The sequence below is a fragment of the Rhodococcus sp. JVH1 genome, assembly GCF_000280725.2.
Taxonomy (GTDB): Bacteria; Actinomycetota; Actinomycetes; order Mycobacteriales; family Mycobacteriaceae; genus Rhodococcus_F; species Rhodococcus_F jostii_A.
In genome coordinates this window covers 6,238,590-6,295,606 of the sequence record NZ_CP166289.1, presented here as the reverse complement: position 1 = coordinate 6,295,606, position 57,017 = coordinate 6,238,590, and the positions used below count along the sequence as shown (strand labels likewise).

General features: G+C 67.0%; 50 protein-coding genes and 2 pseudogenes (2 of these 52 cut by a window edge). 29 read left to right on the top strand and 23 right to left on the bottom strand.

The window, feature by feature from the left end; all coding sequences use genetic code 11:
• The 3 genes from JVH1_RS29210 to JVH1_RS29200 form a co-directional block, all read left to right on the top strand.
• A protein-coding gene (locus JVH1_RS29210; RefSeq protein ID WP_009474309.1) for a TetR/AcrR family transcriptional regulator crosses the window boundary here: on the top strand, nucleotides 1–285 show its 3' end. The gene continues 291 nt to the left of window position 1, outside the view; 285 of the gene's 576 nt are visible here — the last part of the coding sequence; the start codon falls outside the window, past its left edge; the stop codon is at nucleotides 283–285.
• A gap of 110 nt (nucleotides 286–395) precedes the next feature.
• Entirely contained in the window at nucleotides 396–869 is a 474-nt protein-coding gene (locus tag JVH1_RS29205; RefSeq protein ID WP_009474310.1) for a helix-turn-helix domain-containing protein, read from the top strand.
• Between the two features lie 84 nt (nucleotides 870–953).
• Nucleotides 954–1,367 carry an ester cyclase gene (locus JVH1_RS29200; protein ID WP_009474311.1) on the top strand — a complete coding sequence of 138 codons (414 nt, stop codon included), beginning with the start codon at nucleotides 954–956 and terminating at the stop codon, nucleotides 1,365–1,367.
• A 68-nt stretch (nucleotides 1,368–1,435) separates the two neighbouring features.
• Here the strand turns inward: JVH1_RS29200 and JVH1_RS29195 are convergent, their stop codons facing one another.
• Nucleotides 1,436–2,530, bottom strand: a complete 1,095-nt coding sequence (locus JVH1_RS29195) for a Glu/Leu/Phe/Val dehydrogenase (RefSeq protein WP_009474312.1) — start codon at nucleotides 2,528–2,530, stop codon at nucleotides 1,436–1,438.
• 6 nt (nucleotides 2,531–2,536) lie between these two features.
• A complete protein-coding gene (locus JVH1_RS29190; RefSeq protein WP_337460300.1) occupies nucleotides 2,537–6,049 on the bottom strand; it encodes an indolepyruvate ferredoxin oxidoreductase family protein in 3,513 nt (1,170 codons plus the stop codon).
• Nucleotides 6,050–6,186: 137 nt separating this feature from the next.
• On the opposite strand from JVH1_RS29190, the gene JVH1_RS29185 reads away from it, so the two are divergent.
• Both JVH1_RS29185 and JVH1_RS29180 read left to right on the top strand, forming a co-directional pair.
• The gene (locus JVH1_RS29185) at nucleotides 6,187–6,699 is read left to right on the top strand and encodes an Lrp/AsnC family transcriptional regulator (protein ID WP_009474314.1); all 513 of its coding nucleotides are present in this window, start codon (nucleotides 6,187–6,189) and stop codon (nucleotides 6,697–6,699) included.
• Between the two features lie 23 nt (nucleotides 6,700–6,722).
• Nucleotides 6,723–7,184, top strand: coding sequence for a 6,7-dimethyl-8-ribityllumazine synthase (locus tag JVH1_RS29180; RefSeq protein ID WP_009474315.1), 462 nt, complete (start codon nucleotides 6,723–6,725; stop codon nucleotides 7,182–7,184).
• A gap of 66 nt (nucleotides 7,185–7,250) precedes the next feature.
• On the opposite strand, the gene JVH1_RS29175 is transcribed toward JVH1_RS29180, so the two are convergent.
• The gene (locus JVH1_RS29175; RefSeq protein WP_009474316.1) at nucleotides 7,251–7,892 is read right to left on the bottom strand and encodes a restriction endonuclease; all 642 of its coding nucleotides are present in this window, start codon (nucleotides 7,890–7,892) and stop codon (nucleotides 7,251–7,253) included.
• Between the two features lie 190 nt (nucleotides 7,893–8,082).
• On the opposite strand from JVH1_RS29175, the gene JVH1_RS29170 reads away from it, so the two are divergent.
• Entirely contained in the window at nucleotides 8,083–9,138 is a 1,056-nt protein-coding gene (locus tag JVH1_RS29170; RefSeq protein ID WP_009474317.1) for a 2,3-butanediol dehydrogenase, read from the top strand.
• 3 nt (nucleotides 9,139–9,141) lie between these two features.
• Here the strand turns inward: JVH1_RS29170 and JVH1_RS29165 are convergent, their stop codons facing one another.
• The gene (locus JVH1_RS29165; RefSeq protein ID WP_009474318.1) at nucleotides 9,142–10,653 is read right to left on the bottom strand and encodes a PucR family transcriptional regulator; all 1,512 of its coding nucleotides are present in this window, start codon (nucleotides 10,651–10,653) and stop codon (nucleotides 9,142–9,144) included.
• Between the two features lie 121 nt (nucleotides 10,654–10,774).
• Here JVH1_RS29165 and JVH1_RS29160 point away from each other — a divergent pair, with 121 nt between their 5' ends.
• The 3 genes from JVH1_RS29160 to JVH1_RS29150 all read left to right on the top strand — a co-directional run bounded on the left by JVH1_RS29160 (nucleotide 10,775) and on the right by JVH1_RS29150 (nucleotide 12,904).
• Nucleotides 10,775–12,226, top strand: a complete 1,452-nt coding sequence (locus tag JVH1_RS29160) for a cytosine permease (RefSeq protein ID WP_009474319.1) — start codon at nucleotides 10,775–10,777, stop codon at nucleotides 12,224–12,226.
• On the top strand, nucleotides 12,219–12,623 hold the full coding sequence (locus JVH1_RS29155; protein WP_009474320.1) for a nuclear transport factor 2 family protein: 405 nt from the start codon (nucleotides 12,219–12,221) through the stop codon (nucleotides 12,621–12,623). Before JVH1_RS29160 ends, JVH1_RS29155 begins: the two co-directional genes overlap by 8 nt.
• 128 nt (nucleotides 12,624–12,751) lie before the next feature.
• A complete protein-coding gene (locus JVH1_RS29150) occupies nucleotides 12,752–12,904 on the top strand; it encodes a hypothetical protein (protein ID WP_009474321.1) in 153 nt (50 codons plus the stop codon).
• A gap of 9 nt (nucleotides 12,905–12,913) precedes the next feature.
• Here JVH1_RS29150 and JVH1_RS29145 read toward each other — a convergent pair whose 3' ends face one another.
• From JVH1_RS29145 to JVH1_RS29125, 5 genes are all read right to left on the bottom strand, one after another.
• Entirely contained in the window at nucleotides 12,914–14,275 is a 1,362-nt protein-coding gene (locus JVH1_RS29145; protein ID WP_009474322.1) for a bifunctional lysylphosphatidylglycerol flippase/synthetase MprF, read from the bottom strand.
• A 97-nt stretch (nucleotides 14,276–14,372) separates the two neighbouring features.
• Nucleotides 14,373–14,711, bottom strand: coding sequence for a ferredoxin family protein (locus JVH1_RS29140; protein ID WP_009474323.1), 339 nt, complete (start codon nucleotides 14,709–14,711; stop codon nucleotides 14,373–14,375).
• Nucleotides 14,708–16,303, bottom strand: coding sequence for an FAD-dependent oxidoreductase (locus JVH1_RS29135; RefSeq protein WP_009474324.1), 1,596 nt, complete (start codon nucleotides 16,301–16,303; stop codon nucleotides 14,708–14,710). The genes JVH1_RS29140 and JVH1_RS29135 overlap by 4 nt, the downstream gene beginning before the upstream one ends.
• A gap of 142 nt (nucleotides 16,304–16,445) precedes the next feature.
• Complete coding sequence (locus JVH1_RS29130; protein WP_009474325.1) at nucleotides 16,446–16,874, bottom strand: pyridoxamine 5'-phosphate oxidase family protein; 429 nt, start codon at nucleotides 16,872–16,874, stop codon at nucleotides 16,446–16,448.
• Nucleotide 16,875: 1 nt separating this feature from the next.
• Entirely contained in the window at nucleotides 16,876–19,785 is a 2,910-nt protein-coding gene (locus JVH1_RS29125; protein WP_009474326.1) for an FAD-binding and (Fe-S)-binding domain-containing protein, read from the bottom strand.
• Between the two features lie 57 nt (nucleotides 19,786–19,842).
• Here JVH1_RS29125 and JVH1_RS29120 point away from each other — a divergent pair, with 57 nt between their 5' ends.
• Both JVH1_RS29120 and JVH1_RS29115 read left to right on the top strand, forming a co-directional pair.
• Complete coding sequence (locus JVH1_RS29120) at nucleotides 19,843–20,592, top strand: DUF998 domain-containing protein (RefSeq protein ID WP_043778569.1); 750 nt, start codon at nucleotides 19,843–19,845, stop codon at nucleotides 20,590–20,592.
• Between the two features lie 35 nt (nucleotides 20,593–20,627).
• Complete coding sequence (locus JVH1_RS29115) at nucleotides 20,628–21,410, top strand: DUF427 domain-containing protein (protein WP_009474328.1); 783 nt, start codon at nucleotides 20,628–20,630, stop codon at nucleotides 21,408–21,410.
• A gap of 2 nt (nucleotides 21,411–21,412) precedes the next feature.
• On the opposite strand, the gene JVH1_RS29110 is transcribed toward JVH1_RS29115, so the two are convergent.
• The gene (locus tag JVH1_RS29110; RefSeq protein WP_009474329.1) at nucleotides 21,413–22,711 is read right to left on the bottom strand and encodes an NtaA/DmoA family FMN-dependent monooxygenase; all 1,299 of its coding nucleotides are present in this window, start codon (nucleotides 22,709–22,711) and stop codon (nucleotides 21,413–21,415) included.
• A 92-nt stretch (nucleotides 22,712–22,803) separates the two neighbouring features.
• Between JVH1_RS29110 and JVH1_RS29105 the strand changes: the two genes are divergently transcribed.
• Nucleotides 22,804–24,315 carry an ATP-dependent DNA ligase gene (locus JVH1_RS29105; protein ID WP_009474330.1) on the top strand — a complete coding sequence of 504 codons (1,512 nt, stop codon included), beginning with the start codon at nucleotides 22,804–22,806 and terminating at the stop codon, nucleotides 24,313–24,315.
• A gap of 86 nt (nucleotides 24,316–24,401) precedes the next feature.
• Complete coding sequence (locus JVH1_RS29100) at nucleotides 24,402–24,878, top strand: hypothetical protein (RefSeq protein WP_009474331.1); 477 nt, start codon at nucleotides 24,402–24,404, stop codon at nucleotides 24,876–24,878.
• 6 nt (nucleotides 24,879–24,884) lie between these two features.
• On the opposite strand, the gene JVH1_RS29095 is transcribed toward JVH1_RS29100, so the two are convergent.
• Nucleotides 24,885–25,367, bottom strand: coding sequence for a VOC family protein (locus JVH1_RS29095; RefSeq protein ID WP_009474332.1), 483 nt, complete (start codon nucleotides 25,365–25,367; stop codon nucleotides 24,885–24,887).
• A gap of 95 nt (nucleotides 25,368–25,462) precedes the next feature.
• Here JVH1_RS29095 and JVH1_RS29090 point away from each other — a divergent pair, with 95 nt between their 5' ends.
• Nucleotides 25,463–26,191 carry an SDR family oxidoreductase gene (locus JVH1_RS29090; protein ID WP_009474333.1) on the top strand — a complete coding sequence of 243 codons (729 nt, stop codon included), beginning with the start codon at nucleotides 25,463–25,465 and terminating at the stop codon, nucleotides 26,189–26,191.
• Between the two features lie 2 nt (nucleotides 26,192–26,193).
• Here the strand turns inward: JVH1_RS29090 and mddA are convergent, their stop codons facing one another.
• The gene (mddA, locus tag JVH1_RS29085; protein ID WP_009474334.1) at nucleotides 26,194–26,976 is read right to left on the bottom strand and encodes a methanethiol S-methyltransferase; all 783 of its coding nucleotides are present in this window, start codon (nucleotides 26,974–26,976) and stop codon (nucleotides 26,194–26,196) included.
• A 134-nt stretch (nucleotides 26,977–27,110) separates the two neighbouring features.
• Between mddA and JVH1_RS29080 the strand changes: the two genes are divergently transcribed.
• Genes JVH1_RS29080 through JVH1_RS29070 form a run of 3 tightly spaced genes read left to right on the top strand, consistent with a single transcriptional unit; the run spans nucleotide 27,111 to nucleotide 31,262 of the window.
• Nucleotides 27,111–30,323 carry a DEAD/DEAH box helicase gene (locus JVH1_RS29080; RefSeq protein ID WP_009474335.1) on the top strand — a complete coding sequence of 1,071 codons (3,213 nt, stop codon included), beginning with the start codon at nucleotides 27,111–27,113 and terminating at the stop codon, nucleotides 30,321–30,323.
• 46 nt (nucleotides 30,324–30,369) lie between these two features.
• Entirely contained in the window at nucleotides 30,370–30,786 is a 417-nt protein-coding gene (locus JVH1_RS29075; protein WP_009474336.1) for a thioesterase family protein, read from the top strand.
• Between the two features lie 44 nt (nucleotides 30,787–30,830).
• On the top strand, nucleotides 30,831–31,262 hold the full coding sequence (locus JVH1_RS29070) for a hypothetical protein (protein WP_009474337.1): 432 nt from the start codon (nucleotides 30,831–30,833) through the stop codon (nucleotides 31,260–31,262).
• Between the two features lie 8 nt (nucleotides 31,263–31,270).
• Here JVH1_RS29070 and JVH1_RS29065 read toward each other — a convergent pair whose 3' ends face one another.
• Together JVH1_RS29065 and JVH1_RS29060 are read right to left on the bottom strand one after the other, a co-directional pair.
• Complete coding sequence (locus JVH1_RS29065) at nucleotides 31,271–31,999, bottom strand: pyrimidine reductase family protein (RefSeq protein ID WP_043778664.1); 729 nt, start codon at nucleotides 31,997–31,999, stop codon at nucleotides 31,271–31,273.
• 8 nt (nucleotides 32,000–32,007) lie between these two features.
• Nucleotides 32,008–32,535, bottom strand: coding sequence for a flavin reductase family protein (locus JVH1_RS29060; protein WP_009474339.1), 528 nt, complete (start codon nucleotides 32,533–32,535; stop codon nucleotides 32,008–32,010).
• A 39-nt stretch (nucleotides 32,536–32,574) separates the two neighbouring features.
• Here JVH1_RS29060 and JVH1_RS29055 point away from each other — a divergent pair, with 39 nt between their 5' ends.
• Entirely contained in the window at nucleotides 32,575–34,269 is a 1,695-nt protein-coding gene (locus JVH1_RS29055) for a stealth family protein (protein ID WP_237735115.1), read from the top strand.
• Here the strand turns inward: JVH1_RS29055 and ppk2 are convergent, their stop codons facing one another.
• A complete protein-coding gene (gene ppk2 / locus JVH1_RS29050; RefSeq protein WP_009474342.1) occupies nucleotides 34,270–35,214 on the bottom strand; it encodes a polyphosphate kinase 2 in 945 nt (314 codons plus the stop codon).
• A 56-nt stretch (nucleotides 35,215–35,270) separates the two neighbouring features.
• Here ppk2 and JVH1_RS29045 point away from each other — a divergent pair, with 56 nt between their 5' ends.
• On the top strand, nucleotides 35,271–35,624 hold the full coding sequence (locus tag JVH1_RS29045; protein ID WP_009474343.1) for a helix-turn-helix domain-containing protein: 354 nt from the start codon (nucleotides 35,271–35,273) through the stop codon (nucleotides 35,622–35,624).
• Here JVH1_RS29045 and JVH1_RS29040 read toward each other — a convergent pair whose 3' ends face one another.
• The 4 genes from JVH1_RS29040 to JVH1_RS29025 all read right to left on the bottom strand — a co-directional run bounded on the left by JVH1_RS29040 (nucleotide 35,625) and on the right by JVH1_RS29025 (nucleotide 39,408).
• The gene (locus tag JVH1_RS29040; protein ID WP_009474344.1) at nucleotides 35,625–36,554 is read right to left on the bottom strand and encodes a phosphodiesterase; all 930 of its coding nucleotides are present in this window, start codon (nucleotides 36,552–36,554) and stop codon (nucleotides 35,625–35,627) included.
• 137 nt (nucleotides 36,555–36,691) lie between these two features.
• Nucleotides 36,692–37,564 (bottom strand): slipin family protein, encoded by an 873-nt coding sequence (locus JVH1_RS29035; RefSeq protein ID WP_009474345.1) that lies wholly within the window; start codon nucleotides 37,562–37,564, stop codon nucleotides 36,692–36,694.
• Nucleotides 37,561–38,028, bottom strand: coding sequence for an NfeD family protein (locus JVH1_RS29030; RefSeq protein WP_009474346.1), 468 nt, complete (start codon nucleotides 38,026–38,028; stop codon nucleotides 37,561–37,563). The genes JVH1_RS29035 and JVH1_RS29030 overlap by 4 nt, the downstream gene beginning before the upstream one ends.
• Nucleotides 38,029–38,265: 237 nt before the next feature.
• Entirely contained in the window at nucleotides 38,266–39,408 is a 1,143-nt protein-coding gene (locus tag JVH1_RS29025; protein ID WP_192817823.1) for an RNA-guided endonuclease TnpB family protein, read from the bottom strand.
• 52 nt (nucleotides 39,409–39,460) lie between these two features.
• On the opposite strand from JVH1_RS29025, the pseudogene JVH1_RS29020 reads away from it, so the two are divergent.
• Both JVH1_RS29020 and JVH1_RS29015 read left to right on the top strand, forming a co-directional pair.
• Nucleotides 39,461–40,042: pseudogene (locus JVH1_RS29020) on the top strand (HugZ family protein); the annotation flags it as partial.
• A 63-nt stretch (nucleotides 40,043–40,105) separates the two neighbouring features.
• Nucleotides 40,106–40,915, top strand: coding sequence for a HugZ family protein (locus JVH1_RS29015; RefSeq protein ID WP_009474349.1), 810 nt, complete (start codon nucleotides 40,106–40,108; stop codon nucleotides 40,913–40,915).
• A 106-nt stretch (nucleotides 40,916–41,021) separates the two neighbouring features.
• Here JVH1_RS29015 and JVH1_RS29010 read toward each other — a convergent pair whose 3' ends face one another.
• The 3 genes from JVH1_RS29010 to JVH1_RS29000 all read right to left on the bottom strand — a co-directional run bounded on the left by JVH1_RS29010 (nucleotide 41,022) and on the right by JVH1_RS29000 (nucleotide 43,861).
• Nucleotides 41,022–41,477: a hypothetical protein gene (locus JVH1_RS29010; protein WP_009474350.1), complete on the bottom strand. Its 456-nt coding sequence runs from the start codon at nucleotides 41,475–41,477 to the stop codon at nucleotides 41,022–41,024.
• Nucleotides 41,478–41,590: 113 nt separating this feature from the next.
• Entirely contained in the window at nucleotides 41,591–41,992 is a 402-nt protein-coding gene (locus JVH1_RS29005) for a TM2 domain-containing protein (protein ID WP_043778578.1), read from the bottom strand.
• Nucleotides 41,993–42,652: 660 nt separating this feature from the next.
• A complete protein-coding gene (locus JVH1_RS29000; RefSeq protein WP_237735116.1) occupies nucleotides 42,653–43,861 on the bottom strand; it encodes a GreA/GreB family elongation factor in 1,209 nt (402 codons plus the stop codon).
• Between the two features lie 1,048 nt (nucleotides 43,862–44,909).
• Between JVH1_RS29000 and JVH1_RS28995 the strand changes: the two genes are divergently transcribed.
• Nucleotides 44,910–46,106 carry an acyl-CoA dehydrogenase family protein gene (locus JVH1_RS28995; RefSeq protein WP_009474355.1) on the top strand — a complete coding sequence of 399 codons (1,197 nt, stop codon included), beginning with the start codon at nucleotides 44,910–44,912 and terminating at the stop codon, nucleotides 46,104–46,106.
• A 34-nt stretch (nucleotides 46,107–46,140) separates the two neighbouring features.
• The gene (locus tag JVH1_RS28990) at nucleotides 46,141–46,977 is read left to right on the top strand and encodes a mycofactocin-coupled SDR family oxidoreductase (protein ID WP_009474356.1); all 837 of its coding nucleotides are present in this window, start codon (nucleotides 46,141–46,143) and stop codon (nucleotides 46,975–46,977) included.
• A gap of 34 nt (nucleotides 46,978–47,011) precedes the next feature.
• Here JVH1_RS28990 and JVH1_RS28985 read toward each other — a convergent pair whose 3' ends face one another.
• The gene (locus JVH1_RS28985) at nucleotides 47,012–49,681 is read right to left on the bottom strand and encodes a LuxR C-terminal-related transcriptional regulator (RefSeq protein ID WP_009474357.1); all 2,670 of its coding nucleotides are present in this window, start codon (nucleotides 49,679–49,681) and stop codon (nucleotides 47,012–47,014) included.
• A gap of 325 nt (nucleotides 49,682–50,006) precedes the next feature.
• Between JVH1_RS28985 and JVH1_RS28980 the strand changes: the two genes are divergently transcribed.
• From JVH1_RS28980 to JVH1_RS28955, 6 genes and pseudogenes are all read left to right on the top strand, one after another.
• Nucleotides 50,007–50,396 carry a hypothetical protein gene (locus JVH1_RS28980; protein WP_009474358.1) on the top strand — a complete coding sequence of 130 codons (390 nt, stop codon included), beginning with the start codon at nucleotides 50,007–50,009 and terminating at the stop codon, nucleotides 50,394–50,396.
• Between the two features lie 78 nt (nucleotides 50,397–50,474).
• Nucleotides 50,475–51,005: a flavin reductase family protein gene (locus JVH1_RS28975; protein WP_009474359.1), complete on the top strand. Its 531-nt coding sequence runs from the start codon at nucleotides 50,475–50,477 to the stop codon at nucleotides 51,003–51,005.
• Nucleotides 51,002–52,212 (top strand): annotated as a pseudogene (ribB, locus tag JVH1_RS28970) (3,4-dihydroxy-2-butanone-4-phosphate synthase). Before JVH1_RS28975 ends, ribB begins: the two are co-directional and overlap by 4 nt.
• A 644-nt stretch (nucleotides 52,213–52,856) precedes the next feature.
• Nucleotides 52,857–54,371 (top strand): ATP-binding protein, encoded by a 1,515-nt coding sequence (locus JVH1_RS28965; protein ID WP_009474362.1) that lies wholly within the window; start codon nucleotides 52,857–52,859, stop codon nucleotides 54,369–54,371.
• Nucleotides 54,372–54,376: 5 nt separating this feature from the next.
• Nucleotides 54,377–55,357, top strand: coding sequence for a PD-(D/E)XK motif protein (locus JVH1_RS28960; RefSeq protein WP_157173957.1), 981 nt, complete (start codon nucleotides 54,377–54,379; stop codon nucleotides 55,355–55,357).
• On the top strand, nucleotides 55,354–57,017 hold the 5' portion of the coding sequence (locus JVH1_RS28955; RefSeq protein ID WP_009474364.1) for a Z1 domain-containing protein. Its footprint extends 1,369 nt past the window's final position; 1,664 of the gene's 3,033 nt are visible here — the first part of the coding sequence; the start codon lies at nucleotides 55,354–55,356; its stop codon lies off the right edge, out of view. The genes JVH1_RS28960 and JVH1_RS28955 overlap by 4 nt, the downstream gene beginning before the upstream one ends.

Here is a 57,017-nt window from a genome sequence, read left to right as displayed (position 1 = left end):
CACCGTGCCGAGTGGACGGTGTTCTTCCGCGAGTACCACGCCCTGACGGACGAGCGTCGCGATCGCATCATCGCCGAACGTGAACGCTACGAATCCCATTGGCGGAACGCGCTGGAGCAGGGCATCCGCGACGGACAGTTCCGTGCCCTTCCGCGGCTGATGGTCAAGGGCCTGCTGGGCATGTTCAACTACAGCTACCTCTGGATCACCCCCGCGGGCGCCGAGACACCCGAGGAGATCGCGGACGAGTTCCTCGACGCCGTTGTCACGGGGATCCGGGCGTGAGGCGCTCCGCGCCCGTGCGCGGTTAGCGAGTCTCTGCACTCGTTCGCCGCGCACGGGCGGCGTAGCCGCTGGCTTGGACGCACCAAGCCAGTAGGGACTATCCTCGTCGCATGAGTCCGTTATCGGCCACCCCTGCCCGTTGCTCGATCGCGCGCACCCTCGAACTCCTGGGCGACAAATGGACGCTGCTCATCGTCCGCGACGCCTTCTGGGGCCACAGCCGATTCTCGGAGTTCACCCGCAGCCTCGGCGTGGCGTCCGACGTCCTCACCGCACGGTTGGCGATGCTCGTCGACGAAGGAATCCTCGAACGCCGCGCCTATCGCCAGGAAGGGTCGCGGGAACGTCTGGAGTACGTGCTGACCGAAAAGGGCAAGCAGTTGCATGTCGTGATCGGCGCTCTGGGCCAGTTCGGTCGCGACCATCTGCCGCGTCCGGGTAGCACCTCCCCCGAGTACTCCGACGAGACCACCGGCGAGGCCGTGTCCCTCGCGTTCGTCACCGACGACGGTCGACGCGTCTCGGCATCGACTCTGCATGTACAGCAGGGCACTCCGGCCCCGGCGGCCGATCCCCAGGGTTAACCGGAACTCGTGAAGAACGGGAGCGCGACCTCGCCGTATCCATGCTAACTTGGAAATTCCAAGTTAGCGAGAGGCAAGGAAGCCATGTCTGCACAACACGGAGTTCACGCAGTCGAGAATTTCTGGGCCCGGGTGTGGCAGTCACCCCAGGACCCCCATGCGATCGACGAGCTCGTCGTCGACGACTTCGTCATCGTCACCGGTGGAGAGGCGATCCGCGGCCGGGACGCCTTCAAGGAATGGGTGCTGAAGTTTCAGTCGACCGTCGAGGACCTGGAGTTCATCCCCGTCGAAACGTTCCAGAACGAGGACGGTTCCCGCGTCGCGTCACTGTGGGAAATGACCGGCCGCAATCGCGGATTCATGGGCACCGAGCCCGACGGGCAACCCATTCACCTGACGGGCACCGCGGTGTGGAACGTCCGCGCCGACGGGATGCTCGAATCCAACCGCGTCGAGCGCAATGCCTGGGAGCTGCACCGGCGGCTGACGGCCTAGGCGCTTCGCGCCCGTGCGTGGTTAACGAGTGCAGAGACTCGTTAACCACGCACGGGCGGCGGAGCCGCCTACCTGGCTGCAGCGATGCGGGCCTCGGCGACGGCGTCGGCTGCGGCGCCGGCGAGGATGCCGTCACGCTTCGCGACGTCGAGGATCTGTACGACGGTGGCGAAGATCTTCTCGACCTGCGCGCGGACGTCGTCGGCGGACGTGCCGAGCCGCTCACCGGCGACCTGGATGAGTCCGCCGCCGTTGGCGACGTAGTCGGGAACCCAGGTGATGCCGCGTTCGCCGAGGTCGTGCTCGACCGCGGGGTGGGCGAGCTGGTTGTTCGCGGCCCCGCAGATCACCTGGGCGGTGATCGCGGCGACGGACTCGTCGGTGAGCGTGGCGCCCATCGCGCAGGGTGCGTAGACGTCGAGTTCCTGGCCGATGACGCTGGACGCGATCTTGACCTCGGGGAAGTCGCGGGCCACCCTGTCGAGTGCGGCGGCGTTGACGTCGGTGGCGACCACCGACGCGCCGTCGGCGAGCAGCAGCTTGATCAGCTGGTAGCCGACCTTGCCGGTGCCCTCGACGCCGACGGTACGGCCGGCGAGGCTCGCGGTGCCCCACTTGGCCTGGGCGGCGGCGCGCATGCCCTGGAACACGCCGAGGGCGGTCATCGGGGCGCTGTCGCCGGACCCGCCGGCGGACGTGTTGCGTCCTACGACGTAGTCGGTGGCGCGCCCCATCACGTCGAGGTCGTCGGAGTCGGTGCCCACGTCGCCGGCGGTGATGTACCGGCCGCCGAGTGTCTGAACGAACCGGGCGTACGCCTCGAGCAGCGCCTCCGACTTTCCGGTGGCCGGGTCGCCGATGATGACGGCCTTACCGCCGCCGAGGTCGACTCCGGCGATCGCCGACTTGTAGGTCATGCCCCGCGACAGGCGCAGGACGTCCTTGAGGGCGGCGGCCTCGTCGGCGTACGGGTAGAAGCGGGTTCCGCCGAGCGCCGGTCCGAGGGTGGTGTCGTGGATCGCGACGATCGCCTTGAGTCCGGTGGCGGGGTCCTGGAAGAACGTCACCTGCTCGTGGGCGGTGTCGGTGGGGAAATCGGTGCGCTCGAACACTCCAGCGTTTTCGGGCAGTGCGGTGTCGTGACGTTCCGCGGTGAGAGTCATGTCTTCTCAGGACCTTTCCGGAGTGGTGGCAATCGTGATGGTGGAGGTGTCGACGCCGAGTTCGGCGAGACGCTGGAGGTAGACGGTGACGTTGCGCAGTTTCACGTCCTCGTAGCCCCGGACGAGGTCGGGGGTCGCGGCGATCAGCGTTGCGGTGTCGTAGGTGTCGGCGGAGAGGTCGGCGACGAGGCGGGCCACCGTGGTCTCGTAGTGCGCGAGCAGCTGACGCTCGAGGCGACGGACCTTGGCGTAGCCGAACGGGTCGAACGCGGTGCCGCGCAGGAACTTCGCCTTGGCGAGCGTCTTGAGCGCGACGTGCGAGCGGGGGCCGAATCCGATCTTGGTCTTGCGGCCCATGGCCTTGAGGACGGGCGGGTGCAGCTTGTAGGTGAGCTTGCCCGCGCCGGGGACCTCGCCGGCGGCGGCGTCGAGGAACGCCTGGTCGGTGAGCATCCGGGCCACTTCGTATTCGTCCTTGTAGGCGGTGAGCTTGTGCAGGCCGGCGGCGACGGCCTCGCTGAACTCGGTCCGGCTGCCCAGCTCGCGTTCGGCGTCCCATGCCTGCTGCACCAGGGCGATGTAGCGGGCGGCGACGCGGTCGCCCTGGAAGGCAACGAGGTTCGCGGCGCGGCGTTCGGTGAGCTCGAGCGTCGTGCCGTCCAGGGTGGATCCGGCGAGCAGGTGCGTCGGGACGACGGTGTCGCTGCGCTGCGGCACGGCGGCCGAGCTGGTGGCGGCGAGGAAGGCTTCCCGGTCGGCGACGGCGACGCGTCCCCAGTGGAATGCGGCCTTGTTGGACTCGACGGCCACGCCGTTGATCTCGAGGGCCTCCTCGATGAACCGGGCGGGGATGGGCAGTCCGCCGGCCTGGTAGGCCGCGCCGACCAGCAGGAAGTTGGCGGCGGCCGTGCTGCCGAACAGTGCGGTGGCGGCAGCGAGCCCGTCGATCGCGGTCAGTTCGCGGGCCGAGACGTCGAGACGCTCTAGCAGCTTGTCCTCGTCCGGGTAGCGGACGGCGGGGTCGTAGACCATGTCGCCGGTCGGGGTCTGGCTGGTCGACGCGACGGTGATGGTGCGCTCGGAGCTGCCGAAGCCGGCGTACTTGGCGTCGGCCGCCGTCAGCAGGTCGAATGCGAGGACGCAGTCGGCGGTCGCGGGGCTGATCCGGTTGGACGGCGCCGAGCTTCCCGACCGCGTCTTCTGATCGCTGAGCCGCAGGTGCGACGTGACGGGCCCGGCCTTCTGGCTGAGACCGGTCTGGTCGAGTCCCTCGACGTGCAGCCCGGCGCGCAGCGCGGCCATGCCGAGCACCTGGTTGACGGTGACGATGCCGGTACCACCGACGCCGGCCATGAACAGGTTGTGCGTTCCGGTCCACACGGCGGGGTCGGGGTCGCCGACCTCCGGCGGAGCCGGGATCCCGCGCAACGTCTTCGGTGCGCCTTCCTCGGGCAGCTCGACCGTCACGAACGACGGGCAGTCGCCCTCGAGGCAGGAGTAGTCGGTGTTGCAGCTGGTCTGGTCGATCTTGGTCTTGCGGCCGAATTCGGTGTCGACGGGCTGCACGGACAGGCAGTTGGACTTGACGCCGCAGTCGCCGCAGCCCTCGCAGACGGCCTCGTTGATGACGACGCGGGTGCGGCGGGCGGGCAGCTTGCCGCGCTTGCGCTTGCGGCGGGCCTCGGCGGCGCACTGCTGGTCGAAGATCAGCACGGTCACGCCCTCGATGTCGCGGAGGACGCGCTGCGCCTCGTCGAGGCGGGTCCGGTCCCACAGCAGCGTGTTGACGGCGAAGTGGGCGCCCTTGTGCCGCTTGGGATCCTCGGCGCACACGATGATCTGCTTGACACCCTCGGACGCCAGCTTGTGGGTGAGCTGAGGCACGGTCAGCCCGGCCTCGGCGTCCTGCGCGCCGGTCATCGCGACGGCGGAGTTGTAGAGCACCTTGTACGTGATGTTGACGCCGGCGGCGACGCATGCCTGCACGGCGAGCTGACCGGAGTGGAAGTAGGTGCCGTCGCCGACGTTCTGGAACATGTGCTTGACGTCGCTGAACGGGGCCTGCCCGATCCACTGCGCCCCCTCGCCGCCCATCTGGGTGAGCATCGTGACGGCGCTGTCGGTGCGGCCGGACATCGTGACCAGAGTGTGGCAGCCGATGCCGCCACCCGCGATCGATCCCTCGGGCACCGCGGTGGAGCGGTTGTGCGGGCAGCCGGAGCAGAAGTACGGGGTGCGCGACGTCGGCAGGACGGTCAGCTCGAGACGTGGCGGCGGGGCCGGTGTCAGCGCGACCCGGTCCTTGAGGACGCGGCGCAGCGGTCCGGTGAGCCGGGCGGCGGTCAGTTCGCCGTCGACGGGGATCAGGTTCTTGCCCTGCGCGTTCTTCTTCCCCAGCACGGCGGGTGCGCTGGCGCCGCCGTAGAGGATGTCCTTGAGCTGCGACTCGACGAACGGCATCTTCTCCTCGACGACGAGGACCTGCTCGACGCCGTCGGCGAGTTCGCGAACCTTGTCGGCGCCCAGCGGGTAGGGCATGCCGACGCGGAGGATGCGGATGCCGGCGTCCTCGAGCTGGGAGTCGCCGAGCCCGAGGTCGAGCAGGGCCTGGCGCAGCGAGTCGTAGGCGGTGCCGACGGCGGCGATGCCCAGCCACGCGCTGCGCGGGTTCACCTCGATCTTGTCGATCTCGTTGGCGGCGTTGAACGCCTCGACCATCGCCCAGCGCGGCCCGTACAGGTCGGCCTCGGCGTAGACGCTGTCGGGCGGGGACGCGAGCACGCGCTGCCGGTACGACCACGGCTTGCCGTTCCACTCGATCTCGGGGAGCACGATGTCGAGGTCGGCGAAGTTGCGGTCGAGGGTCCAGAGTCCGTCGGCCACGTCGGCGACGATCTTCATGCCCGACCAGCAGCCGGAGATCCGCGACAGCGCCACACCGTAGAGGCCGAACGTGATGACCTCCTCGGCGTTGCGCGGGAAGAACACGGGCATGCCCATCGCGGCCATGGACCGCTCACTGGCGCAGGGGATGGTGGAGGACTTGGCGTTGGGGTCGTCGCCGACGAGGACGAGGACGCCGCCGCGGGCGTTCGCGCCGTACATGGCGGCGTGCCGGATGGAGTCGCTGGCGCGGTCGAGGCCGGGGCCCTTGCCGTACCAGACGCCGACGACGCCGTCGTGGGTGCGCTCGCCCTGCGGGAGGTCGACCTGGCTGCCCCAGACGGAGGTCGCGGCGAGTTCCTCGTTCATGCCGGGCACGAACTTCACGTCGTGGTCGGTGCTCAACGTGGGGATGGCGGCGATGGTGCGGTCGAGGCCGGCGAGGGGGCTGCCCTGGTAGCCGGAGACGAAAGTCGCGACGTTCAGTCCCGCGCGGCGGTCGCGTTCGTGCTGCTCCACCAGCTGGCGGGCGATGGCCTGGACACCGGTCATCAACACCGGGCCCGAGTCGGCCCGGTATCGGTCGGCGAGATCAAAGGATGCTGCACTGGTGCGAGCGTCGTCTAGCTGAGTCATCTGCGATTCCCGATCCGTCGCGTTGAGCATTTCGTGAGCTTGATCCTGTATCTGGTCTAAGATTTGGTCAACGCAAATCGGATCAACTGATCAGTTCACGCAATAGGTGACGGCCGTCACTCCCCGGAGGTACCAAAGTGCTCAGCATCGACAAGCTCGACGTGCAGTTGCTCGGACTGCTCGGCCAGGACTCACGCATGAGCGTGGCCGAACTCGCCAACTCGCTGGGCGTCGCCCGCAACACCGTGCAGTCCCGGATGAAGCGCATGGAGACCAGCGGACTACTCACCGGCTTCCGCCCCAACCTCGACCTCGCCGAGGTCGGGATTCCCATCCAGGCGTTCGTCGGGCTCGAACTCGAACAGGGCAAGCTCACCGCCGTCGGCAACCGCCTCGTCGACCTGCCGGAGGTCATCGAGATCCACGCGACCACCGGCCGCGAAGACCTGCTGGTGCGGGTGGCCACGTCCACGCACGCGGAACTTCAGAAGTTGCTCGAGAAGATCGCGAACCTGCCCGGCATCACGCATTCGACCACCACGATCGCGCTGACCAGCCCGCTGCCGTACCGGATTCAGCCGCTGCTCGAGCACCTCACCGACGACTCCGGGTGGGGCCGGTCCACGGCACTGCCCCGTTCACAGCGCTAGCACCGGTGCAGTAGTTTCAGACCATGAGTGAGAGTCAGGGACGGATCGCGTTCATCCAGGCCACGTGGCACCGCAACATCGTCGATCGCGCACGCGAGGGCTTCACCGACGAGGTGACCACGCTGGGGTATTCGAAGGACGAACTGGACTTCTTCGAGGTGCCGGGCGCGTTCGAGATCCCGCTGCACGCACGCCGCCTCGCCCTCACCGGGCGTTACGACGCCATCGTCGCCGCTGCGCTCGTCGTGGACGGTGGCATCTACCGGCACGAGTTCGTCGCGACCGCGGTGATCGACGGCCTCATGCGCGTGCAACTCGACACGGACGTGCCGGTGTTCTCGGTTGTGCTGACGCCGCACCACTTCCACGAGCACGACGAGCACCTCAACTACTTCCACGACCACTTCGTGAAGAAGGGCGCCGAGGCCGCTCGCGCCTGCGTCGCAACCGTCACGTCGCTGAAGTCGCTGCCGACCGCGAACTGAGATTCGCCCACTCCGAACCGCAACGAGAAACCACCGTCAGTACGGACTGACGGTGGTTTCCTCGTGTTATCGGTCCTTCGCGTGCCGGTGCTGGACGTAGAGGAGCCAGAACACCGGTGCGCCGACGACGGCGAGGATTGTCGCGAACACCCGCAGCCCGACGTTCCCTTCACCGAAGGGGGCGATCATGAGGACAATCGTGCAGACGACGGCGCCGAGGAGTTGCCAGTGGGCGCCGAAGAAGCCTGCGACCATCGCCCATGCGTTGCGGGCGACGATGCGCGCCGGCGACTCGGGCTCCGGTGGGGGCGGCGGGGACGGGGCCACCGCAACCGTCGAGTTACGCGCGGCGGCCACCAGTTTCGGGGCGTGGGCGCCGACTGGCGGGGTTTCGCCGTCGGGCTCGCACCGGAACAGGGCGATGCCCACCGTGTCCGCGTAGTCGACGGCTTCGTCGGTGTATCCGGGGCCGGAGAAGTACAGGAGTTTCCGGGCGTGGCTGGTTCCGCGGGTGCCGTAGAGGTTCGCGAGGTCCGACTTGCCTGCACTGCCGCCACGCCACTTCACCTGCGCGTACGCGCGTGACGAGTAGACGTCGATGCCGCCGTCCGCGCCTCCGAGTAGCGCTGTGGCGTCGCCGTAGCCGAGCTTCTGCATCTGCTCGGCGGCGTTGATTTCGGCTTCAGCCGCCGTGCGTATGCGTGCCATGCCTCACTCCCCCAGATCGAACCAGTCTTTCCCCTCGAAGGTACCCGCAGATCCGGCCAAACCAGCTATCGGCCGGTGAACGTCACACCGGCGCCATCGAATTGCAACACACTGCAACTCTTCCGCCCCCGGCCGCGCGACCGTACCGTTGCCCGAATCAGCACTTTCACAACGTAGTGAGGGCGGATTCATGAGGGCAGCACGCTTCCACGGCCGACGCGACATCCGGATCGACGACATCCCGGAGCCGGAATTGCGGCCGGGCGCCGTGAAACTCCGGGTCGCGTGGTGCGGCATCTGCGGCACCGACCTCCACGAGTATCTGGAGGGCCCGATCTTCATCTCCCCGCCGGGGCATCCGCATCCGCTGTCGCACGAGAACGCGCCGGTGACGATGGGCCACGAGTTCTCCGGGACGGTCGAGGAGGTCGGTGAGGGCGTCACGGATGTCGCCGTGGGTGACAACGTGGTGGTGGAGCCGTACTTCGTGTGCAACGAGTGCGCGTCCTGCAAGGCAGGCAACTACCACCTGTGTACGAAGATGGGTTTCATCGGATTGGCCGGTGGCGGAGGCGGACTCAGCGAGAAGGTGGTGGTCGACCGCCGGTGGGTGCACAAGATCGGCGACATCCCGCTCGACGAGGCGGCCCTGATCGAACCGCTGAGCGTCGCGCATCATGCGGTCGTCCGCAGCGGGGCCAAGGCCGGTGATGTCGCGCTCGTCGGCGGCGCGGGGCCGATCGGACTCCTGGTGGCCGCGGTCCTGAAGGGCCTGGGTGTCACCACGATCGTCACGGAACTCAGCGACGCCCGGAAGCAGAAGGCCCTGTCCAGCGGGGTCGCGCATCACGTGATCGACCCGTCGTCGGAGGACGTGAGGGCCCGGGTGCTCGAGCTGACCGACGGTGTCGGCGCCGACCTCGGGTTCGAGTGCGCCGGGGTCAACGCTGTCCTCGACACCCTCCTCGACGCCGTCCGGCCCGCAGCGGTGGTGGTGAACGTGTCGATCTGGGGAAAGCCCGCGACGGTCGACATGCAGAAGCTCGTCCTCAAGGAGATCGACCTGCGCGGCACCATCGCCTACGTCCGCGATCACGAGGCGGTGATCGAGCTGGTGCGCCGCGGCGTGATCGACCTGGCCCCGTTCATCACCGGCCGGATCGAACTCGACAACCTGGTCTCCGAGGGCCTCACGACGTTGATCGAGCACAACGACACGGCGGTGAAGATCCTGGTCCGGGCGTGACCGTCAGTCGGGTTCGTCCGTCGACGGTGTCACCGCCCTGGCCTTGAGCGCCAGCCACAGCTCCATGCGATCGTCGGCCTGGTCGAGGTTCCGCCCGGTCAGCGCCGCGATCTTGTCGATCCGGTTCCGGACGGTGTTGCGGTGCACGGAGAGGGCGGCCGCCGCGGGGTCCCAGGCCCCGTTGGCTCGCAGCCATTCCTCGAGCGTTCGCTGGAGTTCGACGCGTTCGCGCGGCTCGAGCTGATCGAGGGATGCGAGGACAGCGGTCGAGAAGCCGCTGAGCACGTCAGCCGAGCCGAGTCGCAGCAGCAACTGCACCGTCTCGCCCTCCTTGGCGTCGACGGCGCGGCCCAGGCGGGCACTGACGGCGACGAGGGATCGCGCCTGCATCGCCGACACAGCCAGCGCGTCCACCGGAACCAGGGCGCCGATCCCGATGGCGCATCCCTCCGCGACGCCCGACAGCAGGTCCGCGAGCCCGGCGACCTCGGGGTGCGCGATCTCGATGTCCGAATTGCGCTGTCTCAGGACGGAATCCGGAAGGACCGAACCGATCCGGACGGTGAGGTCGGCCAGCGCCTCGGGCGTGGAGCGCACGACGGCGATCTGCAGGGGATCGCGGGACAGCCCGATGCCGGCCGCGATCTGATGTGCGCGCTCCCGCCGGAGTCCGGGTCTGAGCAGCTGCGCCAGCGCCGCCGCCCGCCGCTGCCGCTCCGGTTCGCCGGCCACGTGGCGGCGTTCGAGTTCGAGCGACAGCAGCGAGACGAGAACATTGGACGCGTGCCGCAGCGCGCTGTCCGCCGACCGCTCGAGCACGACGAACGCGAGCGGGTTCTCGATGCGCACGGGGTGCAGTTCGAGTTCCCGCCGACCGGCGCCGCCGAACGCCGTCCAGCCCTTCGCGCGGGTGGTGTAGCGACCCACCTGATCCTGAGCGTCCTGCAGGAACGCCGCATCGACGCCGTCGGAGAGTTGGACCACCCCGCCCGACGCGTCCAGCACCGCGCAGAGGGAGCCGCTGACGGACCGCCACGTGTCGAGCAGTCCGCTCAGGGGCGACGGTCCGGCCGCGACCGCGGTGAGTTGATAGCTCAGTTCGATGGCGTTCTCGAGGGCGCGCTTCTCCTCCTCGGCGATCCGGGAGAAGATCCATTTGGTGATGGCGATGAACGGCACCGAGTCGGGGGCGATGAGCAGCGGGACACCGAATTCACGCGCCGCCGCGACGAGCGGCGCCGGTGGCGCCTGGTAGGGCAGCCCGTGCCCCAGACCGAGGCACAGTGCGGCGACCCCGCCCGCGACGCAGTCCCGGACGTAGTCGCGGCATCCGGATTCGGTGGTGGGAAGCATCAGGCCGACGGTCATCAGCAACTCGCCGCCCTGCAGCCAGTCCCGCGGACGCGTCAGTTCGGACACGTGCGCTGCGGTGATGGGGTTGTCGACTCCCGCCGTCCCGCTCATCGACGTGAGCCGCAGCGTGGGGGCGGACAGGACGTCCTGGACGGTGATCACCGGCGACCTCTTGTACGAATTGCCCAACCGTAATAGACGAACTGTACATCTCGCCTCTGGTGCCGGGGCGGCGAAGTGCGCAGAGTGGTGATCAGAGCCACAGCACCTCCTAGGAGTTTCAGTGTCAGATCACCCCGGCGACACCGCCGCGACCCTCGGTGGCACCATCGAGACCCGCTCGATCGACTACGTCCCCGAGGACGAACGTCACGGGAAGGTCCGCGACCAGGGCCCCTTCTGGTTCGTCGGAAACTTCCAGCCCTTCACGGTGGCCATCGGCTTCGTCGGCCCCGCCCTCGGCCTGTCGCTGGGCTGGACGGTTGTCGCGGGCATTCTCGGCATCTTCTTCGGAACGTTGTTCATGGCGTTCCACGCGTCGCAGGGACCGGTGCTCGGACTCCCGCAGATGGTGCAGTCCCGCGCGCAGTTCGGCTATCGCGGTGTCGTCCTCGCGCTCCTCGGGACGTTGTTCACGTACGTCGGGTTCAACGTCGTGGACGTCGTCATCATCAAGGCGGGCCTGCACAGCATCTTCGGGTGGAACGCGGCCGTCATCGCCGTCGTCATCACCGCGGTCGCCACTCTGCTCGCGATCTACGGTCACGATCTGCTGCACCTGTCGTTCCGTGTGCTGTTCTGGCTGTCACTGCCGCTGTGGGCCATCCCCACGTGGGGTGTCGTGTTCGGGCACGCAGGCGGCGACGCGGGCGCGGCGACCGGCGGGTTCACCCTGCTGGCGTTCATCGCCCAGTTCAGTGTCGCGGCCTCCTACAACATCACCTACGCGCCGTACGTGTCGGACTACTCGCGGTACCTGCCGCGCAACACGCGGACGTCGGCCATCGTGTCGGCCGTGTTCCTCGGCGCCTCCGCGTCGCCGGTCTGGCTGATCCCGGTGGGTGCGTGGATGGCCACGCGCCTCGGAGCCACGGATGCGCTCGCCGGCATCCACGACGCCGGCAACTCGGTGGTCCCGTTCCTCGGCAGTGTGCTCGCCCTCGTCGCGACGCTCGTGCTGGTGGCCACCATGGGCCTGAACGCGTACAGCGGCATGCTCACCGTGATCACCGGCATCGACTCCTTCCGGAAGGTGACCCCGTCCCGCCGGATCCGGGTGGTGACCGTCCTCGCGCTGGCCGCGGTCTGGCTGGTGCTGAGCCTGCTGTTCACCGATTCGACGACCGTCCTGAACACGACGCTGCTGATCATGCTGTACCTCCTCGTGCCGTGGACCGCCGTCAATCTCACCGACTTCTTCTTCGTACGCCGCGGGCACTACGCCATCACCGACCTGTTCACGCCGGACGGGCTGTACGGAATGTGGTCGTGGCGGGGCATGACGGCCTTCTTCGCCGGCATCGTCGCGTCCGTTCCGTTCATGGTGCTGCCGTTCTACGTCGGACCGATCGCCGCGGCCCTCGGTGACGTCGACGTCGCGTTCGCGGTCGGACTCGCCGTGTCCGGGATCGTGTACTGGGTCCTGTCCCGGTCGCTGGACCTCGACACGGAGGAACGGTTCATCGAAGACAGCGAAGCCGCACTGGCAGTCGAGGAGACCCCGGCTCATGGCTGACACGACGACGGCAGACGTCCAGCACGCGATCGACGCGCTGATCCGGGCATTCGGCGAGCACGACACGACCGCCTACTTCGAGGCGTTCAGCCCGGACGCGACGTTCGTCTTCTACACCCACCCGGTGCCGCTGCCCAGTCGCGAGGCCTACCGCGACCTGTGGACCGAGTGGGAGTCGGACGGGTTCCGCGTCCTCGCGTGCCTTTCCAGCGAGCAGAACGTCACGTTCCCGGCCCCGGATGTCGCGGTGCTGACGCATCGGGTCGGCACCACCGTGCGGGATTCGACGGGAACGGTCGAGCTCGACGAACGGGAGACGATCCTGTTTCGGCGGCGCGAGGACTCGGGCTGGATCGCCGTCCACGAGCACTTGTCGCCCCAGTCGATCACAGCCTGATAGCTGACAGATAGCTGGCCCGAGGTGGACCGCGTCACATCAGGATCCCGTGGAGTTGCGGAGGCAGACTCTTGACGGTGTACTGGTCAGTAAACCTGCCCGGCTCGGCCTATCGCGAAGGTGCACAGATGACGGACGAACGGCCCGGCAAGAATCAGACCCCACCGGACAAGGCGACGCGACCGACACCGAAGGAGGCGACCCCGGACGTCTCCAAGACCGATCTCGCGGCCGTCGTCGACGCGCTCACCGCGACGAACGAGAAGAATTTCGACTTCTGACCTCGCGCCTCAGGCCCGCTCCCGGTGCGGCACGAACTCGAACGTCAGGCACGCGAACGCCACGGGCAGCAGGTAGCGGAAACGCAGGAGGACGTATCGCCGGTTCCCCGTGGAATGGAACTTGCCGAGGTAGCGGTACAGCGACTCGAGCGAGATCAGCACGTCGCCGAGGTGCAGGACACGGCGGAAGAGCCGCGCCCCCGCGCCGGGTGCGTCGGGGGCGAGGAGTTCGGGGAACGCCGCGAACGACAGCGAGACGTATCGCGCACCGGTGTGCTCCGCGTACCGGATGACGTCGACGGTCATGCGTTCGTCGGTGCCGTTCGGCGCGCCGTCGCCGCGCCACGGAACGTCGAGACTCAGTTCGCGGGCGGAATCGGCGGTGCCGTAACGCTGGAAGGCGACGGCCCGCCCGGTGGAGTCGCGCGCGATGACGAGCAGAATGCCGGGGAGTGCGCCGTCCAGCAGGTGGTCGAGGATCATCGAGAACCCGCGGCGCTGATGTCCGGCGCGGGCGACCTCGACGATGTCCGACAACTCCCGGCGCGTCGGTTCGTCGAGCGCGCCTTCCGGGACGATCTCGGTGGTGAGCCCGGCGTTGTGGGTGCGCTGCACGGCCTGCCGGAGGTTGCGGAACTTCCTGCCGTGCAGGGTGAAGTGTCCGACGTCGATCACCACGTCACGGCCGATCGGGACCGCCGACAACGGCTTTCGGGTGTCGCCGCCGAACTCCCACAACCGGGCGACGCGCTCCCCCGCTCCGAGCACGGCGACGCGCCAACCGCGTTCGGCCGCGAACTCGGAGAACTCGTCGAGGAGGGCGCCGAATTCGAGCGCGTTGCCGATGGGATCGCCGGAGACGACCGCGATTCCGGATCGCGCCCGGTACGCGATCGCCGCGGTGCCCGACGCGTTGAAGTAGTACGACTTCGCCGAATTGAGGGCGAACGGCGACAGCGGATCGTCCGTGGTCTGCTGGATCAGCGAGAAGACGCGGGCACGGTCCTCGGGTTGCGGCACACTGCGCACCGGCAGCATCAGGACGGGTCCGGTGGCCACGAGGAGGAGAAATCCCGGAGTCGAATGTGCGCTCGTGTACGCCACATCTGCGGCGGCCACGAACAGCACCGCCGCCACCGAATGTGTCGTGGTGACGGGCCGCCGCAGATGCAGTCCCCGGGCCACCAGCAGGACGGCGATTCCGGCCGCGACCATCCACGTGCGAACGGGCCCCGACCGCCCGGCCATCCACATGAGCACGAGGCCGACCACGACGGTTGCGCCGACGAGCGCCATCCGCGCCGCGGGCGATTCGGGCCGGTACACCCGCAGCCCGGGCACGGTCATCGGTGTCGACTTCGAATTCTGCATCCGCACCCCTGCCCCAGGTGACGACTGTTCCGGTGCCTCCAATCTAGCGGCTCCGCCGCCCGTGAGTGGTTGACGAGTCCCTGCACTCGCTACGCACTCACGAGTGCAGCCGTGGCGGCGGTGCCCCGTGCGGCAGGGACGGCCCGACCGCCGTGAGTGAGCCTGCGGCGCGCCCCTTCCCCCAGCCGAGTTTCTCGCGGTAGCGGCCGATGTGGTCCTCGGGGATGTTCTGCCCGTCGACGAGCGGCGTGGACTGCGGGTCCACGTACAGCGCGTCGACCGGGCAGTACGCCTCGCACATGAAGCACGTCTGGCAGTCCGATTGCCGCGCGATCACGGGGATCCCGGTGTCGGTGCGGTCGAAGACGTTGGTGGGGCACGCGTCGACGCACTTGTCGCAGCCGATGCACGCCTCGGCCAGCAGCACCTCGATCACGAGGCCACCCGCAACAGCCCACTGTGTGCCGCGCCGGTCGCAGTCCACACGTCGTCCAGCCCACCGGTGAGCACATGGTGGTGCTGCGCCGGGTCGAGGTCCGGGTAGTCGGCGCGCTTACTCATTCCGCGGGTTTCCGTCCGCGCGAGCGTCGAGTGGTACATCCACCGGCCCACCGCGGTGATCGCCGCGGCCTGACGGGCCCGGACACGTTCGTCGCCGGAGTCGCCGCCGAGGCCCAGCGACAACGCCGTCCACAACGACTCCAGCTCGTCGAGCGCACCCTGCACCCGCACACCGTCCCGCAGATAGTTCTTCTCGTACGGGATGAGTTCGGCCTGCGCGGCCGCGACGACCGCGGACGCCTCCAGCCCCGACCGCCCCGTGGGCCGCAGTCCGGCCCGGCCGGCGGGACGCAGTTCGCCCGCCCGGACCCGACGTTCGGTTCGCGCGAACCGCGCGGCCCCCGTGCCCGCCCAGCTGCCGGACGACATCGCCCACGCCGAGTTGTGGCTGCCGCCGCCGGTGAAGCCGCCGCAGATGCGTTCGCGGGTCGCGGCGTCACCCGCCGCGAACAGGCCGGGGACGGATGTGGCGCAGGTGTCGTCGACCACGTCGATGCCGCCGGTTCCGCGCACCGTCCCCTCGGCGAGCATGCTGACCTCGAAGCGGTCGGTGAACGGGTTGATGCCGCGCCGGTCGAACTGCAGGAAGAAGTTGGGCTGGCCGAGCCGCATCTGGCGCTGCACGTCGTCGTCGGCGCGGTCCAGCTGGGCGAACACCGGCTCGGACAGCAGCGTTTTCGCGATCACCGAGCGTCCCTTGGTGGAGCCGGCGCCCTCGAGGACGCGTCCGTCGGCGTGGAAGAACGTGGCGTAGCCGTAGTAGGCGGTCTTGGTGATGGTGGAGTTGGCGGGGACGATCGCGTACGCGTTGGAGAATTCCATGCCGGAGAACGTCGCGCCCACCTCGGCGGCCATCAGCGCGCCGTCGCCGGTGTCGACGTTCGTGCCCAGTGCGCGGGACAGGAACGCGCAGCCGCCGCTCGCGATCACGACGGCGCCCGCGGTGATCCGGTAGTCGCGGTCGTCCTGGCGCTGGTAGCCCGCCGCGCCGCGCACCTGGCCGCCGGTGTCGACGAGCAGTTCGAGGGCCGGCGAGTGGTCGAGAATCCGGACGCCCGCCTTCTTCACCCACGCCCGCATCCGCCGCATGTATTCGGGCCCTTGGAGTCCGGTGCGGATCTGCCTGCCGGTGTCGGGGTCGACGGGGAACGGGTACCGGCCTTCCTCGGCGAGGAGGTTCATGTTCGCGTACGTCTGGTCGAGGACGCGGTCCATCCAGTGGTGATCGGCGAGATGGCCGCCGAGCGTTTCGCGGCTGGCCTTGGCCTTCGCCCGGGCGGACGGGTCGGGGTCGACGTACCAGACACCGGTGCCCGAAGGCGCGGTGGCGCCGCTGGTTCCGCAGTACCCCTTGTCGACGAGGACGACGTCCGCCCCGGATTGCCGTGCGCGCAGCGCGGCCCACGTTCCTGCGGGGCCGCCGCCGATGACGAGGACGTCGGTGCTCAGGTCGAGAAGTTCGGTCATGAAGGGCGCTCCTGTCGAGGCGGAACAACTGCCCTTCAACGCTTCCGCACATCGGCCCACGCCGCCATCGTCAGAATCAGCGTGAACCGAATCGCCCGTGAGCGGTTAACGAGTCCAGGGACTCGCTAACCACGCACGGGCGCTACGCGCCTTTGCCGTAGTCGACGCTCAGCCAGTGCTCCGGCCGCATACGGATGACGATCGCGCTGTCGTCGTAGGCCTCCTCCACGAAACTGTCGACCTCCTCGGCGGGCAGGTAGCGGGTGGCGAGTCTGCGGACGACGTCGGCGGTGGGTGATTCGTCGAACTCCGCCGGACCTTCGACGCTGACGTACCGGTACGGCGGCTTCTCGTCCTGGGCGACGAGGCTGAAGCGGCCGGCGGCGCGGATCAGCCGCTCTTTCAGCGACCCGCGTCCGGTCCAGACGTAGACGTGGCCGCCGGGTTCGTAGCCGTACCAGATGGGCACGGCGAGCGGTGCCCGCCCGTCGCGGTCGACGGCGATCACCCCCACGTGTACGTCGGCGAGGAACTTCTCGCGCTGTTCACTGGTCATCGACAACTGCGACATGTCAGTCTCCGCTCTGGTGTTCGGGTTTCGACGGTGGTGCGGGGTCGAGCAGCTGGGCGAGGTGTTGCGACGATCGGGTCGGGTCGAGTTGCCGTACCTGCATGTGGCAGCTGAATCCGTCGGTCAGCACGACTGCGTCTTCGGGACTGTCGCGCAGTGCGGGGGCGAGTGCCTGTTCCGCCACCTGCATGCTGAGGTCGTAGTGGTCGGCCTCGAACCCGAAGTTTCCTGCGACGCCGCAGCATCCGGTGGCCTCGCGGACGCGTTCGACGCCGACCGCCTGCAGGGCCTTCCGCTGGCCGGCCGCGCCGAACACGGCGTATTCGTGGCAGTGGGTCTGCACGGTGACGTCCTCGGGCAGCGCCACGCTCGGGGTCCAGCCTGCCTGGGCGCGCTCGAGGACCGCACCCGCGAAACTCTGGACGCGGGCGGCTACGCGTCGTGCGGCGTCGGTGTGGACGAGTTCGGGCAGGTCCTTGCGGAACGCGGCGGCGCAGCTCGGTTCGAGGACGACGATGGGGCGGTCGGTGCCGTCGTCGAGGAGTTCGGCCGCCTTGGCGAGGGTCTTCTTGGCCTGCTTCAGCTGTCCGGTGGAGATCCAGGTGAGCCCGCAGCACACGTCGCTGCGACACTGGGAACTGAGTCCCGCCTCGGCGAGTACCCGCGACGCGGCGCCGACCACCTCGGGGCGGAATCCGCGGGTGAACGTGTCGGCAAGCATCACGACGTCCGCGGTGCCGTTCTGTGAGGTCTCCCCGACCTCGCGCCGGATCTGCTTGCGGGACGCGAACTCCGGCATCGACCGGTGCGGCGTGAGACCACCCAGTTTTGCCGCGACCTTCGCCAGCCTGCCCGCGGTGAGCCGATTCACCACGGGGGCGGACCGTTCGGCGATCTTCAGCCATACCGGCAGCCACCCGAGGGAGTAGTGCGACAGCGGACGCATCCGGCCGCGGTAGTGGTGGTCGAGGAATTCGGACTTGTACGTGGCCATGTCGACGCCCACCGGGCAGTCGGTGGAGCAGGCCTTGCAGGACAGGCAGAGGTCGAGGGATTCCTTGACGTCCTCGGAGCGCCATCCGTCGGCGACGGTCGGCGAGTTGCGGACCATCTCCTGCAGGGCGCGGGCCCGGCCGCGGGTGGAGTCTTTCTCGTCGCCGGTCGCGCGGAAGCTGGGGCACATCACCCCGCCGGTCGAGGCGCGGCAGCGGCCCACCCCGATGCACCCCTGGACGGCGTGGACGAACGGTGCGACGAGGACGTCGCTGGTGGGGGTGAGGTCGAAAGTCGTCTGCCACGCCCGCGGGTTCACGCCGTCGAGGGCCAGGCTGCCCAGCAGCGGTTCGGGGTCGACGATGCTGCCCGGGTTCAGCACGGCTGCCGGATCCCAGAGCCGCTTGAACGTCGCGAACGCCGCCATCATGGTCGGGGTGTACATGATCGGCAGCAGCGCCGACCGTGCGCGACCGTCGCCGTGCTCCCCCGACATCGATCCGCCGAACCGCACGCACAGTTCCGCGGCGCGGTGGATGAACCGCGACATGACGTCCCGGCCCTCCTCGGTGCGCTGGTCGAAGTTGATGCGGATGTGCATGCAGCCGGCGCCGAAGTGCCCGTACATCACGCCGGTGAGCCCGAATTCGGCGAGCAGGGCCTTGATGTCGACGAGGTAGTCGGCCAGCTGGTCGGGCGCGACGGCGGAATCCTCCCAGCCCGTCCAGGATTCGCCGCCCTCGACGAGTCGGGCCGACAGTCCGGCGCCGTCCTCGCGTACCCGCCACAGCGACGCGCGTTCCGCCGGGTCCCCGACCACCCGCGAGTCGACGAGCCGCCCGGCCGCCCGCAGCTTCGAGACCAGTTCGGTGCCGCGCAGTTTCACCTCGTCGAGGTCCTCACCGTCGAGGTCGACGTACAGCCAGGCCTCGCCGTCGGGCAGCCCGACAACGGAGTCGGCGCCGCGCAGGTGCCGCATGGTGTCGACGATCGCCGAGTCGATGCCTTCGATCGCGGCGGGCGAGTACGCGAGGATCAGCGCGTTGTCGCGGGCGGCGTCCACCAGGTCGCGGTATCCGAGGCACAGCAGCATGGCCGCGGGCGGCACCGGCACCAGCGCGACGGTCGCAGCCACGATCACCGCGCACGTCCCCTCGCTTCCCACCAGGGCGCGGGCCACGTCGAAGCCGTTCTCGGGCAACAGGTTCGCTAGGTGAAATCCGGATACCTGCCGCGGGATGCGGCCCAGCTCGAGGCGGAACTCGCCGAGATGCTCCTGCGTCAGCTCGTCGAGTCCGGCGGCGATCCGTTCAGCCTCGCTCACCGCGGACGAGTCTTCCGGGTCGGTGGCGCGCAGTCCGTCGCGGGTGGCGGTCAGCCGGTGCCCGTTCGCGGTCACGAGATCGAGTGCGACGACGTGATCGGACGTGCGGCCGTACCGCACGGAGTGGTTGCCGCAGGCGTCGTTGCCGATCGCACCGCCGACAGTCGCGCGGGACTTGCTGGACGGGTCGGGTGCGAAGGTGAACGCGCCGTCCGTCGCCAGTTGCACGTCTTTCTGCAGGTCCGTGAGGACGATGCCGGGTTCGACGACGGCGGTTCGGGCGGACGCGTCCACGGCCCGCACCTGATTCATGTGCCGGGAGAAGTCGAGTACCACTCCCCTGCCGATCGCGTTGCCCGCGAGTGACGTACCGCCACCCCGGCTGGTGATGGGGATGCCGCGGTCGGTGCAGGCCCGGACGATCGCCACCACGTCGCCGGCGCTGCGCGGAAATGCGACGGCCAGCGGCGGCACCCGGTAATTGGAGGCGTCGAAGGAGTATTCGGCACGCCGCCGCGATCCGGTGTCGAGGTCGATGCCCAGCTCGGCGAGCTCGGCGTGCAGGTCGGCGGCGGGACGTGTCAGCTCAGCCACGCGTCGATCTGTCCCGTCTCGTCGGAGTCAGCTACGGGAATTCTCGTCAGCGGGGCCATGGCTACATGGTCGAGCCGCTCCCGAAGATTGTCAACAATCCTCTCGGTGAGCCGGGTACGGTTCGGAGGGGTGAGCGTCGTGCGAACGCCTTCACCCGCCCAGCGACTGTTGGCTGTGCGGGCCGGAGCCACGGCCTGGGTGCTCATCGCCCTGTATTTCCTCGCGGAGGTCGTGACCGCACGCGCCTGGCCGCGGCCGTACGAGGTGCGGACCAACTCGGTCAGCAACCTGGGTGTCACGGGCTGCGACGGCTCCGCGGCCCAGGTCGCGGCCGCGCGACTCTGCTCACCGCTGCACACGGTGATCAACAGCGCCTTCGTGATGACCGGGGTGCTCATTCTCGCGGGAGCGGTGGGCCTGCGCGAATTCCTCCCGCCGGGACGCCTGCGCCGGGTGGCGTTGACGTTGCTCGCACTGGCCTCCGTCAGCGCGGCCCTGACGGGAGTCGTTCCGATCAATGTGGACGCCCATCTGCACCAACTGGTCGCGACCCCGACGTTCGTCGCCCGCAACGCCGCCATGATCGTCATCGCAATCGCGCTCTACGAGCGTTGGCGCATCTTCGCGCTCTGGACCGGTGTGTGCTGCCTCGTCGGTGTCGTCGGAATGGTGGCGATCCTCCTCCCCGGCGAACCATTCGGCATCACCGAACGCCTGGCCCTCTACCCGTTCACGGTGTGGGTCGTGACAGCCGGTGTCGCGGCGCTCCGCACCCGTGCGTGGTTAACGAGTCCAGAGCCTCCTTAACCCCGCACCGGGCGCCGAAGGCGCACCATGGAGTGATGTCCACAGCTCTCACGCACGCCGCCGCCACCCAGCAGTTCGCGGAGAACGGCCGCATATCGATCGAACCCAATCACAAGCGCATCCGGGTGTTCTTCGGCGGTCAGGCGGTCGCCGACACCACCCGTTCGGTGTACCTGTTCGAGAAGGGTCACCTGCCCGTCTACTACATTCCCCGCGACGACGTGAACTTCGACCTCCTCGAGCCGGTCGACGCCACCACGACCTGCCCGTGGAAGGGCAAGGCCCGGTACTGGGACCTCGTCGTCGGCGACCGTCGCGCGGAGCAATCCGTGTGGGGTTACGACGCCAAACTGGAGGATTCCCTCGACCTCAGCCCGTACGTCGCGTTCTACTGGCACAGGATGGACGCCTGGTACGAGGAGGATCAGCAGGTGTTCGTCCACGCCCGCGACCCGTATGTCCGCGTCGACGTGCTGCCGTCGTCCCGGCACGTCGAGGTGTTCATCGGCGACACGCTCGTCGCCGACACCGTCCGCCCGCGACTGCTGTTCGAGACGTCACTGCCGGTGCGCTACTACGTTCCTCGCATCGACGTGCGGTCCGAGTTCTTCACCGCCTCCGACACCAGGACGTCCTGCCCGTACAAGGGGACGGCGTCGTATCTGTCGTTCACCGGGTCGGGCGGCTCCGACCCCGTCGAGGATGCCGCCTGGTTCTACCCGTTCACCACCGCGGAGGCGTCGGGCATCGACGACCACGTGTCGTTCTACCCCGACCGCGTGCGGATCGTCGTGGACGGCACCGAGGTGGAGAACTGATGTCAGCCGCGAGGGGGCAGCGGGGGTAGTTCCAGATTGTCCCGGAACGTGTCGCCCACGTAGTCGTTGCCGACGATTCCGCGACGCCGCAGTTCGGGCAGCAGGCCGTTGACGACGAAGTCCCGGGTCCGTTCCTCGGCGAGCCCGCCGAAGGAGATGACGTCGAGGACACCGGCGTCGTAGCGTTCCTGGACGGCGTCGGCGAGTTGTTCGGGTGTTCCCGCGACCGCCCAGTGGCCGGTGTCCTTGGACGCGATGATCAGTTCGCGCAGGGTCCGCCCGGACGCGGCGAGCCGGCTGAAGATTTCGACCCGGCCGCGGCGGCGGTTCACCGACCGGACGTCGGGCAGGACGTCGGCCGGGATCGGCTTGTCGAGCGGCAGCCCGGACAGGTCGAGGTCGCCACCGAGCATGTCCTCCAGCCGGATCCGGCCGGCGCCGAGATCCGTCGCCTCCTCCTGTTCCCGGACCAGTCGGCGCACTTCCTCCTCGGACGCGCCGTAGGTGGTGTGGAACGAGCTCATGATCAGCGGCAGCCCGTCGGCGCGGCCCAGTTCGGTGGCCCGCGCCCGGATGCTCTTGCTGTAGGTGACGGCGTCCTCGAGGGTGGGCAGCGACGTGAACACGACCTCCGCGAACCGGGCCCCGAGTTCGACGCCGGCCGCGGACTGGCCGGCCTGGAACTGCACGGGACGACGCTGCGGCAGCGGCGGGATGTTCAACGGGCCCTTCACCGTGAAGTACGTGCCCGCGTGGTCGATCGGCCGCACTCGATCGGCGTCGAGTCTGGTTCCCCCGGCCCCGTCGGACGTGAGCGCCCCGGGTTGCCAACTGTCGAACAAGGCGTTGATCACCTCGAGGGATTCCGTGGCGCGGGCGTAGCGTTCCTCGGGGCTCGGCAGGTCGCGCTCGCTGTAGTTCTCCTCGCCGAGTGACGACGTGACGGCGTTCCAGGCGGCGCGGCCATTGCTGACGTGGTCGAGGGTGCCGAACAGCCGCGCGAGGTTGTACGGGTGGTGGAACGTGGTGGTCACCGTCGCGATCAGCCCGACGTGCGAGGTCACGGCGCTGAGCGCCGACAGGAAGATCAGCGGTTCCTGCGCGCCGATCGCACCCTGCGCCCCGAAACTGAGGAGGTCGGCGGCGAACAGCGCGTCGAACTTGTTCGCCTCGGCGATCTTCGCGATCTCGATCGACGACGCGACGGTCGACTGCTGCGGATCGATGGCGGCGGCATAGGTGCTCACGGCGCCGCTGACTCCCGTGACCGTCTTCAGCGGCCGGCGACGTGGGGTGCTCATCGTCGAAGCCTAGGAACGACGGCCGGGTCGGCCCAGCGTTGCGATCAGGCGGATTCTGACCGCCTGCGGGACGTTCCGGTTACCGTCGGGGTGTGCTGTTCTCGCAGATCGTCGCGACGTCCCGGGACGTGGGGGCCACGCGGTCGCGCAAGGTGAAGGTCGGGGCGCTGCGCGAGGTCCTCACCCAACTGGAGCCGGCCGAGGTGGAACCGGTGGTGGCGTGGCTGTCCGGGGAGCTTCGGCAGGGCCGGATCGGGATCGGCTGGCGGACACTCGCCGACATTCCCGCCACCCCGGCCGATGTCCCGTCCGTGACGGTGTCGGACCTCGACGGGACCGTCACCGCCGTTGCCGGGATCTCCGGTTCCGGATCCGCCGCCCGCCGACGCGAACTGCTCGCGGACCTCTTAGCCCGCACCACCGCCGACGAGCGGGACTTCCTGCTGCGACTGCTCACCGGCGACCTTCGCCAGGGTGCGCTCGAGGGGGTGATGACCGACGCGATCGCGGCGGCCGCCGACCTTCCCGTCGAACCGGTGCGCCGGGCGTTCATGCTGTCGGGACGCCTTCCCGCGACCGCGGTCGCGGCGTTCGACGGCGGCGTCGACGCCCTCACCGCGTTCCGGTTGGAGGTGGGTCGTCCGGTCCGGCCGATGCTGGCCTCCCCCGCCGAATCACTCACCGACGCGTGGACCGAACTCGGCGGCGACGTCAGCGTCGAATACAAACTCGACGGCGCGCGCATCCAGGTGCACCGCAACGGCGACGACGTGCACGTCTTCACCCGCACCCTGCGTGAGATCACCGGCAGCGTGCCGGAACTCGTCGAACTCGTCGCCGGCCTGCCCTGCACGTCGGCGGTGTTCGACGGGGAGACGCTGGCGCTCACCGACAGCGGCCGCCCCCGACCGTTCCAGGAGACGATGAGCCGCTTCGGCGCCGAGTCCGCCCGCGACCTGCTGCTGCACCCCTACTTCTTCGACTGCCTGCACCTCGACGGCGTCGACCTTCTGGACGCGCCGTTGGAGGAGCGGCTGGCGGCCCTGGAACGCGTTGCCCCGCAACACCGTATTCCCGGGCTGATCCGCCCCGACAGCGACGGCGCCGCAACCCATTTCGACGACGCCCTTGCCGCCGGGCACGAAGGGGTGATGGTCAAGTCGCTCGCCGCGCCGTATGCGGCGGGGCGACGCGGCCGCGCCTGGCAGAAGGTGAAACCGGAGCACACGCTCGATCTGGTGGTGCTCGGCGCCGAATGGGGTTACGGGCGACGCACCGGCTACCTGTCCAACCTGCACCTCGGTGCGCGCGACCCGGACGGCGGCGAACCGATCATGGTGGGCAAGACGTTCAAGGGCCTCACCGACGCGCTACTGCAGTGGCAGACGGACGAATTCCCGCGCCACGAACGCAGCCGCGACGATCACACCGTGTACCTGCACCCCGACCTCGTCGTGGAGATCGAACTCGACGGCGTCCAGGTCAGTACGCGCTATCCCGGCGGGCTCGCGCTGCGATTCGCGCGCGTCCTGCGTTACCGCCCCGACAAGACCGCCGCCGACGCCGACACCATCGACGCCGTCCGGGCCCTGTTGCCGGGCTGACGCCGCTCGCTCGTCCTGCGCGGCGAGCGTGTGCGCGGTAACCTCCCCGGCACTGATAGGATGCCGCGCCGCGAGGGGGTCGACTGGTGATCTTCGTTTCCCGTTTCGTGCCTTCCCCGGTCGAGCGCACCGTCCGGAGGGCGGCCTCGGCTGCCGAGGGGCCGGTCCGCGTCGCCGTGTGCGCCGTGACCGTGCCGATCGAGGTCGCGAAGACGTCGTTCCACATCCTCCGGCTCACCGAGGAACTGCTCGAGGAGGTCGTGTTCCTGTTGCGGACGATGCGGCCGGTGGTCGAGGCGGTGAGCACCACCCAGCAGTCCGACAATTTCGACACGGTGTTCCGGACGCTCGAACAGATCCAGCAGTCGGCCGACGCGATCGCCCGCACGCCGATCGGGGTCGTCCGGAGCGTGTTCGCGCCGGCCCGTCCGTCGCCCGAGCAGATCGACTATCACCCCACGATCATCGACGCCGAGCCGCCGAAGCCGTCCGGCGTGGCGGTCCGGATCGCGTCCCTCACCGTGACCGCGCCGAGCATCACGTTCGGCAGACCGAAACGCTGACCCGGTCTACCGTCCGGGAAAGAAGTCGGCGCTCTGCACGTATTCCATTGCGGCGGTGAACGTCGGGTCACTCATGCGCCTGGTCATCTCCGCCTCCTCGACATCCTCGATGTGGGTCTGGACCCACCAGAGGTTGCCGAACGGGTCGCGGACGCGTCCCACGAGGTCGCCCCAGAACAGGTGCGTCGCCTTCGTCACCAGCGTGCCGCCGGCCGCGACGGCCTGCGCGAGCACCGCCTCCGCGTCGTCGACGTAGAGGCGGAGGAACCCGGGCGTCGGCGGCCAGTCGGGTCGGGCATCGAACATCATCACGACGGCGTTCCCGATCCTCACCTCGGCGTGCCCGATGGTGCCGTCCTCGCCCACCATCCGTCCGAGTTCCTCGCCGTCGAACGCCGCCTTCACGTAGTCGATCAGCGCGGCGGTGTCGCGGGAGATGATCCACGGTGTGACGGTGGTGTAGCCCTCGGGAATCGGCTCGACGGTCATGCGGTCCTCCTGCGTCGGCGAATCGGTTTCACTCACCGTAGAACCGATAGCGGTCAGCTTCGGTCCGCATTTGATCGCCCGGATACGCTCGTATCGTGTCCGAACACATCCTCGTCACCGGTGGATCCCGCGGCATCGGCGCAGCGGTGGTGCGCCTCGCCGTGCACCGCGGCTACCAGGTGACGTTCACGTTCCAGAACGACGACGAGGCCGCCGAGCAACTCGTCCACCACTGCGGTGTCCGCGCCACCGCCGTGCGGGCAGACGTCCGCGACGCGGATGAGGCCGTCGCCGTCGTCGATGCGGCCGACCAACGCGGTCAGCTGGTCGCGTTGGTCAACAACGCGGGGACCACCGGCGCGCTCGGCACGTTCCTCACCACCCCGGACGCAGTGGTGCGGGAGGTGTTCGACGTCAACGTCTTCGGGGCGATGGCCTACGCCCGCGCGGCCGCCGAGCACTGGATCCGAACAGGGCGCCCCGGCGTCATCGTCAATCTCAGTTCGATCGCGGCCCGCACCGGCGCACCGGGCGAATACGTCGGGTACGCGGCCTCCAAGGCGGCCGTCGACAGTTTCACGGTGGGACTCGGGCGGGAACTGGCGAGCGCGAACATCCGCGTCGTCGGCGTCGCTCCCGGTACGACGGACACCGACATCCATGCCGCTGCCGGCGACCCCGGACGACCCGGGCGAGTGGCCGGGAAGGTGCCACTCGGCCGGGTCGCGGAACCCGAGGAGATCGCCGAAGCGGTGCTGTGGGCCCTGTCCCACCAGGCGTCCTACGTCACCGCCACGACCATCGATGTCGCCGGGGGTCTGTGACGCTAGCGCCCTCGCGAGCCGACCCTCGGGACGAGCATCGGCACCCGTGAGCGGTAGGTGCGGTAGTCGTCGCCGAACGTGTCGACCAGGTCGTGCTCCTCGAAGCGCACCGCCACCAGGATGAAGCCGGTGGTCCCGACGGCGAACAACAACCGGCCCCAGGTCATCGTCGGCGCCACCCAGAACGCGATGATGAAACCGGCATAGAGCGGGTGCCGGATCACCCGGTACAGCACAGGGGTCCGAAAGTGACTGGGCAGAGCCGACTTTCCGCTCTGGTTGCGCAGCACCTGGCGCAGCCCGAACAGGTCGAAGTGGTCGATGGCGAATGTCGCCGCCAGCACGAGGGCCCACCCGCCGAGCGACACGACGTAGATCACGACGCGGACCCAATCGGTCTCCACGTCCCAGATCTGCTCGGGTAACGGACGCCATTGCCACATCAGCAGCGCCAGCGCGGCCGTGGCGAACAATACGTACGTCGAGCGCTCCATCGGTTCGGGGACGATCCTGGTCCAGCGTTTCTTGAACCAGGGCCGGGCCATCACCGAATGCTGCATGGCGAAGACCGTCAGCAGCACCACGTCGATGACCACGGCGACCGCGACGGGAGCGTCGGGGCCGTCGTTGATCGTGTGGGGCACCACGAGTCCCTCGACCCATCCGATCGCGTACAGGAACACGATCAGGAACGTGACGTACACGAGCGTGCCGTACACGGTGATCAGTGTTCGCGCGACTCCACCAGTGCGATGTTTCCGGTGTGCTTCGACCATCTCGGCCATGATGTTCTCTCCGATCCATGGGTTTCCCCCGACGCTCCGAAGTCTCCGATCGGGCGAGGTGCGGAACAAGGAACCCTGGGGTGGAAGTCGCCGCACCCCGCGACCGTGTCGGATGAGTTGACTACCCTGTTGCCATGCTTCCCGGGGACTTGCGCGACATCGACGTGGCGTCGATCAAGGCGGTCCTCGGCACCACCACCTACACCCGCGGCGAGCAGTACGCCCGCGACCACGCGGTCATCGAGATGTCGTGGGATCCGGCGGCCAAGGAGCTGTGGGGCGAGGTGGCGGGCACGGCGACGGAACCGTACTCCGCGTCGGCGTTCATCGTCTCCAGCAGCGGCCGCACCGTGTACCGGTACGGGATCTGCACGTGTCCGGTCGGCATGAACTGCAAGCACGTCGCCGCCCTGCTGATCACCGCGATGAAACAGGCGAGGTCCGAGGCCCAGGCGGCAGTCGCGCCCACCTGGGAACGCTGGCTCGGTTCCCTGCTCACCGCCGATCCGTTCGGCGACTCCGGCAGGCGTTCGCCGCTCGCCATCCAGTTCCGGGTCCAGGCGTCGGCCGCCGCCGCGGCACCCCAGTTGCTGGTGCGGCCCGTCCAGCCGGGGAGTAAGGGCTGGATCGTCGGCGGGCTGGCGTGGAACAAGCTGGGCAGCCAGTTCCAGCACCCCGCCGAGCAGATCCGGGTGCTGCACGAGATTCACCTGCTGTCCGTCGGCGGTCTGACGTACCGCCGCCAGAACCACACCGATCTCGATCTCAGCGTCTTCCCCAGCCGCCAGCTGTGGTCACTGCTCGACGAGGCCGCCCGGGTCGGTGTGGAGCTCATCCACTCCTCCAAGCGTCTGGGCGCACTCGCCCCCTACCGCTCGGCGGAGGTCTGCCTCGACGCCACCCGCGACGACGCCACCGGCGCCCTCGTCGTGCGGCCGGTGGTCCGCGTCGACGGCGAACCTGTCGACGCAGTGACCGTCGGCTTCATCGGCGTCCGGGCCCACGGCCTGTTCTACGTCGACGCGGACGAGCGCATTCACCTCGCGCGCCTCGACTCCGTCGTGCCCGGCCCCTTACAGGATCTGGTGCGCCGCCGCACACCCATCGAGGTTCCCGCCGCCGAAGAGTCCCGTTTCCTGACGGACTTCCTGCCGAAGCTCCGCAACCTGGCCACGGTCATCTCCTCGGACGGCTCGTTCGTCCCACCCGCGATCTCCGAGCCCACCCTGGTGATGCGGGCGTCGTATCTCCCCGACCACGAGGTCGCCGTCGACTGGGAATGGCTGTACACCGTCGGGGACAACGAGCACCGTGCGCCGCTGACTGCCCGGACCCCCGGCGACGAGTACCGGGACGACGCCCGCGAGCGCGCACTGCTCGACGAGCTCGACATCGCCTGGGACAGATACAGGTTGGGGTCGGGCGGTCCGGAAGCGACGGCGCTGCGCGGACTCGACACGATGCGGTTCACCACCGAGGTCCTGCCCCTGCTCCACGGCAAGTCCGACGTGTCGATCGACGTTTCGGGCGAACCCGCCGACTACCGGGAGGCCGGCGATTCCCTGGCCATCGGGGTGTCCGTCACCGCATCCGAGGGCGGCACCGACTGGTTCGACCTCGGCGTCACCCTCACAGTGGAGGGCCGGGACGTGCCGTTCGACCAGGTCTTCTCGGCGCTGGCCGCGGGGAAGACCGAGTTGCTGCTGCCCGACGGCGCCTACTTCTCCCTCGACAAACCCGAACTCCACACGCTGCGGAAGCTGATCGACGAGGCGCGGGCCCTCCGCGACCGCGCGGACGGGACGTTGCGGCTGAGCCGTTTCCAGGCGAGCCTGTGGGACGAGTTCGCCGCACTCGGCACCGTCGAAAAGCAGGCGACGCAGTGGCGGCAGCAGGTGGACGGCCTGCTCGCGCCCACCAACATCGGGCCCGCGGAAGCCCCGAGCACGCTGGACGCCCAGCTGCGTCCGTATCAGCTGGAGGGGTTCCGCTGGCTGGCCTTCCTGTGGGAGCACGGGCTGGGCGGCATCCTCGCCGACGACATGGGGCTCGGCAAGACACTGCAGGCGCTGGCGTTGATCTGCCATGCGCGGCAGTCGAATCCGGCCGCGCCGCCGTTCCTCATCATCGCCCCCACCAGCGTCGTGTCGAACTGGGAGTCCGAATCGGCCCGCTTCGCTCCGGACGCGACCGTCGTCGCGATCTCCGACACCCGATCCCGGCGGCGCGTCCCGTTCGACGAACTGGTCGAGGGCGCCGACATCGTCGTCACGTCGTACACCCTGTTCCGCTTGGAGTTCGAGGCCTACGCGGAGTCCGCGTGGTCGGGGATGATCCTCGACGAGGCGCAGTTCACCAAGAACCATCAGTCCAAGATCTACCAGTGCGTTCGCCGGCTGGAGACGCCGTTCAAGCTGGCGATCACCGGCACGCCGATGGAGAACAACCTGATGGAGCTGTGGTCGCTGCTGTCGATCACCGCCCCGGGCCTGTTCCCGAATCCGGCCCGGTTCACCGACTACTACCGCAAGCCGATCGAGAAGCAGGGCGACACCGAACTTCTGGCGCAGCTGCGCCGCCGGGTGAAGCCGCTGATGCTGCGCCGCACCAAAGAGCAAGTGGTGAAGGATCTTCCGGCCAAGCAGGAGCAGGTGCTCGACGTCGAACTGCACCCCCGGCACCGCAAGGTCTACGACACCCACCTGCAGCGTGAGCGGCAGAAGATCCTCGGCCTGCTCGCCGACGTCGACAAGAACCGCTTCACGATCCTGCAGTCGCTCACCCTGCTTCGGCAGCTGAGCCTCGACGCCGGACTAGTGGACGCCGAGTATCACGACGTTCCGTCCGCCAAGGTGGATGCCCTGCTCGAGCAGCTCGCGGACGTCGTCGCGGGCGGTCACCGGGCGCTGGTGTTCAGCCAGTTCACCGGGTTCCTCGGCAAGATCCGCGACCGGCTCGCGGACGCCGGGATCGCGCACAGCTACCTCGACGGCAGCACCCGGCGTCGCGGCGACGTGCTCCGCGAGTTCAAGGAGGGCGCCGCCCCGGTATTCCTGATCAGCCTCAAGGCGGGCGGCTTCGGGCTGAACCTCACGGAGGCCGATTACTGCTTCATCCTCGACCCGTGGTGGAACCCGGCGACGGAGGCTCAGGCCGTGGACCGGGCGCATCGCATCGGGCAGACGCGGAACGTGATGGTGTATCGGCTGATCGCGAAGGACACGATCGAAGACAAGGTGATGGCGCTGAAGGCGAAGAAGTCGGCGCTGTTCGCGAGCGTGATGGACGCCGACTCCCTGCTCAGCTCCAGTCTCGACGCCGACGACCTCCGCGGGTTGTTCGAGTAGTCCCCTGAGAATGCCGGCCCGCCGGCGTCTGGGTAATGTCCGATCCATGCCTCGTTACACGATTGCCCTGCGGAACAACGCCACGCCGGACGCGCCGGCGTCCGTGAGCCGCCATGTGCCGTTCTACTGCGCGCACGAGGCGGCGGGCGCGGCGTGGAAGCGGGCGCTCGTCGAGGCGTGCGGCGACCTGCTCGACCCGGTCACGCAGACCGCCGTGGTGAACGTCGTCAGCAACTTCGGACGCGAACTGTTCACCGGTGACGCGGACGTCGTCGTCACCCTGGACCGGATCGGCACCACCTCCCTGACCTTCCAGATCACGGTCCACCAGGACGGCGTGCAGGCCGCGGAGCTGACCGTCGTACTCGTGCACCTCGATTCGAGCCGGGCGAACTCGGCGCCGTGGTCGCCGGCGCAGATCGCGGCGCTCGAGGCGCTGCGGGGCGCTCCGGCCGTCGCCTGACCTCGATCGATCGAAGTTTCAACGAAGCCTGATCTGGGCATTTGATGCGTATGAGTATCGAAGACGGACCCGGTGACACGCTGAGCCCCAGCGAGAGCCTGGACTCCGACGACGTGCGCAACAACGACGGCGACGACGTCGTCGATCCGCCCGATGGGTGGAGTGAGGCCGACAAGTTCGGCACCACGGCGCGCGAGGAGCGGGAGGGTGAGTCCCTCGACGAGAAGTTGTCGGAGGAAGAGCCCGACGTGATGCTCGAGGAGCAGAGCGAGGTGTCGTTGGCGGATCTCCCCGACGACCAGCTGAGCGAGGACGTCGACCGTGTCATCGACGAGGAGGACATCGACATTCCGGTGTTCGGAAACAAGCACGCCGACGTGGTCGAGGGCGTCATCGTGCAGGACTCGCGCACCGACCGGGGGCAGATCGACGGGTCGGCGGAGGACGGCGATTCGTTCTTCACCGTCCTGGACTGACGGCAGTGTCAGCCGCGCTGTGTTCCCCGGCCGTAGCGCAGGTAGAGAAAGTCGTCGTTGATCAGAGCATGCTCGAGTGAAAGTGTGCGCGGCGCTTGCACTGTCGGGCCAGACGATGCGGGTAGTGTTTGCGGACCGGCCAATCGCGGGGCGAGGGTCAAGCACATCTCGTCCACCAGATCGTGTGTGACGAGATCGTGGAGGAGGGTGGGGCCGCCCTCGCACAGGATGCGGCCGAACCCGCGGTCCCGCAGAGCGGCCATGAGGGCAGGCATCTCGACGCTGTCGTCACCCGCCACGACGATGTCCGCCGACTCCCCGAGTGCTGCCCCGCGCGTTTCTGCCACCCGTCGGGTGGTGACGACGATCGGCCTGACACGACCGGCGAACAATGGCGAATCCGGCGGAACGTTGCCCGTTCGTGTGACGACAGCGATCGGCGGTGGTGCGTCGAGTCCCCACCGTTCGAGTCGATACCGAGCCTGTTCCTCCGTCAGCTGCACCGGTCCGTACGTTTCGGCGCGGACGGTGCCGGCCCCGACCAGAACCACGTCGGCATACGCACGCATCGCACGCAGAAGTTGGTGATCCACCGGGTCGGACAGGGGCCGGACGCGTCCGCCGAACGCCGCCGCACCGTCCAGGCTGGCAACCATGTTCACCCGTACCCCGTCCGGCGGGTCGCGGTAGAACTCTTCCGCCGACACCTCGTCGGCACCGCTGCTCAGCGTGCGCATCTGCGGCGTCACGCCTCGTGCCCGGGTTCGAGGTCGCGCACGTCGGAGAAGGTGACCAGCTGCCCGAGGTCGTCCGGGGCGGATCCGGTCTCCGGGGCGAGGAGGAACGCGACGTGGTCACCGAGTTCGAGTCGTTCGAGGATTCGGCCGCTGAACCACGCGGGTGAATCGTCCAGGATCGGCAGCCCGTGCGGGCCGGGATGCCAGTCGCATCGGGCGAACTTGTCGATCTCGTCCCCGGTTTGCGCGCCGAAGAGCGTCGCGAGCGCGACATGGTCACGGGTCAGGAGATGCACCGCCAGACGCTCCGCGTGCGAGGCCACCGAGAAGGTGTGATTCTTGTTGGACAGTCCGACCAGGAAGCGCGGCGGGTTGATGCTGACCTGCGACGCGAACCCGACGAGGCACCCCGACATCTCGTCTTCCGACCGTGTGGTCACCACGAACATCGGATAGTTCAGGAGCGCGACGACGTCCTCGAAAGCCTGACAGGCATCCCGATCAGTTGCGTCGATGTCCCCGGTGCGATCGGCCATGGGTCCTTCCTAACAGATTCCGGCAGGGAAGCGTCCGACGTGGTACTTCGCGTCCGACGCTTACTCGAAGGCGGTAGCCGCACCGCAGCGCCTAGACTGGGCAGGATCGCACTCGCGACAGCCACCGAAAGGCCCGACATTACTCAATCCTCCGCTCCGCATGACGTCTACTTCGTACCCCCGGAGCAGGAGACCGCGGACGCCGTTGCCCATGCCTCCGCCGCCGCGGCGTCGAGATTGCGCGACCGCGCCGACGTGGTCCGGTTCAAGGGCCGCTTCGCGCTGCCGATCACGCACACCACGCCGCACGAGGCGATGGTCGAGGACCTGCTGTTCGTCCGCGACGTCCTGGACGGCGCCGGGATCGAGTATCTGCTGGTGCGGGGCAACGACGAACGCCCGGTCATCGCGGTCAACTGGGCGCAGCGGAAGGCGTTGCGGGCGGCCCTCGTCGCCGCGTGTGAGGACCGTCCGTTCTACTCCAAGACCGTCGACGCCAAGGGTCCCGCGGTCCTGGTCTCCGACGGCAGCCTGTCCGCGACGTCGAAGGCCCGCATCTTCCGGCTGTTCCGTCCGCGCGTGCACCTGGCGAGCGGCCTGAGTTACGGGGCGTCGACGGGGGTGCAGATCGAGTTGTGGTCGATCAGCGACGACGAGATCGTGCTGCCGATGGAGAACTCCCTGACCCGGCGCGTGGTGCGCTCGGAGGAGGCGGTCCGCGGCACCGTCGAGCGGTTCGGGCGGGTGTGGCCGACCATCGAGAACATGTTCGCCGACCATGCGTCGGACATCAATTTCGACGTCGACCTGGTGTTCTCCTGGGTGGACGGCTCGTCGGCGGAGTTCCAGGCGCAGCGCGCCAAGCGGATGCAGAACTACGTGGTCGGTGAGGGTGACGATTCCGCCGCCCGGTTCCGGCAGATCGACGAGCTCAAGTACGCGCTGCGCTCGGTGCACATGTACGCGCCGTGGATTCGCCGGATCTTCGTGGCCACCGACTCCGACCGTCCGGCGTGGCTCGCCGACGACCCGCGGGTGACGTTCATGCCGAGCGAGGAGTTCTTCGCCGACCCGTCGGTGCTGCCCACCCACAACTCGCAGGCCGTCGAGAGCCAGCTGCATCACATCCCCGGTCTCGCCGAGCATTTCCTGTATTCCAACGACGACATGTTCTTCGGCCGCTCGGTGGGTCCGCAGATGTTCTTCTCCCCCGGCGGCATCACGATGTTCATCGAGGCGACCACCCGAATCGGGTTGGGCCACAACGACGACGAGCGCAGCGGCTTCGAGAACGCCGCCCGCGTGAATCGCCGGCTGCTGCAGGACCGCTTCGGTCTGATGACCACCCGGCACCTCGAACACGCCGCCACCCCGCTCCGCAAGAGCGTGATGGAGGAGATGGAGAAGGAGTTCCCCGACGAGTTCGCCGCCACGGCCGCAAGCACTTTCCGCGCCAGCACCAACATTTCGGTGACGAACTCGCTGTATCACTACTACGCGTTGATGAGTGGTCGCGCGGTGGTGCAGACGGCGGCGCGGGTGAAGTACGTCGACACCACGATGAAGTCGGGGCTCCGCGACATGGACTCGCTGCTCGCGAAGCGGTCGATGGACTTCTTCTGTCTCAACGACGGCAGCGCACCCGAGATCGACCTGGAGTTGCGCACCAAGAAGGTGACGCAGTTCCTGGAGAACTACTTCCCCATCCCGGCACCGTGGGAGACCGGGATCTGATCAGACGGCGGGAAACGCGTCTTCCGGGCGCTCGCCCTCGTCGTAGACCGTTGCGGGAGAACCGATGAGGAGCGGGTCAGGGGTGCCGACCACCCGCGGGTCCTTGCCGGTGTAGTCGAATTTGTGGAGTACCCAGCGGATCGCCTCGATCCGGGCGCGCTTCTTGTCGTTCGATTTCACGACCGTCCACGGCGCCTGCGGGGTGTCGGTGTAGAAGAGCATCGCCTCTTTGGCCTCGGTGTAGGCGTCCCACTTGTCGAGGCTCGCGAGGTCAGTGGGCGACAGCTTCCACTGCTTGACGGGGTCGGTGCTGCGGGACACGAACCGGGCGTGCTGTTCCTCGCGGCCCACCGAGAACCAGAACTTGATGATGTGGATGCCCGACTGCACGAGCATCCGCTCGAACTCCGGCGCAGACCGGGTGAACTCCAGGTACTCGTTGGGGGTGCAGTAGCCCATGACGCGTTCGACGCCGGCCCGGTTGTACCAGGAGCGGTCCATCATCACGATCTCCCCGCCTGCGGGCAGGTGCTGCACGTACCGCTGGAAGTACCACTGGGTGCGTTCGCGTTCGGTGGGCTTCTCCAGCGCCACCACCCGCGCACCACGAGGGTTGAGGTGTTCGGTGAACCGCTTGATCGCGCCACCCTTGCCGGCCGCGTCCCGGCCCTCGAAGATGATGACGACCTTCTCGCCGTTCTCCTTCACCCACGCCTGGAACTTCAGCAACTCGATCTGCAGTTTGCGCTTGCGGTTCTCGTACTGCCGCCGCGTCATCTTCTCGTCGTACGGGTACCCGTGCCGCCACGGCTCGTCCGTGTCGTCGATGGCGTGTTTGCGGCCGGACTTGCGCAGCAACTCCCCGATCTCGTCTATCTCCGGTGTCACGTCGATCTGACCGGCACGTGCGAGTTCGAAGGCGTCGGGATCGTGCAATTCGTCCACACAGCAAGACTACCGCCGCGGGGCCTCGCCGTCCGGGCTCATGAGATCGTAAACCCATGAGCATCGACCACATCGTTTCCGCGCTCGACCCGACGGTTGCGGCCGAGCTCCGGACCGCCCTCGACGCGTCGCCGATCGTCACCCTCGACGGATTGGTGCTGCCCGACCCCGCGCGCGACGCGGTCCTCGAACTGCTCACCCTTCTCGCCGACGGGCAGAGTGTGGCACTCGGCGCGGTCGCGGACCTGCTCACCACGTCCCAGGCCGCGGAGATCCTCGGCGTCTCCGACACCTACGTGCGCCGGCTCGCCGACTCCGGCGCCCTGCCCATCGAGATGCGCGGCACCCACCGCCGGTTCCGGCTCTCCGACGTCATGGCGTACCGGGAGAAGTTCCCGCGCCGGGGCTGACTACACCCGCACCCGCGTGACGGCCTGCTCCCCGATGTCCGGGATCCGCACACCCTCGGCCGCGAGCCGCTGCTCGGTCTCCTCGGCGGTGACGTATTCGCCGACGGTGTCGTAGCTGCCCATCGGGACCACCGAATGCACGATCGTCTCCGGGTACACGTGCACGAGGTTGTAGCCCTGGGCGCCGTCGCGTCCGCGCAGCGCCCCGGCCGGGACGTTGAGGTCCTGGGTGTAGCAGGTGGCAGACGCGACCGAGACGGGGATGCCCGCGAACGTCGCCGTCGTCGAGTAGTGCAGATGTCCCGCGAGGATCGACCGGACGTCGCTGCCGCGCAGCACGTCGGCGAGGCGCGGCTGATCGCGCAGTTCCACCAGCACCGCCAGGTCGAGCACGCACGGCACCGGCGGGTGGTGCAGCGCCAGGATGGTCCCGTGGGGTGCCGGAACCGCGAGCTGCTGTGCCAGCCAGATCAATTGGCTCTCGGAGATCTCCCCGTGGTGATGTCCGGGCACGGTCGTGTCGAGGGTGACGATGCGCAGTCCGTCGACGTCGTAGACGTGGTCGATCGGCTCGTACGACGGCTCCTGCCCGAGCAGTTCCGTCCGGAAGTGTCCGCGGTCGTCGTGGTTGCCCATCGCCCAGATCACCTGCGCACCGAGCGACGCCGCCACCGGTTCGACGATCGCCCGCAGCTTCTCGTAGGCCCCCGGCTGACCGCGGTCGGTGAGGTCGCCGGTGAACACCAGGGCGTCCGGGCGGGAGTGCGACGACTCGATCTCGGTGAAGATCTGCCGCAGGGTGGCCTCGCTGTCGACGGCCCCGTACAGCAGGTCGTCGTCGACGAGATGGGTGTCGCTGAGGTGCAGCACGAAATGTGACGGTCGCGGATACTCGGCCGTCCGTATGTCGGCTGCCTCTGTGCCGCTCATCGGTCTCTCGCTTCCGCTCGCCCCGACGGGGGCAGGTGCCCGGGTGGACGCCACTGTTTGTCCACCCTAGCCAAGCGCACTCCGGTCACCTCCCGGGGCACGCGCGGTGGCCGGACGGTGAACGGTGGGGCACGACGTCAGTTTCGTGCGTGGTGCGGTGCGCGCGCCTCCGGACCGGCGGGCGGGATCATCGCGGCCAGGTTGGCCTGGGCCTCGAACCGGGCCCGTTCGTCGCCGTCGTCCGCCGCTGCCGCGTCCTTGGCCGCGGTGAGGAACGGGCGGACCAGGTCGAGGGGCATCGGGAAGACGACGGTGGAGTTGTTTTCGCCGCCCATGGCGCTGAGGGTCTGCAGGTAGCGCAGCTGCAGAGTCGTCGGGTTGCGGCTGATGACGTCGGCGGCCTCGACGAGTTTCGCGGAGGCCTGGAACTCGGCTTCGGCGTTGATGATCTTGGCGCGGCGCTCGCGTTCGGCCTCGGCCTGCCGGGCGATGGCCCGTTGCATGTTGGCGGGGATCTCGACGTCCTTGATCTCGACGGTGGTGACCTTCACACCCCACGGCTCGGTCTGCTGGTCGATGACCTTCTGGAGGTCCTCGTTGAGGCGTTCCCGCTCGCCCAGCAGGGCGTCGAGGTCGGCCTTGCCGAGGATCGAGCGCAGGGTGGTCTGGGCGATCTGCAGGGTGGCGGCCAGGAAGTCCTCGACCTCGACGATCGCCCGGTCGGCGTCGACCACCCGGAAGTAGGCGACGGCGGTGACCTTGGCAGGCACGTTGTCGTGGGTGATCACTTCCTGAACGGGGATCTTGAGGGTCACGGTCCGCAGGCTGACCCGTTCCATCCGGTCGATCGCCGGGATCAGCAGCACCAGTCCCGGGCCCTTCAGGTCGACCAGCCGGCCCAGCCGGAACACGACGGCCCGCTCGTACTCGCGCAGTACCCGGATCGAGCTGCTCGCGACGACGGCGAGGAGGGTGATGACGACGCACAGGATGACGATGATGGTGGTCATAGTTGCAGCTCCCATGGTTCGCGGCGGCGCACGGTGAGGGTGAGTCCGCGGATCTGCTCGACGATGACGGAGTCGCCGGCGGTCGGCGTCTCGTCGTCCCCGAACAGTGTTTGCGCCTTCCACAGGCTTCCGGCGGCCTCGACCTGACCTTGCCGTCCCTTCCAGTTGCGGACGGTGGCGTCGGATCCGATGAGGGATTGCATTCCGGTGCGCACGGGCGCGTGCCCGGCGGCGAGTGCCTTCCGGCCGCCCACCACGGCGAGACCCACTCCCACCACCGCGACTCCGGCGGCCGCCGGGATGGCGATCATCTGCGCGGTGTCACTGGACGTGAACAGCAGCCACACCCCGGCCCCGACGAACAGCGCCCCGAGCCCGCCGAGCACACCCGCGGTCGGTGCGTGTGCCTCGACGACGATCAACAGCACACCCAGCACCAGCGCCAGCACGCCCAACGCGGTCATCTCGCATCACCCACGATCACGCTTTGCGAGGACCCGGTCGCACTCGCATAGCCTCTTCGCGATCGAGCCCTCAGTTCAACGGTAAGCGCAGGTCGACGGCAATGCCACCGGCAATTTCCGGCGGGGTTCAACGAATGACGAACCTAGTTGACGTCCTCTCGGCCGCGAACGACCGAGATTCCCCTCGGGACTCACGTCTCGAGGTTCCTGTTTCACAGACAGTTGCCGCCCCACACGTTATGTGCGAGGTGGTCTCACACCGTCTCCGCAGGCTGCAACCGTCAGTCCGACGGCCAAAATGTTCTTCGCCGCGTTCACATCCCGGTCGTGGACGGCGCCGCATCGGCACGTCCACTCCCGGACCGTCAGCGGCATCGTCGAGGCGACCTCCCCGCACGCCGAGCACGTCTTCGACGACGGATAAAACCGGTCGATCGCCACCACCTGCCGCCCGTACCAGTCGGCCTTGTACTCGAGCATCGACCGGAACTCAGACCAACTCGCATCCGAGATCGCCCGAGACAACGACCGATTCTTGACCATGTTCCGCACACTCAGATCCTCGATGGCGATCACTTGATTTTCGCGCACCAGCCGAGTGGAGAGTTTGTGCAGATAATCGCGACGCCGATCGGCGATCCGGCCATGAATCTTCGCGACTCTTAGTCGGGCCTTGGCCCGGTTACGGGATCCCTTCTGCTTCTTGGCCAGCACCCGCTGCGCCTTCGCCAGCCGCTCACGGTCCTTGCGCTCATGGCGCGGGTTGGCGATCTTCTCCGCCGTCGAGAGCGTGTAGAGGCTGGTGATCCCGGCGTCCAGCCCAACCACCCGATCGGTCGACGGGGGCTCGGTGATCGTGTCCTCGACGAGAATCGAGATGTGGTACTGACCGCGAGCATTGCGCGACACCGTCACCTGCGACGGCGTGGTCCCCTCCGGTAACGGCCTCGACCACCGAATATCCAGGGGTTCGGACTGCTTGGCCAACCGGATCTGCCGGCCGCGGTAGGTGAAGCAGTTCGAATAGTAGGTCGCCGAATCCTTCGACTGGCCCTTCTTCTTGAATCGCGGGTAGCGGGCTTGCTTGCGCCAGAAGTTGTCGAACGCACCCTGCAACTGCCGCAGCGCCTCCTGCAACGGCCCCTTCGACGGCTCCGACAACCACGCGGTCTCGGTGTCCCGCTTCCATCCGGTGAGCATCTTCGAGGTATCCGCGTAGGTCACCCGACGCCGCTCCTGCGACCAGGCACGCGTCCGCTCGGCCAACGCCCGGTTGTAGACATACCGGGTGCACCCGAACGTCCGAGCAAGCTGTTCCGCCTGCACCGCAGTCGGATAGAAACGGTACTTGAACGCCCGCTTCACCATTCTCCCCGCCATAACTCAGACACTAGCCATACAGTCCGACAAAACCAGATCGGTTATCCCGGACCTGAAGGACCGGGTTTGCGCCGAAAGACTCACGGATCACGGAGATCCCGGCGACGCCCCGACCGTGCCGCCGCCGTTGGAGGAGGTCGCCAACCCGGCCCGCCCGCCGAGGAGGCCCGGACGGTCGCGGCCACGACGAACGTAGGCACCCTCGCTAGCCTGACCAGGGACGGCGACCCGTGGGCGTCGTTCGTCACCTACGGTCTGCTCGACGACTCCCCCGTGCTGTGTGTGTCGCAGATGGCCGAGCACGGCCGCAACCTCGCACACGACCCGCGCGCCAGCATCGCGATCGTCGCGCCGAACCCGCCCGCCGATCCGCTGGCCAGCACCCGCATCACCCTCGCCGGGTACGTCTACCGCCCCGAAGGCGACGAACTCGCCGCCGCCCGGGAGGCGCACCTGGCGGCCATCCCGGCGGCGCACATCTACATCGACTTCAGCGACTTCTCGCTCTGGGTACTGCGCGTGCTGCGGGTGCAGCGCATCCGGCGGCTACGGGCGAATGGACTCCGCGACCGCCGAGTCCTACGCCGCCGCCACCGCGGATCCGGTCACCCCGTCCGCCTGCCGGGCGATCGAATCACGGTAAGCGCAGGTGGGCGGCAATGCCACCGGTAATTCGCGGCGGGGTACCGTTCAACGAATGACCAACCTTGATCACGGAGATCCCGGTGACGCCCCGACCGTGCCGCCGCCGCTGGAGGAGGTCGCCAACCCGGCCCGCCCATCCGCTGCCGAGGAGGCCCGGACGGTCGCGGCCACGACGAACGTAGGCACCCTCGCCAGCCTGACCAGGGACGGCGACCCGTGGGCGTCGTTCGTCACCTACGGGCTGCTCGACGGCTCCCCCGTGCTGTGCGTGTCGCAGATGGCCGAGCACGGCCGCAACCTCGCACACGATCCCCGCGCCAGCATCGCGATCGTCGCGCCGAACCCGCCCGCCGATCCGCTCGCCAGCACCCGCATCACCCTCGCCGGGTACGTCTACCGCCCGGAAGGCGACGAACTCGCCGCCGCCCGGGAGGCGCACCTGGCGGCCGTCCCGGCGGCGCACGTCTACATCGACTTCAGCGACTTCTCCCTCTGGGTGCTGCGCGTGCAGCGGGTGCGATGGGTCGGCGGCTACGGGCGAATGGACTCGGCGAGCGAAGAGTCCTACGCCGCCGCGACAGCAGACCCCATCACCCCGCATGCCGGCCCGGCGATCGAGCACCTCAACGCCGACCACGCCGACGCCCTCCGCGCCATGGCCCAGGCGCTCGGTGGTTTCCCCGATGCGAAGACGGTCACCTGTGAGGGCGCCGACCGCTACGGACTGGACCTGCGCGTCACCACCCCGCGCGGCGTGGCCGTGACGCGCGTCGGATACGCAGAGCCACTCGACTCGGTCGACCAGTTACGTGCGGCGACAGTCGCTTTGACAGATCAGGCCCGGGCGCTCACCGGTCGGTAAGCACGTGACGCCTGGGGTGACTCCCTCCTCGACCGACCAGCCCGGATGAGAGCGGCGAGCTTCGTGCTCGCCGCTCTCGCGGACCGAAAATGTGCGTGGTCAGTCCCTAGAATCCCCAATAGGCGCAACCATCTCCACTGACCAGACCGTCGCGGCACGCGCGATATGCCTCGAGGCAGCCTCCGGTCGCACAGCCACTTGCCTCGGCATCCGCTCGGCTTCGCTCTTCCTCGTCCGAGGCAATTGCTGCCGGGTCAGGGTACGAACCGCCGGTGTACGGATTGCGGCAAGTGACGCCGTCACATTCGAACGCGTTCGCCTGGCGTTCACTTTCGAGGTAACGCTCGCCGCCGAGTTGATCGAAACACCACTGCGCGAAGGACGTCGTTCCGTCGCTCCACAGAGCCGGCCCAGGCGTGCCCTCGTAGCACTCGACGACGAAGGGCTCATCCTCGACCTGCTCAGGTGTCACGACTACCTCGTCGGCGTCCGTGACGATCGGTGCCGTCGGTAGCGCATCTGTCGTACCTGGAGGAAGCGCTGCGGCAGTGGTGGTTGTCACGGGAGCCGCTGTTGTCGCCGTTACTGAGGAAGGTGGCGCGGACGTGCCGCCACCACAAGCGGTCAGTGCGCCAGCGAGCGCGGCGATTGCGAGGCAGTGTCTCAGCATGATTGCTACCTCAGTGGGAGTCCGTTCTTGTCCTTCGGTTCGCCCGCGAGAAGCACGATGCCGTCGATGAGGGGCCAGATCCATGCGACGAAGAGCCACATTCCGAGGGACACGACGGTAAGCGCAATGTTCACGATCAGCATCGCGAATCCGAGTCCGGTGTGGCCGGCGTAGAAGCGTCCCGCGCCGAAGTAGCCGAAGAAGATGCTCAGCAAGCCGGCGGCGAGCTTCGTCTTGTGCGAGTACGGCAATCCCGTCACCGGGTGGTAGCCGTATGCCGCGGGCTGTTGCATTCCCGATCCCTGGCTGGAATTCTGGGCTGGATGCGCGAAGCGCTGCTGCCCGTACGGCTGCGCTCCATACGGCTGTTGCGGTTGTTCACCGTAGGGAGGCTGGGGCTGGGTCATCGGCAAAGTCCTTCGGAGACGTGTGGAGAAGCGTGAACATGACTACGGACGGCGTCGACCAGGCCGATCCGCTCCGCAAACGTATAAATCATTGCTGCTGCGGCGCTTTGCAATCCACTCAACGCTCACTTCATAACACGGACCCGACGTCGTCTGGTATCAGTCGCGTGACTGTATCTGTCGCACACAGACACGCACACGGATCCCGCGCTCCTCGCGGGCGGTCAATTGTCATCGCGAAACACGGTGCCGGCGCGGCCAACCCCTGGCGCTGACCGGAGAATTGGATCGGGCGACCGACAGAACACGTCCGCCGTTGGCTCCAATGTGTTCGCATGAGCAACGTCACTGACTGGGTATGGGATAGTTGCACCCTAGGGATGCCCTTCGTGTCGATCGAACTGGCTCTGTGAGAAGTCACAATTCTTTCAGCACGCAAGGGCATCTCGCCGTTCCGACGCACCTACCCCCGACACTGCATCGGTGAATCCAGGTGAAACGGCCTCAGTTCGCGACGATCTCACGGCAACCGTTCGCAACGAGGGCTGAACCAGTCGAGCCCTGCTCCGACGACCGCGTCTGCCGTTACAACAGCCGATTAAGTCGGGAAACTCCTTCGGACACGCTCGGTTCCGTCATTCATGACGAACATCAAAGGACTCACGTGCTACGCAAGTGGCGGGCGGCTGCTGCGTAGTTGTTGCTCAGGTCATTGTGGACCTTGGCGATGTACTCATCCGACTTTTGGGTTGGATTGACCGCTCGTTCGCTCGTGTGAAACGTCGGGTACGACGAGATGCCAGCCACACACGAGGGGTCGATCTCCTTGAGCACACGCCAAATACGCTTAGCGACAGTGCCGTTGAGGATCACAACCTCCAGGTTCGGGGTCAACATGAGGAACCCGCGGAGCGCCTCGGCCGCCTCGCGGTCCGACCGGTCGGTCTGGGGGTGCGGCTTCGGCCACGGGTAGGCGTTCCACGACACGATCTCCGAAATGCGGATGCCAGCTTCGTCCAAGAAGAACTTCTGCCGAGCGGCCGAGAGATCGACGTTCTCGAGGCAGATCATGCCGGACCCGTCGGCATTGGCCGGGTCGGTCTTCGGGCCGGGGTCCTGCATGAGCGTGAGCAACTGCGCGTCGACGCCGCCGTAGGTCGGCGCAACGTATGGAATGAATACGCGACGCTCGGACCGCAGCTTGTCAACGTAATCGTTGATCGGCCGGACGCTCGGGTCGTACCGCCGCCTGTATAGATCGTCGCGATAGGCCTTGTCTCGGCACCGCTGCCTCGCAAGTGCTTCGTCAGACATCGCAGCGGTCGGCACCGTCCGCCTTATCCTGGGAGGGGCGGTCGAATCGGCTTCCGGATGGCCCTCAGCGCGAGAAGAGGCAGGCCTCCGGAAACCGGGAACGATGCTATCGATCACCAGCGGAGCTCCCGCCGGCAGTGAGACTTTGTCGCCTACCCTCCGCTTCCGGACAGCCTGACCCATCGGCGACGAGTACGAGACGGTCTCGTACTCCGAGTCGGTGTGCCGCTCGGTAAGCACGAATGTGTCTCGGTGCCCGTCCAGATATCGGACGGTCACAATGGACCCAGCTACCACCCAGTCCTCGGTCGAACCCCACGCGGCGAGCCGGTCCCGGTCGGCGATGTACTGGCTGCGGCCGACCGCCAGATTCCTCTGCCGCGCCTGTACCTGCCGAAGATGACTGTCGTATCGCTGGTAGTCCACCAGCAGGTCGCCGCCATCGCGACACTCGTCCAGCTTGGCGCGAAGTTCCCGCTCCTGCTCTGCAAGTTCTTCGGCGGCCTTCCGATACTGATCGATTTCGCGATCGAACGACGACTCAGGATCGGTCACCGCGGTGATCGGCTCGCCTGATGTCCCCTCGCCGGCCGATGAGATTGTGCGGGGTGGTGGATGTGGAGCATCAGACATCGCTCCGTCGCCAGTTGAGACCGTGAGGGGTTGATCATCCGACGTCAACCCGTCCTTTGGTGATGTCATGGTGGGTGGCTCGTCGGCAGGATCTTCTGTGCCCCGCTTTAGCGATATGGACGGCACGAGGCGCTTCGCTCGGCGGCGTAGCTCCTGCAATCGAACGCGGCGATCACTCACGCGTCACATCGTATCGGCGCGCAGACTTGATCGGGGCGCATCTACTCAGCATCCACAATCACGGCGGAGGACCCGCCAGACCCTCCGGCGATCCAATTCGAACGTAGGCAAAACACGACTGCAAACCAAGACCGATTCGGCGACCTGGTCGATTTTGCTGCGCTCAGCCGCTATTTCGGCGGCGCGCTCCCCAGAGTTTGGAGCACGCTCCCTCGTGATGCCTGGGCACGGCCGGCCTGGACCCCACGTGCTGATGCGGGACGGCCCATGCTCGAGGTGCGGGCCACACACTTCGCGACCACGCCCGGTCCGCGGACTTTGGTCTGCGAGCTGTACCCGGGAATTCTGGTCGCCGAAAAGTACGGGATCTATACGGTGCTGACGTACGGAAATTTGGTCGAGTTGCTACCGCCACGCAGCGACGAGCGCCTGGCAATGACCAGTGGACAAGCCGTTTTCGCCGCCTTGCAGTTCGGCAGGCAGATGTCGAGTCAAACGAGGACGTGGCCGCCACCGCAGTGGGTCCGCGGGCGGACCTGAGAAGCGGGTGACCCGTCGCCCATAGGGCGATTCTCACGCGGAATGACCGCGGCAATTAACAACAGTTGAGCGGGCGAGCTTCACGCTCACCGCATTACCCGACTGGGTGACCACGTAGTGGACCACGTGGTCACCCGCCTGTGTGCAACGCGCGAACAGATCATTGTGATTCAGGTCATACCGCGATCTCGTCCCCGCCGACACGTGCGGTGGACGACGAGCCGAGTTGCATACCAGGAAGGTCATTTCCATGACGCAAACCGTTGATCGATCAGTGTCCGCCCTCGCCGATCGGGAGCCTGTCGACTATCTCGCCCGGGCGAAGGCGGTCGCTCGCATCGTCGAGCAGGAGGCCGATGCGATCGAGCGTGACGCGACGATCACCAGGCCGGTGTACGAGGCCCTCGCCGAGGCGGAGCTGTTCTGGACCCTCGTCCCGACGGAGTTCGGTGGCGGCGGGCTGGGCATCGTGCAGGCACTCGAAGTGATCGAGGAGATTTCGCGGGCCGACGCGTCGACGGGTTGGGCGCTGATGGCGAACTCCTTCAGCACCGGCATCGCCTCCGGATTCATGAACGACGAGGGCGCCCGCGAGATGTTCGGCGGTCCGGACCGCGGCATCACGGCGGGCATGATCATGCCGACCGGCAAGGCCGTCCGCGTCGAGGGCGGTTACCGCGTCACCGGCCGCTACCAGTTCGCGAGCGGATCGGCGCACGCCACGTGGATCGGCGCGGGATTCGTCGTCCACGACGACAGCGGGAACCCCATCCTGGACGAGGCCGGTACCCCCGACTGCCGCGTCGGCTTCCTCCCGCGGGCCGACGTCGAGTTCCTCGGCAACTGGAACGTGATGGGTCTGGTCGGCACGGGCAGCTACGACTACGCCGTCCACGACCGCTTCATTCCCGACAAGTTCACGATGGAGACGTTCTCGACCACCCCCGTCCGCTCCGAGCCCGTGTACCGCCTCGGACTGCTCGGCATCGGCGTCGGCGGGCACGCCCCCGTAGCACTCGGACTGGCGAAGCGGGCGCTCGAGGAGATCGTCCGGATCGTCGCGAACAAGGCGCGTCCCGGCTACGCCACGGTGGTCGGCGAGTCGGAACTGTTCCGCCGCGAATTCAGCAAGTACGAGGCCCTCTACCAGGCGACTCGCCTGTACGTCTATGCCGCCCACGAGGACGCCGAGGCCAGTGCGCGCGCCGGTGTGGAGATCACCGAGGAGCAGCGCGCCCGGTTGCGTCAGGTCATCACCTGGTCGCAGGAAGTGGCCGGTGAGATCGTCGGCTTCGCGCACCGCTGGGCCGGCAGCCAGTCGATCCGCAACCCCAGCGCGCTCGGCCGGTGCGTGCGCGACGCCGCCGTCGCGACGCAGCACATGTTGGTCGATCAGATCACCCTCGTCGACGCCGCCACACCGATCATGCGCGCATACGCCGTCTGAAGACCCCAGTTCATTCACAACGGAAGGACCCCTGATGGGACAGCTTGAAGGCAAGGTCGCGCTGGTAACGGGAGCTGCACGCGGGCAAGGGCGCTCGCATGCCATCCGGCTCGCGGAAGAAGGTGCCGACGTCATCATCGTCGACATTTGCGCCAAGCCGGCTACGACGAAGTACCGCGGTGCGACGGAGGACGAACTCCAGGAAACCGCCCGGCACATCGAGAAGTTCGGGCAGCGGGCCCATGTCGCCGTCGCCGACGTGCGGTCGCTGAGTCAGCTCCAGGACGTCGTCGCGGGGGGTGTCGCGAAGCTCGGACGCCTCGACACCGTGGTGGCGAACGCCGGCATCTTCTCGTCCGCTCCGCTGCACGAGCTCACCGAAGAGCAGTGGGACGAAATGGTCGACATCAACCTGTCGGGCGTATGGAAGACGATGCGGGCGACGGTTCCCCACTTGATCGAGCAGGGCGAGGGCGGGTCGATCGTCCTGATCAGCTCCACCGGCGGTTTGCAGGGTTTCCCCAACTTCGCGCACTACGTCGCCGCGAAGCACGGCGTCACCGGACTCGCCCGCACCGCCGCCAATGAGCTGGGCGTCCATCGGATTCGGTGCAACTCCATCCATCCCACGTCGGTGCTGACGGACATGATCGACAACGAAGCCATGTACCGCCTGTTCCGTCCGGACCTGGAGACGCCCACGCACGAGGATTTCCGTGAGGCGTGCGAGACGGCGATGAACGTGCTGCCGACTCCGTGGATCGAGCCGGTGGATGTCAGCAACGCCGTGGTGTGGCTGGCGTCGGACGCGGCACGCTATGTCACCGGCATCGCGATGCCCGTCGACGCGGGTGCCCTCAACAAGGTCTGACCAGCACATCCCTGCGGGTGCGGGGCACGCGGAACTACCTCGGCGTGCCCCGCTCCGCGTGCGCGAACGCTGCGGCGATCTCGTGACGCCTGCTCATTCCCAGCTTTTCCAGAATGTGTTCGACGTGCCCTTCCACCGTGCGCGGTGACAGAACGAGCTTGGCGGCGATCTCCTTGTTGGTCATGCCGACGGCGACGTGCGTCGCCACCTCCTGCTCCCTCGGGGAGAGAACGCCTTCCGGGCGCGTGCCACCCGCGGGAGCCGGATCCCCGGACGGCACCGACTCCCCCAGGACGAATCCGGTGATCTCGGAGACCGACATCGCGGCTCCGCTGGCGTGACACTTCTCGAACTGATCGTCCCCCAGTGCCTTTCGTGCCTGCTTCTCGAAGCGTGCGCGCTGCTCGACCCAGTGACTCGAGCCGTACAGCTGCATGCCGAACGACTCCCACATCGAGGAGGCGGCGCCGAGGAGCACGGCCGACCGTTCTGCCGAACCCGCCTCGGCTTCGGCCCATCCCAGTAGGTCGGTGACCAGGGTGGTTCCGACGGCGTCGTCGAAGTCACGTCTCAGGCGAAGGCTTTCGGAGCCGAGTCGGAGTGCGTCCTCGAATTCCTCGTTCATCAATGCCACCAGTCCGAGCCCGTAGACGGCGTAGGAACGCAGCCACGACTCCCCGACCGCGATGGCACGCTCGTTCACCGTCTCGAAGAGTTCCGTGGCACGGGCCGTCTCGTCGGTGAAGCAGTAGAGCATCCCCAGGTGGACGCGCAGCGTGTGGGCGAGATCCTCCCGGTCCGGGATCTCTTCATACATTTCCAGCGCAGCCGTGAGCCGACGTTCCGCCTCGTCGAAATCGCCGGCGAAGAAGGCCTTCAACCCCGTGACGTCAGCCGTGAACGCGCGGGTTGTGGCGTCATCCGCGGTCAGGTTGACGGCGCCGGCCTCGGTCAGTGCCGAGTCGGCGGACTCGCGGTCACCCTGCAGGGTCTGGACGAGGCCCAGATTGACGAGCATCCGCGCCCTGGTGGCTGTCGGCGCCGTCTCCCGTTCGAGGATGCGGTTCAGCCACATCCGGTGTTCGCGCACCGAGAACCCGCACGACCACAGAAACCATGCGCGCGAGACCATGTCCGCGGCCATCCGCACCTCGTCGTCGTCCGACGAATCCAGCAGTGCCACGTGCAGCGCCGACCGGATATTGGCATGGTTGCGGCGCAACTTCTCGCTTCCGGCGCGTTGATCGGCACTGAACCAGTTGTCCGCCGTTGTGGTCACCAGCCGCGCACACCAGCGCAGGTGCCGCAGTGTCAGGGTGTCCATCTCCGAGGCGGTCAGCTTGCTGTTCCCGTATTCGCGGATCGACTCGAGCATCCGGAACCGCACGTGGGTGCCGCCTTCTTCGCGGTGCAGGATCGATTTGCCGACCAGCGCCGAGATGCCGTCGAGCACGGTGTCCGCCGGGACGTCGTCGTCGCTGCACACCTCTTCGGCCATGCCGAGGTCGAATCCGCCCGCGAACACCGAGGCGCGCGACCAGAGGAGTTGCTGTTCGCGAGTGCAGAGTTCGTAGCTCCAGTCCATCGTCGCCTGGAGGCTGCGATGCCGCTGCGGGCCGGTGCGGTTGCCGGTGGTGAGGAGATTGAGCCGGTGATCGAGCCGGTCCGCCAGTTCGTGCACCGACAGCACGGGCAGTCGCGCACAGGCCAGTTCGATGGCGAGCGGGAGGCCGTCGAGGCGATCGCAGACGCGCATCACCGCGTCGCGGTTCTCCTCGGTCAGCTCGAATTTCGAGAGCACCGAGGCGGCCCGGTTGACGAACAGTTCCACGGCGCTGCCCGTCCCACGCGCCGGCGTGGACGACTCCGTTCCGTTGACCGTGGGCAGCGGGGAGAGCGGGAAGACGAATTCGTCCGGAACCGAGAGTATCTCGCGGCTGGTGGTGACGATGCGCAGTTCCGTCGTGGAGCGCAACAGCACCGAAACGAGTTGCGCGCATTCGTCGAGGAGGTGCTCGCAGTTGTCGAGGATCAGCAGCATCCGCCGAGTCCGGAGATACTCAATGATGGTGTTCTCCGTCGGGCTGGCATGCATGTCGCGGTTGGCAAGGGCGAGCCCGTCCACGACGGTCTGGGTCAGGAGGTCGGGGCTGCGCAGCGCGGCGAGTTCGATCACGCGCACACCGTCCAGAAACGCGCGGCGGTACTCGCCGGCGGCATGGATCGCGAAGCGCGTCTTGCCCATTCCGCCCGGGCCGGTGATGGTCACGAGCCGGTGGTCCCCGAGCAGTTTCCGCAGTTCGAGCAGTTCGGTTCGACGGCCCACGAAGCTCGATCCGTAGACCGGGACCGACGGAGCCGCGGGCACCGTGTCGGCGGGGCTGTCGTGGGACTCGCCGGTCGACCGTTCCTCGCGGATGCTCGTGACCCTGCGGGCCAGCGTGGTCCTCGACTTGATCCATTGGATCCTGCGCGCGATCTCCGCGATCGCGATGTCGGGGTCGTCGGCGATCAGCGCCCGGATCGCCGAATCGATGGGGTCGGCGACGGAGCCGCGCCGGCTTCGGTGGTCGGTGGGAGGGTGGTCGAGAGCCAGCGCGCGACGCACCGTGTTGCGCGACATTCCGAGCTGCGCCGCGATGTGCTTGATGGGAGATCCTTGCCGGTGGAGTCGGCGAATCTCATCCCACTCGTCAGCGTTCACAAGGCCCCTTCTGGACTCGTAACCGGTCGGTCAACCTCCCGGTAATTGAGATCTGGATCACCTTGGTCGCTGGTCGCGCCTCCTGTCAACTTTCGGGGGTCAAGATGTGTCACCGCAACCGTGCGCCGTACGCACTCGCACCCGGACTCGGGCCGTGAAAGTGGTATTTACCTGCGCAGATTCAGAGAACCGGGCTCGGATTAGTGTGACCGTAGCGAACCACGTAGCTGGACGGTTCCGCCGGACTCGCCCGCAGGGGCAGGGTGATGCACACCACAGGAACGACTCGTGGTGCCGACATATCCGAAGCGACGATGGAGTCCGCATGACCAACACCAATGCCGCAGCCCTGAAGGCAGCTTTCGCCGCCGCAGACGAGGGGAACCCGGTTCCGCTCGTGGAGCTGTACTCGCACGAGATGACGTGGGCCGGTTTCACCCTCGAGGGGACCCTGCGCCTCTACACCAAGGCCGAGTTCCTCGAGGCGTTCGGCGTCCTCGCGAAGCTCGACGAGTCCCGCAACGAGGTGGTCTCCGTCGACGTGGTGGGTGACGACCTCGTGACCGCCAACGTCCGGGCGTACCGCCGCCTCGGGGAGCTCGAACTCGACACCACGATCGTGATGACGCACCGCTTCGAGGACGGCAAGGTCACCCGCGGCACCGACATGTGCTCGGCGACGTTCGAGGAGTTCTGGGCCAAGACCGGGCTGTAGGTCTAGCTGCTGTCCGGCCGCCGCGGCAGCGCGGCGGCCAGCAACTCTCCCTCCACCCTGAACCTGAAGAAGGTACCGATGCGCACCGCCACCGAACCGCACCTCACCGCCACCACCCCCGAAGACATCGCCGACGCCTACCGCACCGTCCTCGGAAAATTCTGCACCGGCGTCGTCACCGTCACCGCACTCGATCCCACCGGCAACCCCGTCGGACTCACCGTCGGCTCCTTCAGTTCCGTCTCCCTCGACCCCGCCCTCGTCGCCTTCTTCGTCGGAAACACCTCCACCACCTTCCCCACCATCGCCGCCTCCGGCCGCTTCTGCGCCAACATCCTCGCCGCCGACCAACACCACCTCGGCCGCACCTTCGCCCGCAGCGGCACCGACAAATTCACCGGCATCGACTGGACCCCCGCCACCACCGGATCACCCCGCCTCACCGGCGCCCACGCCTGGATCGACTGCCACATCGACCTCGTCCAACCCGTCGGCGACCACCACCTCGTAGTCGGCCGCATCGTCGAACTCGGCGCCACCAACACCCCCGACCCCCTGCTGTTCTACACCTCCACCTTCCACCAACTCAGCCCCACGAGCCCCGCATGACCACCTTGGAGCAGTGCCTCGAACAGCTGCGCGCCGGCAAATCGATCCTCGTCCTCGACGACGAAAACCGGCAGAACGAAGCCGATCTCGTGATGGCCGCACAGTTCGTAACGACCCAGGACGCCGCCTACTTCCTCCGGCACACGTCCGGCTTCTTCTGCGTCGCGATGCCCGCCGAACGAACGCGCACCCTCGGTCTCCCCCTGATGGTCGGGGATCCCCCGCACCCGCTGGGCACCGCGTTCACGGTCAGCGTCGACGCCGCCACCGGCACCACCACCGGCATCAGCGCCGCCGACCGGGCACGCACCATCCGCCTGCTCGCCGACCGCGAGACCGCGACACCGATCTCACCCGGCCCGGCCACGTCCTGCCGCTGCGCGCCCGCGACGGCGGGGTCCTCACTCGGCCCGGCCACACCGAAGCAGCCGTCGACCTGTGCACCCTCGCCGGCCTGTCCCCTGTCGGGCTGATCTGTGCGGTCACCACCGCAGACAAACGCGACATGCTCCGCGGCGACAACGTACGGGCCTTCGCCGCACAGCAGAACCTGCCCGTCGTCACCATCGAAGAACTGGTAACCTACCGGCGCCGCACCGCGACCATCGAACGCTGCGCCGACGCCGAAATCTCCACCGACCACGGCACCTTCACCGCCATCGTCTACCGCTCCACCAGCGGGGTCGAACACCTGGCCCTGGTCTTCGGCGACCCGGCCGGCACCACCGCCCTCACCCGCGTGCACAGCGAATGCCTCACCGGGGACGTCCTCAGCTCACGGCGCTGCGACTGCGGCCCACAACACGCCAACGCACTCGAACGCATCGCCGACGCCGGCCGCGGCGTCCTGCTGTACCTTCGCGGGCACGAAGGCCGCGGCATCGGACTGGCCGCGAAAATCGCCGCCTACCAACTCCAGGACCACCTGGGCCTCGACACCGTCGACGCCAACCTGCAACTCGGTTTGCCCGTCGACGCCCGCGACTATGCGGCAGCCATCCTCCGCGACCTCGGTATCGACCGCATCAACCTGCTCAGCAACAACCCCGCCAAAGCCGCAGGCCTCACCGCGGCCGGCATCACGATTGCCGGCACGACACCCCTGGAAGTCGCACCGAACGAACACAGCGCCCACTACCTCGCGACCAAGCGGGAGCGGCTGAGGAACAAACTCACCTACACGAGGCTGATGGCCGCGCCACGCTGAGGTCGCCAGACCGAGTCAGCAATTCAGACTCTCGTGTCGCCTATGTCGGACACACGCTCAGCGGAATCCCTGCCACTCAGCGACGTGGTTCTGAACCAACTTGGAATGGCGCACTGCGAAAGTGCGACCCTCCTCTGGCGTGTTCGATGCATGGCAACCGAATCCCGGCCGCGCTCACACGGAGGCCCGCCAACAGGGCGACTGCGATAGACAGACCCAGTTGGAGGCTTGGTCCTGTCGCGGCACACGTAGACAGCGCCTCGACCACGCCACGCTGGACGTGGTCCCCCCTTCCGGCTCGACTTCAGCGAGCCTTCTGGGTCGAAACACGATCGGGCACTCGTTCTTGTCGCCACCTTTGGATATCGAGGTCAAGCGCGGGTTCGCCCGCTGAGCAGCCTTGACTGGCTGCCGGTCGCAACGACCGTTCGCCAGTGCACCCGCACCAATGAATCCATGTAACACTTCGACCGGGACCGCCGACATGCTCATTGTTGAGTTAAATTCAGCCGGACATGGGGTCAGTTGCGCGCTCTCTCTACCAGAGCAGGCATACTCCCGCGAAGCGGGTGGTATGACCACCTGGAGACGAAAAATGCGTTAACTCCATAGAATGCCGGCTCGCACGACAGGACGAAACACAGGTGAGTGAAGTCAAGGCAATGCCGATCGAGACTGTGCGGCAGATCCACGTGACTCCAGATCCAGGAGTGATGCGAGCGATCGGACTCAACCACGATTTCGAATCTGCGATCGCCGACCTTGTCGACAACAGTATCGACGCGAATGCCACCAATATCCTCATCCGGTTCGTCCTAGAGTCCGGCCTAGCTGTTCAGCTGATAATCATCGACGACGGGGACGGGATGGACCAAGCGCGCATTGACGACGCAATGCGGCTTGGCAAACCCAAGGCTGAATCGTCAGTGCACCTAGGACATTTCGGGATGGGCTTAAAGTCCGCCTCGTTCAGTCAAGCGTCGACGCTCACGGTCCTTTCACGGCGCGCGCACTGTGCCCCCGAAGGTAGGAGAATGCAGCGCGACAACCCAACAGGAGATTTTGCTGTCGACATATTGGACCCGGAAGCCGTCGGACAGCGTCTACAGCAAACGCTGGGCCTGATTGGCAACAGCGCTTCTGGAACGGCGGTCCAGTGGGACGATTGCCGGACTTTTCCTGTCGCTCAAGATCCAGCAGTGACTATTGCCTTCATCGAGAACAAGGTCGCCGGGTTACGTTCCCACTTAGGGCTCGTCTTTCATCGCCTACTGAAATCAGGAGTCGTCAACATTGCAGTTGACGTTTACGATACCGACGAGCGGGAATCGGGACCTCCTTTCACAATCGAACCGATTGATCCATTCGGGTATAGCCGAACCGGCCGGCCAGGCTATCCCAAAAGGCTCCTGGCGCGGTTGGACACTGACATCGTTCAACTCGACTGCCACGTCTGGCCTGGCGGCGCGGATTCGCATGAGTTTCGCCTCTATGGGCAACCAGTCGACAGATATCAAGGACTCTACCTTTACCGCAACGACCGCCTTCTCATGATTGGAGGGTGGGGCGGCGTCACCCATGAGAGCAAATCGTACAAACTTGCCCGCGTGGCCGTCGATATCGAGAAACATCTCGGCATTTTTACGATGAGCATGGAAAAGGCCAGCGTCCACCTCACGCACGAACTTGTCCATTCGATCGAGCGTGCGACCGCGAAGGACGGCACTAAGTTCCGTGATTACTTGGACGACGCCTCGGACACGTTCAAGGCGAGCAACCGACGAATCCGGCGCCGAACTCCAATCCTCCCGCCGGGGCAGGGACTCCACCCCCGCATCAAACGCACCATCAAGCGTGAAACGCCGATACTGCCGGGTGAGGAAGCTATACGGATCCGTTGGAAGCGCATCGTTGGGGATGACTTCGTCGAACTCGATCGACCGGGGCGGACCTTATGGCTAAACACCCGGTACAGATCGGCGATATTACACGGGGACGCCGGTGGGGTAAACGATGCACCTGTCGTAAAGAGCCTACTCTTTCTGTTGTACGAAGACCTGTTCCGCGGTCAGGCGATGGGAGCGAAAGACAAGGAGAACCATCACTTCTGGAACGAAGTGTTGACGACAGCAGCTCAGTCCGAAGCCGATGAAGTATGAACGCCATGACAGGTGCGTCCGCCAGGCACACGCCAATTGAAGTCATCTCGGACTACAATTCTCAGGGGATCAAGGGGTCCTTCGTCATCGATGGCGTTCCGGCAGCGCGCGTACAACTTGCCCCGCAGGACCGCCTCATCAGCCTCCTCGTTGAGGTAACCGAGAACGTAATCGGACCCGACCTCCGCCTGCTTGCAAACCTCGACTACGACATTATCGAAGACGCCGGCACAATGTGGCACCGTCTCGACGTGTCATATGACGACAACCTCGCCGAGGTCTACCCGGTCCTATGCACAACGATTGACCTCGTTCAGCTCAACGGTGAGACCTTCACCGACGCCGTCGAATCTGTGCTCGCTGGGCTCGGAGACATTCTCACCGGTCGCGGCGGCCTGCCACACGAAAAGCAGGTCGGACTCTTTGGCGAACTCATCGTCCTTCTATCCATTGCGCAGCACTACAACTCGTCCGACGCAGTTGCCGCGTGGCGGGGACCGGACCGAGAAGAACATGACTTCGGTCTCCCTGACAGTGACGTCGAAGTCAAAACGACGCTGTCAGAACAGCGCGCTCACTGGATCAGTAGCCTCACTCAACTCCAGCCCACGGTCGAACGCGCGCTGTACTTGCTCTCGATTCAAATTACCTCCGCGGCCAACAGCACAGGAGCGACTCTTGCAGAGCTTGTCGAGTCAGTTCGCGAACTTCCCGGGATCCCCTTGGGCGAAGTTGACCGACATTTAGAAGCCAACGGATATTACGCTCGGCACGCCGATCTGTACCGCGCTCGATGGGCGTTGCGGAGCGCGCCCGCGTTCTATCTTGTAGATGATGAGTTCCCAGCCTTCACAGCTACGCGTGTAGGTGAGTGCATCCCCAATTCCCAACGTGTCCGGGATATTCGCTACCGTATCAACCTCGACGGCCTTGTCTCCGCGGCCCCACTATTTGCTATCACCAAAATAGGAGCGACCACCGCATGATCCCCGACTGGCATGGCCCCGCCTTCCGAGCAGCACTGAAGATGATCGAGAACGGACCGCCGAAGAATCTCGTTGCCCGTGTCCAGCCTGAGGCCGACGATCACGGTGAGACCATCGCGGCGACAGACCTCACCGCCCTTATCGAGCAGGCTAAGGCGCCAGATCCGCTGCTCACCGCGCTTGGGCTTCTGGTCCACAAGTGGGATGCCGAGCCAGCCACTACCGACTGGACTGGGGGGACAACCGCATCCACTGTTGCTCGCCGGGACCTCATCTGTCAGAAGTTGGGACTCAACAGCGCCGGAGCCGCTGCCTTACTCGCAAAGCGCCCAATCTTCACTGACCCGACCATCGTGATCACAGCACCATGGCAACGCTGGTACGACGCCAACGTCATCGATTCCCATGCCTTCTACTGGCCCCACTACATGGACTACCTACTCAACGTCCGGAAGTGGCCCGAGGAGAACGTCACCACTCTCGACCTTGCGACGACAAGCGTCATTGAACGACTCAGCGATCCGACACGAGTCCGTGCCCACCAGGCAAAGGGCCTCGTAGTTGGCTACGTCCAGAGCGGAAAGACCGCCAATTTCACCGGCGTCATCGCCAAGGCACTCGACGCGGGGTACCGGCTTGTGATTGTCATGACCGGAACAATCGAGATGCTCAGAGCCCAAACTCAGCGGCGCGTCGACATGGAGATGGTCGGACGTCAGAATATTGTTGCGGACCTGACGCCGGAACAGGCCCGCGGCGCCAATCTCGATTACCAGAACGATCCGGACTGGAACAGCGGTCGATTCCTGGATCTCGGGCCTGACCCTATTGAGAGTGAAATCCTACGACTCACCACGCACAAGCATGATTACCAGAAGCAGTTTAAGAATCTGAAGATCGAACGCTTTGATATGAGCAAACCGCTCTACGATCCGGCGAACTTGTTTTCGGCAGACGCCCGATTAGTCATCACCAAGAAGAACTCGGCGGTGCTGGGTAAACTGGTCACCGACCTGCAGGCCAACAAGAAGGCCTTCGCCGAGATCCCAGTACTTATCATCGATGACGAATCGGATCAGGCGTCGGTCAACACAGTCAATCCGGAGAAGGTGAAGGCAGCCAAGCGTGAGGGTGCAGAAGTCAAAGAGCGACGAGCGATCAATGAGCGCATCGCCCAGATGCTCACACTCATGCCCCGCGCCCAGTACGTCGGTTATACAGCAACACCATTCGCAAATGTCTTTGTCGACCCTTCGGACGAACAGGGAATCTATCCGAAGGACTTTGTAATCGGCCTGGAACGTCCAGCCGGTTACATGGGCGTTGAGGACTTCCATGACCTTGACGAGACCGAAGCGCCCTTAACTCCCGCGAACAGCAACTACGCCGCGTACGTCCGTGACCTTGTTGCCTCAGAGCAAGATGATGACATCGAACAGCGGAACGCCGAACTCGCTCGCGCTCTGGATATGTTCGTACTTACCGGTGCTTGCAAGCTATACAGAGAGAGTCAGCCGGCAGGTCCCGAGTTTCGGCACCACACAATGCTCGTTCACGAGTCCGTCAACACAACCAATCAGAAAGATCTCGCTGAGACCGTCCGAACATTGTGGACCGCCGCCTCGTTCAGCACGCCCGCCAGTTTGCACCGTCTGAGGGA

Excerpts from the sequence above, each read along its gene's own strand:
- JVH1_RS29170 (WP_009474317.1), top strand. The coding sequence starts at position 8,083 with ATGAGGGCAGCACGCTTCCACGGCCGACGCGACATCCGGATCGACGAC.
- JVH1_RS29040 (WP_009474344.1), bottom strand. The coding sequence starts at position 36,554 with ATGAGCGGCACAGAGGCAGCCGACATACGGACGGCCGAGTATCCGCGA.
- JVH1_RS29150 (WP_009474321.1), top strand. The coding sequence starts at position 12,752 with ATGACGGACGAACGGCCCGGCAAGAATCAGACCCCACCGGACAAGGCG.
- JVH1_RS29200 (WP_009474311.1), top strand. The coding sequence starts at position 954 with ATGTCTGCACAACACGGAGTTCACGCAGTCGAGAATTTCTGGGCCCGG.
- JVH1_RS28975 (WP_009474359.1), top strand. The coding sequence starts at position 50,475 with ATGCGCACCGCCACCGAACCGCACCTCACCGCCACCACCCCCGAAGAC.
- mddA (WP_009474334.1), bottom strand. The coding sequence starts at position 26,976 with ATGGCCGAGATGGTCGAAGCACACCGGAAACATCGCACTGGTGGAGTC.
- JVH1_RS29060 (WP_009474339.1), bottom strand. The coding sequence starts at position 32,535 with ATGGCCGATCGCACCGGGGACATCGACGCAACTGATCGGGATGCCTGT.
- JVH1_RS29205 (WP_009474310.1), top strand. The coding sequence starts at position 396 with ATGAGTCCGTTATCGGCCACCCCTGCCCGTTGCTCGATCGCGCGCACC.
- JVH1_RS29155 (WP_009474320.1), top strand. The coding sequence starts at position 12,219 with ATGGCTGACACGACGACGGCAGACGTCCAGCACGCGATCGACGCGCTG.
- JVH1_RS29110 (WP_009474329.1), bottom strand. The coding sequence starts at position 22,711 with ATGAGCACCCCACGTCGCCGGCCGCTGAAGACGGTCACGGGAGTCAGC.
- JVH1_RS29120 (WP_043778569.1), top strand. The coding sequence starts at position 19,843 with ATGGCTACATGGTCGAGCCGCTCCCGAAGATTGTCAACAATCCTCTCG.
- JVH1_RS28990 (WP_009474356.1), top strand. The coding sequence starts at position 46,141 with ATGGGACAGCTTGAAGGCAAGGTCGCGCTGGTAACGGGAGCTGCACGC.
- JVH1_RS29135 (WP_009474324.1), bottom strand. The coding sequence starts at position 16,303 with ATGACCGAACTTCTCGACCTGAGCACCGACGTCCTCGTCATCGGCGGC.
- JVH1_RS29080 (WP_009474335.1), top strand. The coding sequence starts at position 27,111 with ATGCTTCCCGGGGACTTGCGCGACATCGACGTGGCGTCGATCAAGGCG.
- JVH1_RS29115 (WP_009474328.1), top strand. The coding sequence starts at position 20,628 with ATGTCCACAGCTCTCACGCACGCCGCCGCCACCCAGCAGTTCGCGGAG.
- JVH1_RS29095 (WP_009474332.1), bottom strand. The coding sequence starts at position 25,367 with ATGACCGTCGAGCCGATTCCCGAGGGCTACACCACCGTCACACCGTGG.
- JVH1_RS29190 (WP_337460300.1), bottom strand. The coding sequence starts at position 6,049 with ATGACTCAGCTAGACGACGCTCGCACCAGTGCAGCATCCTTTGATCTC.
- JVH1_RS29070 (WP_009474337.1), top strand. The coding sequence starts at position 30,831 with ATGCGTATGAGTATCGAAGACGGACCCGGTGACACGCTGAGCCCCAGC.
- JVH1_RS29030 (WP_009474346.1), bottom strand. The coding sequence starts at position 38,028 with ATGACCGCGTTGGGCGTGCTGGCGCTGGTGCTGGGTGTGCTGTTGATC.
- JVH1_RS29130 (WP_009474325.1), bottom strand. The coding sequence starts at position 16,874 with ATGTCGCAGTTGTCGATGACCAGTGAACAGCGCGAGAAGTTCCTCGCC.
- JVH1_RS29065 (WP_043778664.1), bottom strand. The coding sequence starts at position 31,999 with ATGCGCACGCTGAGCAGCGGTGCCGACGAGGTGTCGGCGGAAGAGTTC.
- JVH1_RS29180 (WP_009474315.1), top strand. The coding sequence starts at position 6,723 with ATGAGTGAGAGTCAGGGACGGATCGCGTTCATCCAGGCCACGTGGCAC.
- JVH1_RS29035 (WP_009474345.1), bottom strand. The coding sequence starts at position 37,564 with ATGACCACCATCATCGTCATCCTGTGCGTCGTCATCACCCTCCTCGCC.
- JVH1_RS28960 (WP_157173957.1), top strand. The coding sequence starts at position 54,377 with ATGACAGGTGCGTCCGCCAGGCACACGCCAATTGAAGTCATCTCGGAC.
- JVH1_RS29175 (WP_009474316.1), bottom strand. The coding sequence starts at position 7,892 with ATGGCACGCATACGCACGGCGGCTGAAGCCGAAATCAACGCCGCCGAG.
- JVH1_RS29005 (WP_043778578.1), bottom strand. The coding sequence starts at position 41,992 with ATGACCCAGCCCCAGCCTCCCTACGGTGAACAACCGCAACAGCCGTAT.
- JVH1_RS29025 (WP_192817823.1), bottom strand. The coding sequence starts at position 39,408 with ATGGCGGGGAGAATGGTGAAGCGGGCGTTCAAGTACCGTTTCTATCCG.
- JVH1_RS29015 (WP_009474349.1), top strand. The coding sequence starts at position 40,106 with ATGACCAACCTTGATCACGGAGATCCCGGTGACGCCCCGACCGTGCCG.
- JVH1_RS29145 (WP_009474322.1), bottom strand. The coding sequence starts at position 14,275 with ATGCAGAATTCGAAGTCGACACCGATGACCGTGCCCGGGCTGCGGGTG.
- JVH1_RS29075 (WP_009474336.1), top strand. The coding sequence starts at position 30,370 with ATGCCTCGTTACACGATTGCCCTGCGGAACAACGCCACGCCGGACGCG.
- JVH1_RS29045 (WP_009474343.1), top strand. The coding sequence starts at position 35,271 with ATGAGCATCGACCACATCGTTTCCGCGCTCGACCCGACGGTTGCGGCC.
- JVH1_RS29195 (WP_009474312.1), bottom strand. The coding sequence starts at position 2,530 with ATGACTCTCACCGCGGAACGTCACGACACCGCACTGCCCGAAAACGCT.
- JVH1_RS28995 (WP_009474355.1), top strand. The coding sequence starts at position 44,910 with ATGACGCAAACCGTTGATCGATCAGTGTCCGCCCTCGCCGATCGGGAG.
- JVH1_RS28980 (WP_009474358.1), top strand. The coding sequence starts at position 50,007 with ATGACCAACACCAATGCCGCAGCCCTGAAGGCAGCTTTCGCCGCCGCA.